The following is a 57,671-nucleotide window of genomic DNA, read 5'->3' on the forward strand; positions in this document are numbered from 1 at the left end:
AACCGGGCCTGGCTGCGCGCTCACCACATCCGCGCCACGATCCCCGTCAAGGCCGACCAAGCCGCCCACCGCAAGGCCAGGGGCCCACGCGGCGGGCGCCCACCAGCCTTCGACGCCGCCGCCTACAAGGACCGCAACGCCGTGGAACGCGGTTTCAGCCACCTCAAGCACCACCGGGCCCTGGCCACCCGCTACGACAAGCTAGCCGTACGCTACCGAGCAACCATCCACATCGCCAGCATCGACCACTGGCTCAAACGACTTACATAACAGGCCCTAGTCCCGACCACCTGAGCGGTTCGGGTGGCGTCGCCTCCAGCCGGAGGCGGTGCGCTCCACCTTCCCTGAGAGCTCCAGGATCCCCAGTGCCGATGTGGTCTCCTTCGGGGACAGCCCCGAGGAGCGGACGATGGACTCAGTACTCGCCACGGCCCGGGCCGGCATGGCGTCCAGGACGAGGGAGGCGGCCGGGTCCAGCCCGTCAAGAAGCCCGCCGCCACTCAGCTCGGGGTCCTGCTCCTTGGCGGCGTCCGCGTCGACGGTGCCCAGGGGCGTCAGCAGCTCCAGGGCGTCGTCGGTGTCGGTGATGCAGACCGCCCCCTTGCGCAGGAGCCGGTGGCATCCGACCGAGGACATGGAGGTCACGGGGCCGGGGACGGCGCCCAGCTGCCTTCCCAGCTCGAGGGCGCGGTGGGCGGTGGACAGGGCGCCCGATCGCCAGGCCGCCTCCACCACGATCGTCGCCCTGGAGATCGCCGCGATGACGCGGTTGCGCGAGACGAACCGGTGGCGGCCCGGTTGACAGCCCGGCGGCACCTCCGCCACCAGTGCCCCGGAGGCGATGACCGCCTCCAGCACCCCGGCGTTTCCCACCGGGTAGAGGCGATCCACTCCCCCGGCGGAGACCGACACGGTTGGTCCCTCCCGCAGTGCCCCGCGGTGCGCGCAGGCATCGATGCCGAAGGCTCCCCCGGAGACGATGAGGCCGCCTTGGGCCGTCACCCCTGAGGCCAGGGAGGTGGCGACGCCCTCACCGTAGCGGGTGGAGGCCCGGGCCCCCACCAGGGCCAGGCACAGTCCGCTGGCCGGTCCCACCGGCATCCGCTGCTCGCGTACGGGCTGACCGGTGCCCGCGACGCTCTGCGCGTCGTCTCCTGCGTTCCCGGCCTCCCCGCCCCCGAGGCCCTTGTCCTTCAGTTCCGCGGCGTTGACCAGTAGTGAGGGGTCGCCACGTACCCACAGGCAGAAGGGCGGGTGCTCCAGCTCGTCGAGTCCCGGCGGCCACCAGGACTCCCCCGGGAGGATGAGGCTCCCACCCAGGCGGTCGAGCACATCGAGCTCGCGGCGGATGTCGAGTCCCTCCAGGCGCGGCGCCCACCGGGCGGCGACCTGAGCCCAGCAGGCCCTGATGTCACCGTCGCTGGGCATCCCCGGGGGTAGCTGTGGCACCGGCGGGCGTGGGGAGCTGCGCACCTGCCCTGAGGAGTCGACGGCCTCCTCCAGCAGCCACCTCAGGGCGGGTCCCGGCCCGAGCCGGCCCACCACCATGGCTGCGGTGGCACTGTCGGGCTCGGCCAGACGGGACCAGGTCGCGCGTGCCAGCGCCGGATCATCGATGTCATATGGAAGTGTTATGGGCGTCATGGGCGCACTCCTGAGGTTCTCAGGGCCAGGGCGGTCCCGATGTGGGCAAGGGAGAGAGCCTCGACGCCCTCGAGGTCGGCGAGGGTCCAGGCCAGTCTGAGGACCCGGTCCACCCCGCGCAGGGAGAGGTCGCCGCGTTCGAGGGCGGTCATGAGCCTGCGGTTGAGCGGAGCGCTGAGTCCGCCGTCGGGGCCTCTGAGGTAGGAGCCGGGCACCTCGGCGTTGAGGCGCCACGGTGTGCCGGCCAGTCTGCGCTCCGCGGCCCGGCGGGCACGCAGGACGCGCCGGGCCACCGTGGCGCTGGACTCTCCATGGCCGGCAGAAGCGAGATCGGCGGCGCTGACGGCACCGACCTCGACCTGGATGTCGACCCGGTCCAGCAGTGGACCGGACAGCCGTGAGAAGTAGCGTCGCCGCTGCAAGGAGGTGCAGGTGCACTCCAGGCCGCGGCCGCCGGCCTTGCCGCAGGGGCAGGGGTTGGCGGCCAGGACGAGCTGGAAGGCGGCCGGGTAGCTTGCGCGTCCGCCCACGCGGTCGATGGTGACCACTCCCGACTCCAGCGGCTGACGCAGGCAGTCCAGGACTCCCGCACTGAACTCGGGGGCCTCGTCGAGGAAGAGCACGCCGCGGTGAGCCAGGGAGACGTCCCCGGGGCGGGGCAGGCCGGAGCCGCCTCCGACGACGGCGGCCCGGGTCGCCGTGTGGTGCGGTGCGCGCAACGGCGGCCGGGTGATGAGCCCGCGGGCGGGGTCGAAGATGCCTGCCACGGAGTGCAGGGAGGTGACGGTGACGGCATCGGCCTGCTCCAGGGGCGGCAGGATGGAGGGGAGCCTCTCGGCGAGCATGGTCTTGCCCGTCCCCGGGGGCCCCACCATGATGAGGTGATGGCCCCCGGCGGCGGCGACCTCGAGGGCCTGGCGGGCCTCGTCCTGTCCGACGACGTCAGCCAGGTCCGGCGGCTCGGCGTCATGGGGCGGGGGCGTGGGGGCATCGTCTGCGGCGGCCTCGGTGATCTGCTCCAGCGCGGCGGCCACGGCCGCGCTCAGGCGTCCTCCGTAGCGCTCGACGAGCTGGCCGACGTGCCTGACGGCGGTGACCCGGGCACCGGGGACGAGCTCGGCCTCAGCGGCGGCCTCCTGGGCGACGACGATCTCCTCCACCCCGGCGGCCACCGCGGCCTGGACACTGGGCAGGATGCCGCGCACCGAGTGCACGGAGCCGTCCAGCCCGAGCTCGCCGATGTAGACGGTTCGTCCCAGGAGCCCGGCCGCGGACCGTCCGAGCCGCCCGCGTGCTCCCAGGACGGCCAGGGCGAGCGCCAGGTCCAGCCCGGTCCCGGTCTTGCGCAGGTCCGCCGGGGAGAGGTTGACGGTCAGGCGCTGCTCGCCCCAGGTGACGCCGCAGGTGCTCAACGCGGCCCGGACGCGCTCGCGCGACTCGCGCACGGCGGTATCGGGCAGGCCCACGAGGGTGAACCCGGGCAGGCCCTGGGTGGCGTGAGCCTCGACGTCGACGATGTGTCCGGCCAGCCCGGTCAGCGTGACAGCGAGCGTGCGCGCTAGCCCCATGACGCATCCACCGCCCGGTGGTGGCGCAGCAGCGCAGGACGCGCGTCGCGCAGGAGGATGGAGACCACGTCGAGGCGCATGCCGGCGTGCGGCGGGGTCTCATGGGTGCTCGCCCAGGCGGCCGCCAGGGCACGCAGTCGGGCGACCTTGCGGGAGTCGACGGCGGCCGCCGGTGGCCCCTGGCGCAGGGAGCTGCGGGTCTTTACCTCAACGATGACGAGCCTCGGTCCTGCCCACGCCTCTGCGGGGTCGGCGACGCGCGCGCTGCCCGGCTCGTGGTGCGCCGGAGCCGGCTCCAGGGCGATGATGTCGAGCTCTCCGCGCAGGCCGTGGTCCGGGCGCCAGTTGCGCTCCAGGATCTTCCAGCCGATGTCCCCCAGGTAGGTGGCGGCGAGGTCCTCCCCGCACCGCCCGGTGCTCTGGCGGGAGGCCCCTGCGCGAGCGGCTCCTGCGCCACCCGGGCCCCGGGCGGGCGGCGTGGGCCCGTGATCGCCGCATCTGGCTGCGATCACCGTTCGTCCCCTTGTGGCTGCTGCGACCTGGTCGGTCATCCCGATCACCTCCGCCACTAGCGTGAGGCCGGATCAGCCGGTGCGCGTCACGGTCCCGTCGGCCCTGTGGACGGCGCTGTCAGAAGACGACCTGTGGCCCCCGGCGAGCGGGGACGGCCAGCGGAACGGAGCCGTCAGAGGCGGCGCAGCATCGGGAAGGCGGTCAGGAGGAGGGGATGTCCATCTCGAGCTTGGTGAGCTCCTCGACGTTGACGTCCTTGAAGGTGACGACGTGGACGGACTTGACGAACCGGGAGGCTCGGTAGATGTCCCACACCCAGGCGTCCTCGAGGGTCAGCTCGAAGAAGACCTCCCCGCCACTGGTGCGTACCTGGACGTCAACGGCATTGGCCAGGTAGAACCGCCGTTCGGTCTCCACCACGTAGGAGAACAGGGAGGCGACGTCGCGGTACTCCCGGTACAGCGAGAGCTCCAGCTCGTTCTCATAGGACTCGAGGTCTTCTGCGCTCACCGGGCCATCATGCCTGCCCGCAGCCGCTGGAGGCGGCAGGCGACGGGGGCGAGTCGGCCCTGCCCGCGAGTCGCTCCGGGCCTGGCGGCCGCGTCAGACGGCGCCTCGGTCGTGGCGCTGTTCCAGGCCGGGCAGGTGCCAGCTGCGTCGATGCTGGTCGCTGGCCCCCAGGGCGGTGAGTCCCCGGATGTGGGCCGGTGAGGCGTAGCCCTTGTTGGAGGCCCACCCGTAGCCGGGGTCGTCGAGATCGGCCATGAGGCGGTCGCGTTCGACCTTGGCCAGGACACTGGCGGCGGCGACGACGACGCACCGGGCGTCGGCCTTGACCTCCATACGCACCGGCGGGACGGCAGGAGCCCCGGCGGGCTCGGGAGCAGGCTCAGGGAGGTGTCCGCCCTCCAGGGCGGTGAGCAGGTCGGGCTGAGGCGCGGTGAGCCAGTCGGCCACGCCGTCGAGGATGATGACGTCGGGGGCGTGGCCGCGCTCAGCGACCTGCTGCAGGGCCCGCAGACCCGCCATTCTCAAGGCTCCGACGATGCCGTGCTCATCGATCTCAGCGGGTGAGGCGTGGGCGACGGCGTGGTCCACGAGCCAGTCGCGCACAGGATCCACCAGGCCTGTTCGGGCCCGGGCCGTCAGCTGCTTGGAGTCGGCGAGCCCCTCGGGGAAGTCGTCATCGGTGCACCGCGCCACGATCGCCAGCCCGACGCTGACCGGTCCGGCCAGGGCCCCGCGACCGACCTCGTCCAGACCGCCGACGTGGTCGTGGGTCTCCAGCAGTGCCTTCTCCAGACGCCGGTCGGGGCGGGTGCGTCCCCGAGGACTCACCTCGTTCTCCCCGGAGCCTGCCCCTGGTCGGCCATGCCGCCGGAGGCGTCCGGAACGTCGGCTGCCCCACCGGGCACAGTCCGTGGGGCCTCGTCGTTGCCGTGCCCCTCACTGGCAGCGCCGGCGTCCTCGGAGCTGCTGCCCTCGGCGGTCTGCGAGGGCACCTCCTCCTCAGAAGCCGTCTCCCCGTCGCCTGTCGGAGCGGCCGGAGGCGAGGGCGGTGCGGGCGGCGTCGCCTCTCGCGCAGGGACGTCTGAGAAGACGCGCTCCCCTCCGTCCAAGAGCCCCCACCGGCTCAGATGCGTCCACTGGAAGACCACCCTGGCCACCCCGACCACGTTCTTGAGCGGCACGAAGCCGCCATGGGCGTCGTCGCGGTGGTAGCGGGAGTCGGCCGAGTTGCTGCGGTTGTCCCCCATGACCCACACGTACCCCTGGGGGACGGTGACATCGAAGGAGGTCAGGGACGGGGACTGACCGTCCTTGACGTAGGTCTCCTTGACCGCGACGCCGTTAACGGTCAAGGACCCCTTCCCGTCGGCGACCACATGGTCGCCGCCGACACCGATGACCCGCTTGACGAGGTGATGGCCGGTGTTCTCCGGCAGAAGGTTCACTGAGACCATGATCCTCTGGGAGACACCGCGCAGCCCTGTCGGCTCCTTGATGTGAAGCCAGTCGTCAGGATCGGTGAAGACGATGACGTCGCCCCGTTCGACGTCGTCGGAGCCGTACATGGGGACCGCGACCTTGTCCCCGTCACGCAGGGTGCGTTCCATGGAGCCCGAGGGGATCTCGTAGATCTGGACGACGTAGGCCCGTAGCAGAGCCGGTACCAGGATGACGACTACCACGACGAGCACCAGCCTGATCACCCGCTGGTACAGGGAGCTGGTCTGCGGCGGGGGGATGGCGGGGGCCACCTGCCGGCGGGGTTGGATGGAGGGGGGCAGCTCGGTGAGCTCGTCACCGGGCTCGGCGTCGGGGTCGATGAACGGGTCGTAGTCCCACTCGTCGCTGTCGTCGACCGGGGCCGGTTTCGGATCCTCTCCGGCGGTCTCAGGAGCCGTGAGACTCTCCTGGGGGGAGTCCGCGGACGGAGAGCTGCAGGCCGGTGTGATCGCAGACCTGGAGGTCCGACCGATCTGAGAGGGATCGGCCTGCTTCAGGTCCAGCCCGACGTCGTCGGCCCCTTCCTGCGCCGGTCTCACCGTGCTCCTTCCCCGGATGTGATGGGCATGGGTCCACCGCTGCACGGCGGTGGGAGATGGCGAGCGCCCGGAACCCGTGGGCTCCGGGCGCCGCCTCGAGAGTGCAGGCGCTCAGTCCTCGCGACGCTCCTTGATCTTGGCGGCCTTACCGCGCAGGTTGCGCAGGTAGTAGAGCTTGGCACGGCGCACCTGGCCCCGGGTGACGACCTCGATCTTCTCGATGGAGGGCGTGTGGACGGGGAAGGTTCGCTCGACGCCGACGCCGAAGGAGACCTTGCGGATGGTGAAGGTCTCCGAGACGCCGCCGCCCTGGCGCGCGATGACGACGCCCTGGAAGACCTGGACGCGGGTGCGGGATCCCTCAACGACCTTGACGTGGACCTTGAGGGTGTCACCCGGGCGGAAGGAGGGGATGTCGTCGCGCAGTGATGCGGCGTTGATCTCGTCGATCAGGTTCATGTTTCTCTCCACACCCGTGCCACTGGTCAGGAGTGCTGGTTCGGCGGCGCCGCGCCGTACGGGGCAGCGCCGGAGGCGGACGCTCCTGGGCTCCTTCGAAGCGGCCGCCTCCCCAGTGGCAGAGGAACCGCAGGACCCAAGTGCCCGCTCAGTTTGCCACAGGCTCAGTCCACGGACGAGTGCGTCAGCCTCGACGTGCCTGAGTTCACGCCTTTCTCACGTCCCAGCACGCATCCGGGGCGTTCAGTTCCCGGAGCCCGCCAGCGTGCTCGCCGGGGCGGGCGCGGCCGCTCCGCTGGGCAGCGCCGTCGGGGTGGACGTCGGCTCGGGGACCTGGGAGAAGACTGCGTGTCCGGAGGTGAGGCTGGACCAGTGGGAGTAGGGCCACACGACGTTCTTGGCGACACCGACGACGTTGCCCAGGGGCACGAAGCCGCGGTGGACGTCGTTCTGGTGGTAGCGGGAGTCCGAGGAGTTGGAGCGGTTGTCGCCCATGACCCAGATGTAGCCCTCGGGAACGGTGATGTCGAAGGCGACCTCGGAGGCCGACCGGCCGGGCTTGAGGTAGTTCTCATGGAGCTCGACGCCGTTGACGGTCAAGGAGCCCTTCCCGTCGGCGACGACGTGGTCACCGGGCATCCCGATGACCCGCTTGATGAGGTGGTGGCCTGCGTTCTGGGGGAAGATGCGGATCGCGACGAGGAAGTCCTGCGCGGCGCCTTGCAGACCGGTGGGCTCCTGGGTCGTCAGCCAGTGGTCCGGGTCGGTGAAGACGACGACGTCGCCCCGGCTGACCTTGTCGGAGTCGTACATCGTCACGGTGACGCGGTCGCCCTCGTTGAGGGTGTTCTCCATCGACCCCGACGGGATGGTGAAGCTCTGGATGATGAAGGTGCGGATGAGGGCGATGATCACCACGGCGACGACCAGGTAGGACAGGGTGATGCCCCACTGCTTGAGACGAAAGATGATCCGCTCCCCCACAGAGGCCGGCTCAGCGTCCTCGGTGGCCCCGGCCTTGTCCTTGTGGGTGCGGCCCTTGTGCTGGTGGTCGTTCCGGCGGTCATTGTCGACCCGCAGGTGCTTGCCCGAGGTCACTTCCTCATCCGTCTCATCATGGATCCTGCCCTGAGGGTTCTGGTCGGGTCCGCTGCTCATAGGCCTTCTCCTGTCCGCCGGGTCATGACGACGTCGTGGGCGTCCTGGCCACCGACGTTGTAGGTGCGGGTGCCGACCTGGCGGAAGCCGGCCCGCTTGTAGGCCTTCTGGGCGCGTTTGTTGGTGACGTGGGTGCCGAGCCAGAGCAGGTCCGTTCCGTGGGCGGCGGCCTGGCGTATCACGGCGTCCATGAGCGCGGGGGTGAGTCCGGATCCCCTCATGGTGGCGTCGACGTACATCTTGGACAGCTCGCCGACGATCTGTCCTCCGTCGGCCCGCACGCAGGCGGGGCGGGGGTCGATCCCGTGGGGCTGCTCGCCGTCGGAGTCGGCCTCCTCGCGCAGCACCGCGGCGTAGCCGACCAGCGCCGGAGCGGTGCGCGCACCCACCTCCCCCTCGAGGTGGCAGTGCCGTGCTGACGGAGGCTCGAGCAGCTCGGCGACGACGAGGTCGACGCGGTCGTCTCCGGCCCAGGTGGTGAACAGCTCGGGAACAAGCGTGGTGGCGATGTGCCTGTCAAGGGACTCGGGGTCGATGACGTTGCCGCAGGCATCGGGGAAGGTGCGGGCGGCGAGGGCGGCCAGGGCGTGGGCGTCGTCGGCGGTGGCGTTGCGAAGGCGCACCGGAACCGGGTGCTCCTCCCCGGCCGGGACGGCCCAGCCCTGGGAGGCCAGGATCGCGCGGTCCTCACGATCCAGGCCGGCGGGGTCCAGGGCCTGGATCATGTCGGGTCGGCGCTCGACGGTGCGGGTGATGGACTGGTTCCGTCTCACTCGGGCGATACGGCCGTGGTCACCGGAGAGCAGGACGGGGTCGATCTGGAGTCCGCGCCACCGGGTGGGGCGGGTGTGGACGGGGTACTCCAGCAGGCCGGAGGCTCCGTGGGACTCCTCGACCAGCGACTCGGGGTTGCCCAGGACCCCGGGCAGGAGCCGGGCGATGGCCTCGATCATGACAATGGCGGCGACCTCTCCCCCGTTGAGCACGTAGTCGCCGATGCTCAGCTCGCGCACCTCGATACCGTGGGAGGCGTAGTGCTCGGGCACGCGCGCGTCGATGCCCTCGTAGCGGCCGCAGGCGAAGACCAGGCGGTCGGCGCCGGCCAGGTCCTCGGCGGTGCGCTGGGTGAAGACCTCCCCCGAGGGGGTGGGGACGACGAGGACCTGACGGCCCTCACCGGGGGCGTCCGCGGCGAGCACCTCATCGAGGGCCTCGCCCCACACGTCGGGTTTCATGACCATGCCGGCCCCACCGCCCAGGGGTGTGTCGTCAACGGTGCGATGGCGGTCGTGGGCGTGGTCGCGCAGGTCGTGGACGTGCAGGTCGAGGGGGCCGCGGTCGGCTGCCTTCCCGATGAGAGAGAGGTCGAGGACCTTGAGGTAGTCGGGGAAGATGGTGACGACGTCGATCCTCACCTGGCCTCCTCCGCCTGGCCGCGTCCGGGGAACAGTCCACCGGGCGGAGCGAGCGTCACCGTGCCGGTCTCGGGGTTGATGTCCGGTACGAGGGCCTCGACGAAGGGCACGGCCACCTCGTCCCCCTCAGGGGTGGTGACCACGAGCCGGTCCTGGGCGACGCCGGGCTCTAAGTCGGTGACCTCGCCCAGCTCCTCACCGGAGGCACTCAGTGCCCGCAGGCCGATGAGCTCGTGGCGGTACCAGGCCTCCTCGGAGTCCTCAGCCCTCTCACTGCCAGGGGCATCGTCGTCGGTGTCGACCAGGAGCCTCACTCCTCGTAGGGCCTCAGCGGCCGTGCGGTCGCGCGCCTGCTCGAAGGCGGCGAACCAGCGGGAGCCGTCGAAACGCAGACGACTGACCGTCAGCGGGCCCGCGTGGGCCGGCTCGGTGGGGACGGTGGTTCCGGGGGCCAGACGCCGCTTGGGGTCATCGGTACGGATCTCGAGGCGCACCTCGCCTTTGAGGGCATGGGCGGGACCGATGACAGCGAGGGTGAGCAGCACCTGTTCTCCTGGGATCGGGGCATGGGACGGTGTGTCCGGAAGGTCTGGATGTCTGACGCCAACCTACCGCGCCGTGGCCTGTGTTCCCATCGGCACCAGGAATGAGGTGGCGCACCGACGGCGTGAGGTTGACCAACTCGATGCGGACCGTCCTCCGGTCGGCCGCGGTGGTCGCGTCTGCGGCGCAGGGGCGCGCAGGCCCGTCAGGACGCCGGTGCCCGGTCCCCTGGCGGGGACCGGGCACCGGCGTTGATCGATCAGTCCGGCCGAGGCGGCCTGCGGCACCGATCTGAAGGCCCTGCGTTCAGCGGCGGTCGGTGTCGACGACGTCGACGCGCACCGGCGAGTCCGCCAGTGCTCCGACCACTGTGCGCAGTGCTCGAGCAGTACGGCCCGAGCGGCCGATGACTCGGCCGAGGTCCTCGGGGTTGACCCGCACCTCCAGCAGGTCGCCGCGGCGCAGCGAGCGGGAGGTGACGGTGACGTCGTCAGGGTTGTCGACGATGCCCCGTACGAGGTGCTCGAGGGCGTCGGCCAGCATCTCAGGCCTCCTCGGCGGCGGCCTCATCGGAGGCCTGGTCCTCGGCGGCCTCCTCGGCCTTGGACTCGGCGGCCTCGGCCGCCGCAGCGGCCTCCTCGTCTGCCTTGGCCTTGGCGGCGGCGGCCTTGCGCTTCTCAGCGTCGTCGGCGGCGGCCTTGACCGCGGCCTCCTTGGCGACCGCCGCGGCGTCGGCGTCCTTGACCTTGAGGGTGCTCTCGACACCCTTGAGGCCCTTGAACCGGTGATAGTCGCCGGTGATCTTGATCAGCTTGTAGACAGCGTCGGAGGGCTGCGCGCCCACACCGAGCCAGTACTGGACGCGCTCGGAGTCGATGCTGATGAGCGAGGGCTCCTGCATCGGGTCGTAGACGCCGATCTCCTCGATGACACGGCCATCGCGCTTCTTGCGGGAGTCGAGGACGACGACCCGGTAGAAGGGGGCGAACTTCTTGCCCATGCGCTTGAGGCGAATCTTGACTGCCACTTGGTTGAACTCCTGGTTCTGGATGGTTTGGCGCGCGCTGGTCCCCGGTGGGGTCAAGCAACGGTTTCCGGCGTGAGCCGAGACGCGACCGGGGCCGGGAGAGGGACCGACGTCCGACCGAGTACAGCCGGATATTCTGCCAGAGCCTCCGACGAGGTCGCCAGCCCGAGCCGGGGCGCCGCCTCACAGTGAGGTGCGAGATCGCCCACAGCCGCACCGAGGCGGCCCGCACCGCCGAGACCAACGGCTGGCTGTAAGCGGGGCCCGGCTTCTACAGCCCGAGGTGGCGGCGCAGGTCCTCGGGCAGGGCACTCATGGCGTCGGCGACGTCGTCGCCCGAGGGCTGCGCGCCGGCCTGGGCCTGCGGCTGGCCCTGAGGCATGATCCCGTAGCCGGAGGCGCCGCCCTGGCCGCCGCCGAGCCCGAAGGAGGATCCGGCTGCGGGCGCAGACCCTTGTGCGCCCTCGATCCTGCCCTGCTTGGCGGCCGCGGCCTCCTTGGCCTGGCGGGCGGCCTTGGCGGGGTTGCCGCTGCGGCCCTTCTTGCCGCCCTTGCCGCGCTTGGCCTTGGGGGCCTGACGGGCTTTGGAGTGCTTGCCCATGCCGGGCAGTGATCCCATGCCGGGCATGGGACCTCCCTCGCCGAGTCCGCCCATGCCCCCGGAGGCCATGGCCTCCATCATCTTCTTGGCCTGCTCGAAGCGGTCCACGAGCTCGTTGACGGCCTGGACCGTGGTCCCCGATCCCTTGGCGATACGGCTGCGGCGAGAGCCGTTGAGGATGGACAGGTCCTTGCGCTCGGCGGGCGTCATGGAGCACACGATCGCCTCGATGCGGTCGACCTCGCGCTCGTCGAAGTTGTCCAGGGCCTCACGCATCTGCCCCATGCCGGGCATCATGCCCAGGAGCTTCTTCATGGAGCCCATCTTGCGGATCTGGCGCAGCTGGCCCAGGAAGTCGTCGAGGGTGAAGGTTCCCTTGGCGAGCTTGGCGGCGGCGTCCTCGGCCTCCTGGCGGTCCAGGGTCCGCTCGGCCTGCTCGATGAGGGTGAGCAGGTCACCCATGTCCAGGATGCGCGAGGCCATGCGGTCGGCGTGGAAGCGCTCGAAGTCGGTCAGGCCCTCACCGGTGGAGGAGAACAGCACCGGGGCGCCGGTGACGCCGCGCACGGACAGGGCCGCACCACCGCGGGCGTCGCCGTCGAGCTTGGAGAGGACCACGCCGGTGAAGCCGACGCCGTCACGGAAGGCGACCGAGGTGTTGACGGCGTCCTGACCGACCATGGCGTCCAGGACGAAGAGGATCTCGTGGGGGGAGACGGCGTCGCGGATGCGGATCGCCTGGTCCATCATCTCGGCGTCCACGCCCAGGCGGCCGGCGGTGTCCACGACGACGACGTCGTAGCCGTTTGCGCGCGCGTGCTCGACGCCGGAGCGGGCCACCGCCACCGGGTCGCCCACGCCGTTGCCGGGCTCGGGCGCCCACACGTGAACCCCGGCGCGCTCGGCGACGACGCTCAGCTGGGTCACGGCGTTGGGGCGCTGGAGGTCGGAGGCCACCAGCAGGACGCGCTTGCCCTGGTCGCGCAGCCAGCGTCCGAGCTTTCCGGCCAGGGTGGTCTTACCGGCACCCTGGAGGCCAGCGAGCATGATGATCGTGGGGCCGTGGTCGGCCCAGTGGATCTCCCGGGTCTGGCCTCCCAGGACCTCGATGAGCTCCTCGTTGACGATCTTGACGACCTGCTGGCCCGGGTTGAGGGCCTGGGAGCGGGCGGCGTCGACCGCCTTCTCGCGCACCGCTGCGGTGAAGGCGCGCACCACGGGCAGGGCGACGTCGGCCTCCAGGAGGGCGCGGCGGATCTCGGTGACCGTGGCGTTGACGTCGGCCTCGGTGAGACGACCCTTGCCGCGCAGCTGGTTGAAGGAGGCGGTGATGCGATCGGAGAGGTTGCCGAACACGCGATGGTCCTTCCTGGCGCCGTGGGGCGCGTTGGTCGGGAGACTTGAGGTCGGGTGAGGGTGGAGCGTCCAGGCCCATGGGCCATGGCGCTCACCTCGACTGTGACCCAGGATAGCGGCAAGAGGGGCCCGTCCTCTCCCCCGCGCCCGGACCGGGACTGACCCCACACTCGTTCGCCGTTCAGAGAGGGCGCCCTCTGGGGCGGCGCTCGTCAGGATGCGGGCTCAGCCCAGCAGCGCGTCGACGAAGCCCTCCGGGTCGAAGGGGGCCAGGTCGTCGGCTCCCTCCCCCAGGCCCACGAGCTTGACGGGCACACCCAGCTCCTTCTGGACGGTGACGACGATGCCGCCCTTGGCGGTGCCGTCGAGCTTGGTGAGCACGATGCCGGTGACACCCACGGCCTCGGAGAAGACCTGGGCCTGGCGCATACCATTCTGGCCGGTGGTGGCGTCCAGGACCAGGAGGATCTCGCCGACCGGGGCGATCTTCTCCATGACGCGCTTGATCTTGCCCAGCTCGTCCATGAGGCCGGCCTTGTTCTGCAGGCGCCCGGCGGTGTCGACGACGACGACGTCCGCCTCCTGGGCGGCGGCCTCGCGGGCCGCGTCGTAGGCGACTGAGGCGGGGTCGGCCCCCTCCTTCTCGGAGCGCACGACGTCAACACCCACGCGCTCGCCCCAGGTGCTCAGCTGCTCGGCCGCCGCGGCGCGGAAGGTGTCGGCAGCCCCCAGGACGACGGTCTTGTCCTGGGCCACCAGGACTCGGGCGAGCTTGCCGCAGGTGGTGGTCTTGCCGGTGCCGTTGACCCCCACCATGAGGATGGCCGCAGCGGGCGTCCCCTGGGCCCCCTCGGCCGGGGCGGGGCGCTCCAGGTTGAGGGAGCGGTCCAGGGTGGGGGCGACGAGCTTGAGCAGCTCGGCGCGCAGGACGGCGCGGACCGCCTCGGGGTCGGAGGTTCCCAGGACTTTGACCTGAGTGCGCAGCTCGTCCATGAGGGAGGTGGTCACCTCGATGCCCAGGTCGGAGGTGAGCAGGGTGTCCTCGATCTCCTCCCAGTCCTCCTCGGTGAGGTCTCCTCGGGACAGGACAGACAGGACCGCCTTGCCGAAACCACCGGCGCCGGCCAGGCGGGCGCGAAGGCGCTGCATGCGACCGGGGATGGACTCGGGGGACTCCAGCGTCGCAGCCGGCTCCCCTTCCGCTTCCTCCTCGGTGTCCTCGCCTTCCGAGGGCAGAAGGTCCTCAACGGACATCGGCTCGTGAGCACTGATCTCATCGGGGACCTGACCCCGCCGTCTGCCGGCATAGAGCCACAACCCTCCTCCGATGACGATGACCAGGATGATGCCGAGAACGATGAGGATCGGTTCCATGGGCCCATCATGCCCGATCAAGGGCCCCCTGTGGCAGGGTCGACGTACCTCGACCGTCTCTCTCCCACGGAAGGCGTGAGCGCCAGGGACCTGCGGCGTAGCTGCGGCAATAAGAAAGCTGCAGCACGCCTGTGGGCGTGCTGCAGGACGGGCCGCTGTCGTAGCGGCATTACCCGTTGAGCTGTATCGCTCTTACGCCGAAGCAGCTCGGGGCTGTGAGAGGAAGGGCGAGAGGGTATCGAAGCGGCGATCTCCCAGGGCCAGGATTTTATCCAGAAGTAGCAACACGGCGGCATCGCATAGTCGTGAGAAAACGTCAACCATCGTTTTTCACGAGACTATCGCCTCCGCTCACCCCTGAGGCTGCGACAGCCCACCGGTAGCCGGCTCGTGAGCCTGACCGCGATGCCGGGAGCCGGCGGAGCTCCGGGTCCTCTCCGCAGCGTCCATCGCCTTTCCGAGGGCGCCGACCAGGCCTCCGAAGCCGTCGGTACCGGCGTAGGCCGCCGGCCCCTCACGTGTCATGAGGTCGGACAGACGGACCTCCTGGGGCACGACCTCGACCTCGACGTCCTGCTCCTCCAGGCGCACCTCCTGCGAGTTGCGGATCACGCTGCGAATGCGTGAGGGCCAGGAGCGCACCGGGAAGCGCTCAGCGCAAACCACGCCGAGCACAAGCAGGCCGGCGACCAGCACGACAACGAGGGGAAGAATGATGACACCCATAGTCAGGATTCTGCCTTGTGAAATACGATCTGACCAGACTTTGCGCGCACTTGTCGTCCAATCGACAACAAAACCTGGTAATTTCCTGACACAACAATGGCTCGTATCTGAAAACGAGCGTCATACTGTCAGCAGTTTACCACATTCTCATCAAGTTTCACTCAGACACCAGGAGTCACAGCCGTACCACGGTCGGGCTGGGCCAGCCTCTGCGAGACGGCCTTGGTGACCCCGTCACGCATCGTGATGCCGTAGAGGGCGTCGGCCACCTCCATGGTCCGTTTCTGATGGGTGATGATGATGAGCTGACTGGAGCGCCGCAGCTCGGTAAAAATCTCCAGCAACCGCCCCAGGTTCGTGTCGTCCAGGGCCGCCTCGACCTCGTCCATGACATAGAAGGGCGAGGGCCGCGCCTTGAAGATCGCCACCAGCAGGGCCACGGCGGCCAGCGAACGCTCCCCGCCTGAGAGCAGCGAGAGCCGCTTGACCTTCTTGCCTGCGGGGCGCGCCTCGATCTCGATACCGGTGGTGAGCATGTCATCGGGGTCGGTGAGCACCAGCCGTCCCTCGCCGCCGGGGAAGAGCCGGTCGAAGACGGAGGCGAACTGACGGGCGGTGTCCTCGTAGGCCTGGGCGAAGACCTCCTGAACCCGGGCGTCGATCTCCTCGACGATGCTCAGCAGGTCATCCCGCGAGCGCTTGAGGTCGGCCAGCTGCTCGGCCAGGAACTGGTGACGCTGCTCCAGGGCCGCATGCTCCTCCAGGGCCAGCGGGTTGACCTTGCCGAGCCGAGCGAGGTCGCGCGAGGCCTTGGCCAGGCGCTTCTCCTGCTCGGAGCGCACGTAGGGACGGCCCACGTGGTTTGCGCCGCCGGCCGGCTCATGAGCAGTGTCCCGGTCCGCGGCGGAGTCAGAGTCGGTATCGGAGTCGGCATCAGCGTCCTCGATGAGCTCGGGAACGAGCATGTGCGGCCCGTACTCCTCCACGAGGGGGTCCAGCTCCAGGCCGAGCTCGCTCATGGCGCGCTCCGCCAGGGCCTCCAGGCGCATGCGTTGCTCCGCCCGGGCCACCTCCTCGCGGTGGGCGGCATCGGTGAGGCTGCCCAGCTCCTTGGTCAGCTGGTCGATCTCCTCACGAACCTCGTTGGTGGCGGCCAGTGCCTGAGCGCGCTCGGCCTCGATGGCCGTACGCTCATCGGCCGCCTGCTGCACACTGACTCGCGCCGCCTCGGCGGCGGCACGCGCCTGGTCCCGCACGTGCGTGGCGACGGCCAGCTGGGCGCTGCGGCGCCGCTGGGCCCGCTCGGCAGCGGCACGCTGCTCGCGTTCGCGGCGCGCGGCCGCTCGCAGCGAGTCGGCGCGTCCACGGTTGGAGCGCTCGCGCTCCTCGGCCGTGCGCAGGGCGAGCCTGGCGTCGGTCTCGACGGCTCGGGCCTGGCGCGCCGCCTCCGCAGCGGCCTCACGCTCCCGGCGGGCGGCCTCCAGGGCGCGCTCGAGGCTGTCGGGGCCCCCCTTCCCCGAGGTGCCCGCGGCTTCCGCCTCGCCGGCACCGCCGGCATCCTCAGCATCGTCCAACCCGCCCTCCACCTCGGCCAGCGCGGCGGTGGCGGCTGCGAGCTCGGCGGTGCGCTGAGCCGACTCCGCCTCAGCGCGCTCCAGCACCCGGCGGGCACGCCCGGTCTCCTCGGCGGCGGCATGGGCAGCGGAGGTCAGGCGGGCCATCGCCTCGGCGGCCCGAGCGGCCTCGGCGTCGGCCTGGCGCAGGGCGGACAGTGCCTCGCTGAGCGCCTGGCGAGCGGCATCCTCCCGGCGCCGAGCCTCCTCCAGGGCCGCGTCGGCCTCCGTCTCGGCCTGCGCGGCGGCGGCGGCCTCCGTGTCGGCCTCCTCGTGGGCGGCGGTGAGCTCGAGGACCGAGGAGGCCCCCCGGCCGGCGCCGGCGACCCAGCCGGGTGCCAGGACGTCGCCGCCGCGGGTGGCCACGACGGCGTCGGGCAGCTCGCCGCGCAGGGTCCTGGCGGCCTCGAGGTCCTCAACCACCCAGGAGCCCTTGAGCAGCCCGTCCAGGACCTGCTCGAGGCGCCCCGGCTGCGCGGGACTGACGAGGCTGCGAGCCGCCAGTGCTCCATCACCGGGAGCCGGCTCTCCCTCTTCATCGGTGTCGGCTGCGTCGCCCAGGGAGGGGTCGTCGGCCAGCACCAGTCGCACCGCCCCGATGTCCTGGCTGCGGGCATGATCCAGTCCGGCCAGGGCCGCCTCGGCATCGGCGGCCAGGCCGGCCTCGGCGAGCGCTCCCAGGAGGGCGGCGACGGCGTTCTCCCAGCCCCGCTCGACACTGAGGTGCTCCGCAAGCGGTCCGAGGAGACCGTCGATACCGGTTTGCAGCAGAGCGGCGGTGCCGTCCTGGCCGCGCAGGGACATGGCCAGGGTGTCGCGCCTGGCGGTCCAGGTGGCCCGGTCGGAGGCCGCCTCCCTGCGGGCGTCGGTCGCGGCCGCGACGGCCTCACGGGCCTGGGCCAGGTGCCGCGTGGCCTCATCGTGCTCGGCGGCGGCCCGCACCGCCGCGTCGGCCGCCGCACCCGCCTCCGCAGACGCCCGCCGTGGAGCACCGGCGGCGTCCTGCGCATCATCGGCGGCCGCCTGCGCCGGTTCCGCTCCTCCCCCGGCCTCGGCCAGGGCGGCCCGGGCGCTGTCCTCGCGAGCCTCGGCGGCGCGCAAGGCGCTGCGTGCCTGCTCGAGGGCGGCCAGGCTGGCCTCATGGCGGCTGCGGGCCGAGGCGACGCGCCCGCCGGCCCGGGCGATGGTCTCACGTCGTTCTGAGACACGGCGCTGAGCCGCTGAGAGCTCCTGGTCCGCCGCCTTCTCGGCAGTCTCCGCGTCCGTGCGCACCCGGGTGGCGTCACTGAGCGCGGTGCGGGCGGCCTCGAGGGTGTCGGCGAGCTCGGCCTCCTCCCGGCCCGCGGCCTCGGCCCGCCGCTCGAGCTCCTCAGGATCGGTGCCGTGGCTCGGGGCGGGTGCGGAGGCCAGGAGCCGGATCCGCTCACCGGCCACGTCCGCGAGCGCCCCGAGGGACTGGGCCGTGCCGGTGAGCTCCTCCCAGGTGCTGCCGGCCCCGGCGAGGCGCTGGGCGGAGGTGGTCTCGATGGCGGCCAGCTCGCTCAGGCGCACCCTGGCGACGCGCTCGGCCTCCTCGACGGCGCTGCGGCGTCGCGTCAGGGCCTCCTTGTCCTCATCGCCGGCCTCCAGGAGGGACTGGGCCTGGACGACGTCGTCGGCCAGGAGCCGGGCGGTGGCGTCACGAACCTCGACCTGGATGCTCCGTGCGCGCCGGGCGATGGCGGCCTGCCGGGCCAGCGGGCCGAGCTGACGGCGCAGCTCCTGAGCAAGGTCGGCGACGCGGGCGAGGTCGGCGGCCATGGACTCGAGCTTGCGAAGGGCGCGCTCCTTGCGCTTGCGGTGCTTGAGGACGCCGGCGGCCTCCTCGATGAAGCCGCGGCGGTCCTCAGGCGTGGCGCTCAGGACCGCGTCGAGCTGCCCCTGCCCGACGATGACGTGCATCTGGCGCCCGAGGCCCGTGTCACTGAGGAGCTCCTGGACGTCGAGGAGACGGCAGGGGCTGCCGTTGATCCGGTACTCCGACCCGCCGCCGCGGAACAGGGTGCGCGAGATGGTGACCTCGGTGTAGTCGATCGGCAGGGCGCCGTCGGTGTTGTCAATGGTCAAGGAGACCTCGGCGCGCCCGAGGGCCGGGCGGGAGCCGGCGCCGGCGAAGATGACGTCGGCCATGGAGCCGCCACGCAGGTTCTTGGCGCCCTGCTCCCCCATGACCCAGGTCAGGGCGTCGACGACGTTGGACTTTCCGGACCCGTTGGGGCCGACCACGGCGGTGATGCCGGGCTCCAGGCGGAGGGTGGTCGACGAGGCGAAGGACTTGAATCCCTTGATCGTCAACGTCTTGAGGTGCACGGGCGCCACCCTAACAGCGCGGACGGTTCCCACGGGGACTAAAACGTCAAAGAGACTTGACATGACCGCACGAGACAAGCAAACTTTCCATATCAAGGGAGGCGGGCACGCGGCACGTGCACCCGCCCCACCATCCCCGCCTCGTCCCCGAGCCCGAAGGAGCCAAGATGTTTGAACTGTCCGGCCTGTCCAAACGCTTCGGGAGCCTGCAGGCCCTGGACGATCTCTCCCTGTCGCTGGACCGCGGTGAGATCGTCGGCTTCGTCGGCGCGAACGGAGCGGGTAAGTCCACCACGATGCGCATCGTCATGGGGGTGCTCGACGCCGACGCCGGCGCTGTGACCTGGAAGGGCGCCCCCGTGGACGCCGCCATCCGACGCGGCATCGGCTACATGCCCGAGGAGCGCGGCCTCTATCCGCGGATGAAGGTGGCCGAGCAGCTCCTCTACCTGGCCCGCCTCCACGGGCTGTCCGCCTCCGCCGCCAAGACGGCTGCGAACCAGTGGACCGAGCGCCTGGGCCTGGAGGAGCGCCGCGGCGACGAGGTGCAGAGCCTGTCGCTGGGCAACCAGCAGCGCGTCCAGCTGGCCGCCGCGCTGGTGAGCGGCCCCGAGCTGCTCATTCTCGATGAGCCCTTCTCCGGCCTGGACCCGGTGGCCGTGGACGTCATGAGCCAGGTGCTCCTGGAGCGGGCGGCAGCAGGTGTGCCCACCCTCTTCTCCTCCCACCAGCTCGACGTCGTCGAGCGCCTGTGCGACCGGGTGGTCATCATCCGCTCGGGCCGGCTCGTGGCCGACGGGACGATTCCCGAGCTGCAGGCCACCGAGGCGCCCCGGTGGCGGGTCGTCGTCGAGCCGGCCGCGGGGAGCGCACCAGTGCAGGCCGCCTCCTTGAACCTGCCCGCCCCCACGGTCGAGGTCGATGACGCCGGCCGCCTGGTCATCACCGCGGCGGGAGCCGATGAGCAGGAGCTTCTGCGCACGGCCCAGCGCCTGGGGACGGTGCGCGAGCTCGGCCCGGTGCGCCACCGGCTCACCGAGATCTTCCGGGACGTGCTGACCACGTCCTCCCACGAGGGGACCGCAGACACCAACGAGACGAAGGAGACGCACTGATGAGCGACCGGACCAGCCCCATTACTCGTCGTCAGGAGATCGCCCTGGTCACCGGCCGCGAGCTGCGGGCGCACCTGCTGAAGAAGTCGACCATCATCCTGACCCTGGTGCTGCTCATCGCCGCCGTCGGCAGCATCGTCGGCGTCAAGCTCTACACCTCGGGCCAGGACCAGGCCTACCGAATTGGGCTCAAGGGCATGACTCTCACCCAGGCCGCCGGGTTGGACAAGGTGGCCGCCTCCAGCGGGAGGACGATCGAGCTCGTTGACGTCTCCGCCCACCAGGCGAAGGACGTCTTGGCCGACGACTCCCCCGAGGGCACGCCGCACGTGGACATGGTCCTCGACGTCTCCGGCTCAGCCCCCACCATCACTGTGGACAAGTCAGCCGACGACGCGGTCGTCTCAGGGGTCACGGCCTTCCTTCAGCAATCGGCTCTGGGCCAGCAGATCGCGTCCTTGGGAGGTGATCCCGCCCAGGTGGCCTCTCAGCTCAGCGCCGCCAAGCCCGAGGTCACGGTGCTCCATGCCCCTCAGCGAGATTCGGCCGACTTCGGCTCGCGCTACGCGATCCTCATGACGATCGACGTCCTGCTGCTGTTCGCCATCATGGGCGGCGGTCAGTTCATCGCCCAGGGGGTGGTGGAGGAGAAGTCGAGCCGGATCGTGGAGATCCTCCTGGCCTGCGTGCGCCCCAGCTCGCTGCTGGCCGGCAAGATCCTGGGGATCGGTATCGCTTCGGTCCTGACCACAGGGCTCGTCGCCGTCGTCGGGGTCACCGCCGCGAAGACCACGGGAGTCATGCCGGACATCAGTCTCAGCCTGGACGGTGTGCTCGTCGCGATGATCGTGTGGATGATCGTGGGCTACGCGATCTTCGCGGTCGCCTTCGGGGCCGCTGCCTCGCTCGTGAGCCGTCAGGAGGACGTCAGCTCGGTGAGCATGCCCCTGGTCATGCTCTCCATGGTCCCCTATGTCCTGAGCTTCTTGATGGCCACCGGGGACAGCAACAGCACGACCTTCCGGGTCCTGTCCTACCTGCCGCCCTTCGCTCCCTTCATGATGCCGGCGCGCCTGGTGCTGGGGATCTCCTCCTGGACCGAGCAGCTGATCTCCCTGGGGATCGCACTCGTCTTCCTGCCACTGCTGGTGCGCGTGGCGGCGGCGATCTACACCCGGGCCGTGACCCGCACCGGCACCCGGGTCCCCCTCAAGGAGGTCCTCAGACGGGCCGAGCGGGCCTGAGCGAAAGGTCTCATCGGCCTTCGCCGGCCACGCTCCGACGACGATGGTGCGACTCCTATGAGGGAAGTCGCACCATCGTCATCTCATGGCAGGCGTCAGGCGCTCTGCGGGAGGGGCTGCGATTCAGTCGGCCAGCTCGGGGAACCAGATGGCGATCTCGCGGGCGGCGGACTCATCGCTGTCCGAGCCGTGGACGAGGTTGAGGATGGCCGGGGTGCCCCAGTCGCGCCCCAGGTCTCCGCGGATGGTGCCGGGGGCGGCCGTGGTGGGGTCGGTGGGGCCCATGAGGCTGCGCACGCCCTCGACGACGCGCCGGCCCTCAGCGACTGCGGCCACGACGTTGCCGGAGGTCATGTACTCCACGACGCCGGGGTAGAAGGGCTTGTCCACGTGCTCGGCGTAGTGCTGGGCGAGGATCTGCTCGGTGGGAGTGAGAACCTTCAGGGCCGTCAGGGCGTATCCCTTGGCCTCGATACGACGCAGGATCTCACCGGTGAGGCGACGCTCGACGGCGTCGGGCTTGATGAGGATGAGGATGCGGCCGGTGCTGGACGTGCTGGCCATGGGATCTCCTTGCTGGGTTGGCTGGTGAGGGACCGAGTGGACCATAACGGGTCCGACCCCTTTAAGGCCATGGCAGTGTCGGACTCAGGCCTGCTCAACCACCAGGAGCGGGTCTGAGGAGCGGTCGCGGGCGGCGTCGGCGGCGGCCTGGAGGATGAGGGCCGAGGACTGGGCGCCGGGGTCGCGGTGCCCGCAGGAGCGCTCCCCCAGGAAGGAGGCCCGGCCGCGGCGGGCCTGGAGCGGCTCGGTGTCCTGGGCCCCCTTGGCAGCGGCCTGCGCGGCCGCGGCAAGGACTCCGATCTCGTCCTCTCCGATCTCCGCGGCCTCCCTGGCGGCCATCGCCGCGGGTCGCCAGGCGTCAGCCATGGTCTTGTCCCCACTGGTGGCATGTCCTCTGGCCTCCAGGCCCGAGGTGGCCTCCTCCAGAGCCCGGACCAGCTCCTGAGCCCCCCAGACGGAGGCGTCGCTGGAGCGCGCGGCCCTGAGGAAGGCGGTGCCCAGCAGCGGGCCTCCGGCACCGCCGACGGTGGCCATGAGTGTGGTGGCGACGAGCTTGAGGACTCCCCCGGGAGTAGCCGGAAGGTTTCCGGCCTCCTGGGCGGCATCGAGCTTGGTGACCACGGCCCTCATTCCGCGATCCAGGTTGTCCCCGTGGTCGGCGTCTCCGATGGCTCGGTCCAGCTCGGTCAGCTCAGCGCGGTTCTCGGTGGCCAGCAGGGCGGCGCGACGGGCCCAGTCGAGGGCCCAGGCAGCATCCAAGGACATGGTGTTTCCTTCTCGGGTCTTGGCAGGTGTTGGTTCCAGGCCTGACCGCCATGCACCCGAGGGTGAAGGACGACCATGTGGCTGTGATCGGGCCCTGCGCGGACCCGATGGGTCCCGACGCATCCCGGGAACGTCCGTGGGACGCGCCGGAGCAGGCCGACGAGGTGCTCATCGCCCGCTCGTTTTTCCATCCTCTCACGCACCGGACGACCTCGCTCGTTGGGACAGGAAAGTAGCGCTTGACCAGCACAAACGATCACGCCTCGGCAGGTGGCGCGGAGGAGGCCGACGATGCCATACTTGTATGCACAGGTTCAGGTGCAGCACCACTCGCCCACCGACCGTCACCAAGCCTCAGGAAGAGGAGCCGCCCCGTGGCCCAGGCCAAGTACAACCAGATCTTCCAGACCCTGCGCGGGCGCATCGAGTCAGGCGCCTACGGCTTCCTCGAGATGCTCCCCTCGGAGAACACGCTGGCCGAGGAGTTCGCGTGCACCCGCAACACGGTGCGCAAGGCGCTCGCTCTGCTCGTGGCCCAGGGCTATGTCCAGACGATGCAGGGGCGAGGCATCCAGGTGATCTCCCGACCACGCGCAACCTCCACCTTCCTGGTCGGGGGGATCGAGTCGCTCCAGGAGGCCGCCGCACGCAACCGGATGCCTCTGAGCACCCACATGATCTCCTTGGAGGAGGGGACGGTCGACGCCGAGATGGCTATGGCCTCCGGTATGACCGAGGGCGCTGAGATCATCGCAGTCAAGCGGCTGCGCCTGCTGGATGATGTCCCCCTCATCGTGGACACCAGCTACTTCCTGACCTCGATGGTTCCTCGTCTGACGCAGCAGATCGTCGAGTCCTCGATCTACGCCTACCTGGAGGAGGTCCTCGGGGTGCGGGTGGCCAGCGCGACTCGGCGGATCACGGTGGAGCGGGCCACGGACGAGGATCGCCGGCTCATCCACCTGGACGGGATGGACTGTGTCGTCGTCGTCTCCTCGGTGACCTTCGACTCGGCCGGAGTGCTCTTCGAGTACACGCGCTCGCGCCACTCCCCCGTGGACTTCGCCTTCCAGGACACCGCGCACCGGCTTCCGGCCGAGCGCTGAGCCGAAAGCACAGCCCCAGACAGAGCCGCACGCTCCGAGCGCTGCGCGAATGTCCACAGACACATGCCGGTGGCCCGACCGCATCTCAGGATGCTGCCGGGCCACCGGCCTACTGATAGCGGCGGGACAGGCTCGTTGAGCACGTCCGTACCAGCAGGCAACCGTCCTACTTGGCGACAGGCTCGCGGTTGCCGAGGCGGACCTTCTTGACCGTGCGTTCCTTGTCGAAGTCGGCCTGCTTGAAGCCGAAGAAGTAGGTGCACAGGAAGGAGACCAGGAGAGCCGCGCCCCCGGCGATCCAGAAGCCGGTGAAGGAGGCGTCCATCCTCTTGGGGTTGACACGAAGGACGGGAATCCGACGAAGCCTCCGGTGAAGCCCCACATATTGACGTTGAGCAGCCCGGTGAGCAGCCCGCCGACTCCGCCTCCGATCGAGGCGGTGATGAAGATGCGACCGTACTTGAGGTTGAGGCCGTACATGGCCGGCTCGGTCACCCCGCAGAAGGCGGAGATCGTGGCCGGGGCAGCCATGCGCTTGATGCGAGCGTCACGCACCTTGAGCCAGACGGCCAGGGCACCACCGCCCTGGGCGATCATCGTGGCCGAGACGATGGCGTTGAGGTGGGAGTACCCGGGGCTGGCGAGCTCGGAGGAGATGATCGGGATGACCGCCCAGTGCAGGCCGAAGATGACCAGGCACTGGTAGAAGCCGCCGATGAGCAGACCCGCGAGCGTGTAGTTGAAGCCCAGCACCGCGTTGATGACGGTGGCGATCCCACCTGAGACGAGCATGACGACGGGACCGAAGACCAGCAGGATGAGGGCGGACACCACGAAGATCTCGATGAGCGGCCCGAAGATCGGCCGGATGACGGCCGGTAGCACTCTCTTGAGCCAGGGCTCGATCTTGGAGGCGAGCCAGGCCCCCACGATGATGGGGAAGATCGAGTAGGCGTAGGCGTTGCCTGCGGGCAGAGAGACCGGGATACCGAAGAAGTCGGCATTGAAGACAGTGCGCCCCACGGTGATGACGTCGTCGGTGTTCTTGGACATGTCCACCACGGAGGGGTAGCACAGTACTCCACCGATGATGGCCACGACGATGGGGTCGGCACCCAGACGCTTGGCCGCGGTGAAGCCGACGATGATCGGTAGGAAGAAGAACATCGACGAGCTCATGGCGTCGATGAAGTGGAAGGTGTTGGAGGCCTCGGTGACGACCTTGAACTGGACGAGCAGTGCCAGGAGACCCTTGAGGATTCCGGAGGCCGCCAGCATACCGACCACGGGGATCATCGATCCGGTGATGACACCGATGAGGGAGGAGAAGCCGAGCTTGACCCAGCCCCACAGGGTGGTGGGCCGCTCGACGACCTCAACATCTGCGGCCTGCTCGCCGACCCCCCACGTTCGGCAGCTGGGCGACGACGGCATCGTAGACGTCGACGACGTCGGGGCCGATGACCACCTGGTACTGGCCACCCGACTTGACCACGTCGATGACGCCGTCAAGGTCGGCTACGGCCTCGTCGTCGGCCAGGGACTCGTCCTTGAGGTAGAAGCGCACACGGGTGATGCAGTGCAGGACGGAGCGGACGTTGTCGGGGCCACCGATGCCAGTGATGATGGCGGCTGCGGTGGCGTCGAAGCCGGTAAGGCCGTCAGTGCGTGCGCCGTCGGTGGTACCGGCACCGACCTCGGCGCTCGTGGCCTCCGCTGAAGCCGCAGCCTCACCCTCGACCTTGAGCGTGGCGGTGGCGATGGCGGTGCCCGCGTCCGTGCTCCCCGTGGTGACGTTCAGGCGGGCCAGGTGAGTGATCGTGTTGGTCAGGACCACGATGGCGGCGGTCGCCTTGCCCGCGGCGCGGACGGCCTCAAGATCCATGGCGCCCAAGGACTGTCCGGCCTTGACGGTGTCGCCGACCTTGACGCTCAGGTCGAAGGGGGCGCCCTCGAGCTCGACGGTGTCGACGCCGAGGTGCAGCAGGATCTCCAGGCCCGACTCGCTCTTGAAGCCGATGGCGTGACCGGTGCCGGCGACCATGGTGACGGTGGCGTCCACCGGGGAGACGATCGCACCGTCGTTGGCGGGCTCGATCCCGAGCCCGTCTCCCACGGCCTTGGAGGAGAAGACGGGGGTCGGGGACGTCGGTGAGGTCGATGACCGTCCCCGTCATCGGGGCGGAGATGGGGACCACGGGGCCGTGATCTGGTTCGGACATGGAGGGTTCCTTTCGGGGCGTGGAGGAGTACGACGGAATCGGGGAGGGCTCAGCAGCTCTCCGGGGCGGGCGGATCGAGACAGGAAAGGGGCCAGCAGACTCAGGCGAGCAGGGCGATGGCTTCGTAGGACCGCAGGCGAAGCACCCCCTCCTCAAGGCGGTCGGCGACGGCGGGCGACTCACCGGGGCTGCGTGAGGAGTCATTGCCGTCGTAGTTGCCGACGAGGATGCGGGCGGTGATGAAGTCCTCGGGGACAGGGACCTCGGCATCACGGGCACTGAAGCTGCACAGCACCAGCAGGCGGCTGCCCTCGTGCTCACGGATATAGGCCAGGACGTCCTCGTGCTCCATGAGGTAGGGGGCGTAGGCGCCGCGGGAGATGACGGGCAGCTCCTTGCGCAGGGCGATGAGACGCCGGTAGTAGGGCAGGATCCGCCCCTGCGCCTCCTCGCGCTCGACATTGACGGCCCCCCTGGTTGGTGGGCCGTAGCCAGGGCCTGCCGGTGGTGGATCCGGCACCGGGGACCTCGGCGTTCCACTGCATGGGGGTACGTGCGTTGTCGCGGGCCTTGGAGCGGACGACGGCGAAGGCCTCCTGGGGCTCCATGCCGCCGGCTGTCAGCTCCTTGTAGGCGTTGCGGGCCTCGATATCGACGTAGTCCTCGATGGACCGGTAGGCAGGGTCGGTCATGCCGATCTCCTCACCCATGTAGACATAAGGCGTTCCGCGCAGCAGGTGGATGATAGTGGCCAGCATGGTCGCGGACTCGACGTGGTAGCTCACGGCATCGGCGAAGCGGTCGATGGCGCGGGGCTGGTCATGGTTGTTCCAGAACAGGGCATTCCAGCCGCCGCCGGCCTGCATGCCCAGGGCCCACTCGTTGAGGATGCGCTTGAGAGCGGCGAAGTCGTAGGGGACGCGGGTCCACTTGGCGCCGTTGGCGTAGTCGACCTTGAGGTGGTGGAAGCTGAAGACCATGCTCAGCTCACCATTGGCCGGGTTGGAGTAGCCGACACAGGCCTCGACGGTGGTTGAGGACATCTCGCCGACTGTCATCGCATCGGGGTCCTGGCCGAAGCTGGCGGCGGAGAGCTCACGCAGGTAGTCGTGGACGAGAGGGCCGTCGGTGTACATGTAGCGGTCATCGGCACCAGCGGGTGCGTCCTCAAGCGGAAGGGTCTTGCCGATGACGTTGATGACGTCGAAGCGGAAGTCCTTGACACCCTTGGAGCGCCAGAAGTTGACGACCCCCGCGGCCTGGGCGCGCACAGCCGGGTTGTGCCAGTTGAGATCGGCTTGGGTGCGATCGTAGAGGCACAGGTAGTACAGGCCGGTGTCGCCGAAAGGCGCCCAGGCGGGGCCACCGAACTTGGAGACCCAGTTGGTGGGCAGCGAGCCGTCCTCCTTGGGCGGCAGCAGGTAGAAATAGTCCTGGTACTCAGGGTCTCCAGCCAGGGCCCGCTGGAACCACTCGTGATCGGTGGAGACGTGGTTGAGAACCATGTCCAGCATGACACCGATGCCGCGCTCGCCCAGGGCGGCGACAAGATCCTCGAAGTCCTCCATGGTTCCCATGGCTGGGTCGATGGCGCAGTAGTCGGAGATGTCGTAGCCGTTGTCCCGGCCCGGCGAGGGGAAGAAGGGGTTGAGCCAGACGTGATCCACCCCCAGCGAGGCGATGTAGTCGACCTTCTCGATGATGCCGCGCAGGTCGCCTACACCATCACCGGTGGAGTCACGGAAGGACGTGGGATAAATCTGGTAGACGACGCTGTCCGTCAATGACATGCGGGACTCCTGTGGGAAACGGGATGGAACCGGAGGATCCGCCCTCCAGGCAACTTGTGCACACAAGTATGTGCTTGTATGCACAAGTTGTCCACCTGAAGTTTTGTGCTATAAATCATATGATCGATTACTGCAAGCGGTATCACGAGCGGCTGGACGCCCATCTCCCAGGTGCGGCCCGACCGCCCCCGATAGCGCCCGCGCCTCCCCATCCTCTCCACAAGAAAGATGCCCTCTGATGAGCAGCTGCAAGCCCACTCGCCCGCATCGCCTCCCTGCCTCCCCGTCCCACCCTCGCGCGGTTCTGTGCACCCTCCCACTTCTGTGCGCCCTGGCACTGAGCTCCTGTGGCGCGAGTGGGACAGCATCCACCGACGCCTCACCCGCTCCATCCGCCCCTTCTACGTCCGCAGACGGACAGAAGTCGTCAACGGCACCGCCGCAAACCGCCTCAGCATCACCGTCTCAGTCGACCTCGACCACCCAGACCCCCACCCCGACGCCGACTGATGCCGCCCCGGGGCGCGACGCCCTCCTCAACGCCTCACTGCCCCTGCCCTCAACCTGCACAGCCAGCGGCCCCGTTTCCTTCTCCGGCGGACAGGCCTCTCTGAGCCTCGGGGGATTCGCCAGGATCGAGGATCCCTCGGCCACCTACGTCCTCAACGGCACTCCCACCACAGTGGTGGCGCTGACCTGCAACGGCGGCGGCTCGGCCGTCTTCCCCTCCCTGGCCTTCTACGACAACGACCTGAACCTCGTGGCCTCCTATGGCCTGTCCAGGATCAGTGACGCAGAATCCTACGAACCGTTCGTCACCTCACTGGATCCCCGGGGCGCCGTCCTGCACGTGGAGTGGCGCAACGAGAGGCTCCCGACGGACACCAGCGGGATACACACCGGCTCGGGGACGGGCAGCGCCGACCTGACCTGGAACGGGAACTCGTTCGACAAGTCGAATGTCACAGTCCACGACTCCCAGGGAAACCAGGTGACCGGCTAGAACGCTCGGGCGATTCAGGGCCTGCCGAACAGGGCGCGGGCCTCTGCGGCCAGGACCACGGAGCCGACGATGAGGATTCCCGAGGCGGTCAGCGGAGCGTCGTGCCCCTCGGACAGGGCGACCGCCTGCCCCACCCCCTCGCCGAGCTGCCGGCTCACCACGACGCGGTCGGCGCCGTAGACCTCCCGGGCGATCTCACCCAGGTCGTCGACGTCCATGGCCCGGGGCGAGTCAATGGGGACGCACACGACCGCGTCGGTCACGGGTTCCAGGCCCGCCAGGATGCCCTCAGCGTCCTTGTCCGCCATGACGCCCAGGACCGCGACGAGGTGCTGGAAGCCGAAGGCCTCCTCAATGGCTCCGGTGAGGGCCTCGATGCCGTGGGGGTTGTGTCCGGCGTCGACCAGGACGGTGGGCGAGGAGCGCAGCACCTCCAGACGGCCCGGGCTGGTGACGGAGGCGAAGCCGTCCTCGACGATGCGCGCGGGCAGCCGGCGCCCGCCATGGACCGCCTCGGCGGCCGCCAGGGCCAGCAGGGCGTTGTGAGCCTGGTACTCCCCGTGCAGCGGAACGAAGGCGTCCTCGTAGACGGCCGCTGCGGTGGCGAAGGTGACCATCTGGCCGCCGACGGCGAGCTGGCGGTCGAGAACCTGCAGGACGCCTGCCTCCGGTGAGGTGGGATCCTCCTGCGGGTCGCGCTCCCGACGCACAATGGCCCGGTGAGAGGCCGCTGCCTGCTCGATCTCGGCAGCAGCCTCGGGGACCTGATGGGCGACGATGACGGTGGAGCCGTCCTTGATGATGCCGGCCTTCTCGTGAGCGATCTCGGTGATCGACGAGCCCAGCCAGCGCTCATGGTCGCGCCCGATCGGGGTGATGACGGCGACGTCGGAACCGATGACGTTCGTGGCGTCCCACATCCCGCCCAGCCCCACCTCGATGACGGCGACATCGACGGGATAGTCGGCGAAGGCGGCCAGGGCCATGACGGCCAGGACCTCGAAGAAGGACAGGCGCGGCCCACCGGCGGCCTGGGAGCGCTCATCGACCATGGCGACATAAGGGGCGACGTCCTCCCAGGCGGCGATGAAGCCCTCCTCACTGATCGGTTCACCGTCAAGGCTGATGCGCTCACGGATGGTGGCCAGGTGCGGGGAGGTGAAGCGGCCGGTGCGCATGCCGCCGGCGGCCAGAAGACGCTCGGTCATGCGGGCGGTGGAGGTCTTGCCGTTGGTGCCGGTGATGTGGACGGTGCGGTAGGTGCGCTCAGGGTTGCCCAGGAGGGCGAGGACGGCCTCGACTCGTTCCAGGGAGGGCTGGACCTGGTGCTCGGGAGCGCGCGCGAGGATCTCGGCCTCGACCTGGCGCATGCGGGCGGAGATCTCGACGCCGCGGGCGGCGGTCTCCAGGTCGCGCAGGTGCTCATTCTCGGAGTCATCGGGGAGCTGAGGCTCCCAGGAGTTCCAGTCGTCGGAGTCATCGGCGTCCACCTCGGCCAGGAGCTCCTCGAGGCGATCGGTGTCACCACCGGGGATCATGTTGGCGGCGACGAGCTCACGCAGAGCCTCGAGGTCCTCACGGTCCTGGGCCTCGGCGTCGGCCTGCCGCTGGGCACCGGCCTGCTGAAGCTCGGAGACGGAGACGGTCAGCCCCTCACCCTCGTCCAGGCCGGGGGCGCCTGCGGCCTCCAGGTAGGGCAGGAGCTCAGGGTCGACACCTGCCTCACCGAAGACGGCGTCGACGACCTCCTCCCCCGTGGCACCCTCGGGGATGCCGAAGGCGGCGCCGGGCCTGACCTGCTTGGAGTCGTCGTCTACGGGCACTGTGCCATCCTTTACTCGACGTGGCGGGTTGGACAGAGGTCTCTCAAGCACTCCCGTCCGGCCCTAATCTAGCCGAGGCCCCAGGGCTGCTCGGGTCACTGCCCTGACTCCTGTCGTCCCAGACCCAACGGGTGGGCCTATGTCTCACCGCTCGTTGCGACGACGCAAGGCCCCCGCACCTCCAGAGACCCACTGAACACTCCCACGACTCTGGCGATCGCAGAACCACCCGCTTCATCGACGTACGAAACCACGGACGCCAATGCGCGACCCCGCCGAGATGAATGACAGGAGAATCACGTGAGCACAATCTCTCACAGCAAGACCCGGACCCGAGAAACGATTTCTTCTTAAATCTTTTCCGAGCCACAAGCGCGCACAACCGACCCCGACAATACGAATACCATAACTGTTGTATAAAAACTCGATGAATACATCCTAATTCTCGGTGAAATATTTGAGGAATTCACCATGGAATCCTATGGGTATAGGGGTAGACACACCCCCCTCATGCCTGCCTAGGCTTCCTCCATGCGTTTGTCAGTGATTGGTTGCGGATATCTCGGTGCTGTTCACGCTGCATCAATGGCGGAGCTTGGACATGACGTGGTGGGCGTGGAGGTCGACGCTCGCAAGGTAAATCTTCTGAGTAACGGCAGGGCGCCGTTCTTCGAACCCGAGCTGGAGGGGCTTCTGACCCGTAACGTGGAGGCCGGACGCCTGACCTTCACTCAGGACTTCTCCGCCATTGAGGGCGCCCAGGTTCATTTCATCGGCGTGGGCACGCCGCAGTCCGAGTCGGGGGCGGCGGACATGACCTACGTCGACGCGGCCGTGACCTCCATGCTCCCCCACCTGGGGCACTGCACCAGCGGCCCCGAGGTGGTCGCCGGCAAGTCCACGGTTCCCGTTGGCACCGCCTCCCGTCTGGTTCGGCTGATCGAGCCGACCGGGGCGCTGCTGCTGTGGAATCCGGAGTTCCTGCGGGAGGGCTTCGCTGTTCAGGACACGCTGCGTCCGGACCGGATGGTCTACGGCCTGCCGGAGAATCCCGACGCCGCCGCCGGCGCCCAGGAGACGATGGATGCGGTCTACGCGCAGATCCTGGCCGCTGGTACTCCGCGCCTGGTCATGGACTACGCCACCGCTGAGCTGGTCAAGATCAGTGCGAACGCCTTCCTGGCCACGAAGATCTCCTTCATCAACGCCATGTCCCAGGTCTGCGACGCGGCGGGGGCCAATGTGACGGCCCTTGCTGAGGCTATCGGTATGGATGACCGTATTGGGCGCCGGTTCCTGCGCGCCGGTATCGGCTTCGGTGGGGGCTGCCTGCCCAAGGACATCCGCGCTTTCCAGGCCCGCGCCGATGAGCTCGGCGTCGGCGATGCCCTGGCCTTCCTCGGGGAGGTCGATCGGGTCAACGACACCATGCGCGCCGGTGTCATCCACACAGTCGCTGAGCTTCTCGGCGAGCACACATCCGCTGCCACGGTGACGGTTCTCGGGGCCGCTTTCAAACCGGACAGCGACGACATGCGTAACTCTCCCGCCCTGGATCTCGCCGTGGAGCTGTCGGGCATGGTCGAGCGGGTCGTCGTGCACGATCCCGCTGCCGGCCCGATCCTCGCCGAGAGGACGAACCGCCCTTACGAGGTCGCCGCCTCCGCGCAGTCCGCCCTGGAGGGGACTGATCTGGTCATCATCGGCACGGAGTGGCGCGAGTACCGGGATCTCGACCCCGCCCAGGCGGCCGGCCTGGTGCGCACCCGTTACGTCATCGACGGACGCAACTGCCTGGATGCGCAGGTCTGGAAGGCGGCCGGTTGGAGCTACCGCGGTATCGGACGGCGGTGAGGGGCTTGGGCGGTGCGGGCTCAGCGCCGCCCAAGTCTGCGGGTCAACGGTCCGGCCACTGCGCGAGCGCAGGCGACCGCCACTGTCGTGTCACTGGCCGCCAGAAGGATCAGACAGGTCCAGACTGCGGCGTTCAGCCATGAGCCGCCGTCGAAGGACATGCACGCAGTGATACCGATGAGCAGAGCGAGCTGGTAGGTGAGGCGCGGGCGGTCTATGGGCAGGTCGATGCGGCGCCCGAGATCGTATGCCCGCACCACCAGGATGAGGGCGTAGGCCATTGCCCCGGCCAGGCCGGCGCCCCACGGCCCCATGAACGGTACGAGAGCCACACCGAGGATCACGTTGACCACCGCCCCCAGCGCCGTGGAGGCCATGAGAACGCCGCTGTTCTTCAAGGCCTGGTAGAAGCTCTCGAAGAAGATGCTGATGACCCCGAAGGACGCGACCAGCATGAGCAGGGGGACGTAGCGCCACCCCTCGGAGAACTCCGCCTGGAGCATCACCCTGGAGATCGGCCGGTTCAGAGCAATGACCAGGCCCGCGGTCGTCAGCGTGGCCAGCGAGTAACCCCGCAGGACGGAACCGAAGAAGGCACCTCGGTCGGGCGAGTCGATCTCGCGGGCGGTGGAGTACTGCCAGGCCTGCTGAAACACGGAGGCCACGATGTTGACCAGCGCAGGCATCTTGCTCGCCGCCGTGAAGAGCCCCGCGGCCACGACTCCGCTGCCCCACAGGACCACGTACCGTCCCGAGACACTGACCAGCCACCACGACAGCAGATTGGGCACGAGCGGCAGGCTGTAGACGAGCATCCGACGCAGCAGCGCCCGATCAACCCGGAAAGGCACCAGCAGCCGATACTCGCCCGACCCCAGGAAGGCGACAAGACCACCCACCAGGTAGCCGATCGTGAAGGACCACAGGTAGCCCTCGATACCCGCGTGCGCACGCACCAGGAGCAGGTAGGTGGAGACCACCATGGCGAGCGCATTGATCAGCCCGTAGACCACGAAGCGGCGCACATGCCCCAGCCCGCGGGCAAGCTGAGTCGTGGCCTTGAACAGACACACCGAACAGAACAGAACGAAGAAGGACCCCGCATGCTCCATGCCCCACACAGCACTGCCCAGGGCGCACAGCACCCCGGTGCACACGACACCCCCACCCAGAACCAGCAGGGAGCCGGCGAAGAGCTCATCCTTGGGAACGTCGTCGTCAATGGAGAAGCGGTAGAGAGCCTCCACCACACCAAGCGAGAGCAGCGGCAGCACGATCTCGATCGCGCTGTTGAGCAGCTCGGCCGTCCCGTACTCACCAGCCGTCAGCGCAGTCGTGTACAACGGCATGAGGACCAGCGAGACCGCCTTGACCGCCAGGCCACCCAGGGCGAACACCAGGGTGTTGCCCAGCAGGAACGCGATGCGCCCCTTACTGCTTGCCAACACCGAACTGCACCTTCCAGGCCTCGATACCGATGGGCTCATCACCCATGTTGGGTGAGCCGATAGAGGTACCCCTCTGCAGAGCCCATGTCATGCGGCCTTCTCCCCAATGACCCTGGCCGGAACTCCCGCGACCGTCGCGCCAGCAGGAACATCGTGGATCACAACGGCACCCGCCCCGATCATCGCGCCATCCCCAACAGTGATCGGCCCGAGAATCGTCGCTCCACAGCCCACGACGACATCCTTCCCCAGCACGGGAACTGTTTCGATGCCCTTACGACCACCGATGGTCACCCCTTGACCGATATGACAGCCCGTACCGATCACGGCCCGAGGGTGGATCACAACTCCCAGGGCATGGTGCGGGAAATCTGTGTTCTCACCGATGCGGGCAGCATACGGAACGTCGCAGGCGAACACCACGCGCATAGCTCCGCGGATGAGGTATGCGGCGGGCGCAAGATGATGGCGCGAGAGCCACCGAGCGGCCGAGTATGAGACGTAGACAGGATCCATTACGGGAGCCCTTCCTCGAGGAACGTGCGGTAAGGGAACAGGTGGTACCACTCGGGGCGGTACAGGAAGAAGATCGTGGTGGCGGCAAAGGCGATGACGACGAGCAGGGCGCTGACGTAGGAGCGCTCGGGCCGCTCACCGTGCGCCGCGAGGTTGGCCAGTCCGACGGCGAAGGGCAGGGTCAGGTACATCTCGAGGCGGTCCAGGAGGTTGAATCCAAGCGCGATCACCACCAAGGCGACGTCCGTCACCGCCAGGGCCAGAAGGTTGCGGGTGCGCCCGGAGGGGTCGGCCTCCACCGAGGCGTTCCAGCCGCAGGTCGCTGCCAGGAGCAGGAGGATGATGCGGGTGATGATCAGCAGGACCGTGGCCGAGCGGACACCTCCGTCTGCGTAGTCGCTGTGCAGGTAGTGACCGTAGTAGGCCGAGGAGATCAGCAGCCAGTTCAGGAGCCAGCTCAGCGAGAACATGACGATACCGATGAGGGCACCCCACTTGAACCAGTCCCCGAAGGTACTCAGCCTCATATACGGAATGAGGTAGACGACGAGCAGCAGCAGCACACTGACGTGGAACTGCGAGGCGAGAACGACGAGAAGCACGTAACGCACCAGCTTGCGCTCCATGAGCGCGGGGACGGCCAACAGGAAGATCGCCACTGCGATGCCCTGGCGCACAGCGAGCATGAGGTCGTAGAAGACGGACATACCGAAGGCGAAGAGAACTGCCAGGGAGTAGCTGGCGGTATACCGCTTGATGAACAGGACCGCTGAGCCGTAGACGAAGACCGAGGTGATGAGCAGCAGGATGTTGAAATCCGGCGTGAGGCGGCTGACCAGGTAGTTGACCAGGACGTAGCCGTACTCGAAGCGGCTGATGCTCAGGGCCTCCTGAAAGCTGTCCGTGGCGGCGATCGCCTTGAAGACGCGGTGATACTCGACCGTGTCGTTGCCGACGCTGACGGCTCTGAAGGTGGAGAAGGCCGTGAAAGCAACGAAAGTGACACCCAGGAGGATCGGAGAACCGCGACGCCCCGCATTGCCTCGCAGCCCCAGCAGAGCCGCGGGGAGGAGCAGAGTGGTGAACAGTGCGAAGTGGATCCACATACTGCTGTCTCACCGCCCGGCCAGGTTCCGGTACCGGTGAGCGAGTCGGTCGGCCTCACGCGCGATATCAAAGCCTGCGGTGCGCGTCAGGGTTGCACCCTGGGCCCTGCGCTCCAGGTCCCGCCCCAGGTCGATCGCCTGCGCCACCCGGGTGGCCCACCGGTCCGACGTAGCCTCCAACGGTAGGAACTCGCAGTCCCCGATCGCGACCTCGTCGGGCACGCGGTCCGAGCAGACCATGGGCAGCCCCGCGCACTGAGCCTCGACCCCCACCATGGGTAGCCCCTCGAAGAGCGAGGGCAGGACCAGCGCATCCATGGCCTGGTAGAGGTCAGGAACGTCCTTGCGGTCCCCCAGGAACAGGACGTGGTCGGCCAGTCCTCTGTCAGCCGCGCGCTCCTCGATCCCCGGGCGCAAGGCCCCGTCTCCGACGAGCACGAGGCGCGCCCCAGGTCTGAGGCGGAGCAGCTCGCCGAAGACGTCAAGAAGGAACCGGTGGTTCTTCTCCTCGCTGAAGCGTCCCACGTGCCCCACTACCGGGCCGTCCCCCAGACCGAGCACACGCCGAGCCTTGACGCGGGCCTGACGATCGAAACGGTAGGTACCCACGTCGATGGCGTTAGGGAGCACCTCGAAACGGCTACGGCGGAACATGAACTCACCGGCAGCGTGCGAGCATGCCAGGCGCACATCCGAGTAGGCACCAATATTGCGGCACACGATCCAGTTGCGCACGCTCTTGAGACGGGAGTCGGAGTAGGCGGTCGAGTGGGAGTGGACGGCGAAGGCACGCACCCCGCGGCGATGAGCCACCGGATAGAGGAAGCGCGAGAGGATGGGGTCATGGAGGTGCGCTACGGGGTACTGCCCCGCATGCTGCTCCAGCAGCTGCCCCAGGGATGAACGGATGCGCCCGATGCGGTTCCCGGCGTCGATGACATAGCAGCGCCCGCCCAGCGACTCGATCTCCTCACGGTGGGTCTCGTCGGGCGTGGCGAAGCAGAAGAAGTCGAGCACCACCTGTGAGCGGTCCATGTGCCTGAGGTAGTTCATGAGCATGCTCATGACACCGGAACGCCGGGAGATTGATGAATTGATCTGCAGGACCCGCAGAGGTCCGCCCCCGGAGTCCTGCGGGGTCGATGACTGTTCCTGACTCATCGCCGGCCTCCCTCCGTCGGCCCCGGGCCGGTCCGGGGAGATGCTCGTCCTCATTTCACCTTGAGGGTCTTGATGAGGACCCACACGCCGATATGGAAGACGGAGCGGGGGACGCTGAGATGCTCGATGTCGCGGTAGAGCGTCCAGTGGTACTTGACCAGGCTCCGCTTGTTGGCTGACACCGATCCCGAGCGCAGCCGGTACCTCATAAGCACGACCGGCATCCCCCAGATGTAGGGCTCGGTGCGGAGCATGCGCAGCCACAGGGCGTCGTCGTTGCGCTTGCGGATGTTGGGCACCTCGAACTTGCCCAGGCGCGCCACGTCGTACATGACGGTGGAGTTGCCCACCGGGCAGTCCAGGAGCAGGCGGTTGTAGCTGATCCTGGTCGGGCTGCGCACGATCCTCCCGGTGGGCACGCCCTGCTCGTCGATCTGGGCGTAGGCGGTGCAGGACATGGCCACGCCGCGCGAGGTCATGAAGTCGATCTGGCGCCTGAGCTTGTCGGGGTGCCACAGATCGTCGGAGTCCAGGAAGGCCATGTAGCGCCCCTGGGCCAGCTCCATCGCCCGGTTGCGGGCCATGGCGGCACCGCTGTTGGTCTCCAGGCGCACGTACCGGATCCGCGGGTCGTCCTTGGCCAGGGCCCCGACCACATCGGCGGTGTCGTCGGTGGAGCAGTCGTCGACGACGAGCAGCTCCCAGCGGGGGTGGGTCTGGGCCTGGACGGTGGCGATGGTCTCGGCAATGAAGGCGCCGCAGTTGTAGGTCGGCATGATGATGGAGACCAGGTCGGAATCCGGTTCGCGATCGTGCTCAGTGCCTGCTGTCATGCTTGCTCCTTAGGTGTCGTCGTTGCGCGTCTCATGTGGCCACCGCCAGGACGGTCCTCAGTGCGATCGACAGATCCCGCCCGATACTGAAGTTCTGCACGTCGCGCAGGTTGAGGCGCATCTTGGCCGGCAGGACCTGGGTGAGGTAGGCGTTCTGGCTCGGCGGGGCGGCCGCCAGGATCTCGGCCTCGTCCTTGAACTCGATGGAGGCCGTGGAGGTGACCCCGGCCGGCAGCAGCAAGGTGGCCCGCATCTGCGGGGTGTACTGCTTGACGTACTCGGGCACCTCCGGCCTGGTCCCCACGAAGCTCATCGTGCCGCGCAGGATGTCGATGAGCTGACTGATCTCATCGAGCCGGTACCGGCGCAGCACCGCACCGACCTTCGTGACCCGGGGGTCGTTGCCCCGGGTGATCTGGTCGCCGGGGTCTGCCTGCCGGTGTGTCATGGTGCGGAACTTGACGATGCGGAACTCGCGTCCGAACTGGGTGACCCGCCGTTGGCGGAAGAACACCGGTCCGGGTGAGTCCAGCTTGATGAGCGCCGCCAGAATGATGAACAGCCACCCGAGCAGGATCATCAGGATCGTCGCTCCGACGACGTCGAGCAGGCGCTTGAGCCGCAGCTGGAGTCCGCGCCGGGACAGTGCCTCGTAGTAGGGGCGGACCTCCTCGGTCCGCAGGGCGTCCGGCAGGTCCTCCCAGGGCGGCATCCTCATGATCGGCCCATCGCCGCGAGCGTCTCGAGCGCGCAGCTGATGACGTAGTCGACCTGCTCGTCGGTCAATGAGGTGTGCAGAGGCAGGCTCACCTCATTGGCGTAGAGGGCGTAGGCCCGTGGGAAGTCCTCGATGGTGAAGCCGAGGTTCCGGTAGGCGCTCAGCAGGGGCAGCGGCTTGTAGTGGACGTTGCAGGCCACGTCCGCGCACGCCATGCGCTCGATGAACTCGTTGCGCTCTTCCTCCCCCAGACCCGGCAGGTTCGCCAGGTAGAGGTGCCCGGAGGAGATGCTCCCGTCCTCGTAGTGCCGCAGCGATGTCACTCCCGCCGGCGCCAGGGCCTGGTCGTAGCGGGTGATGATCTGGCGCCGGCGCTCGAGCATCGAGTCGTAGCGGGTCATCTGGGCCAGGCCGATCGCGGCGCACACGTCGGTCATGTTGCACTTGTAGGCGGGGCTGACGACGTCGTACTCCCAGGCCCCCAGGCGGGTCTTGGACAGGGCGTCCTTGCTCTGCCCGTGCAAGGACAGCAGCATGTACTGGCGGTAGAGCTCCTCGTCCAGGCCCAGCTGCGGCCTCCACGTGACGGCCCCGCCTTCGGCGGTGGTCAGGTTCTTCACGGCGTGGAAGCTGAAGGTGGTGAAGTCGGCGGCGCTGCCCGAGGGCGTGCCGTCGCGCCGGGCACCGAAGCTGTGGGCGCCGTCGGCGAGGAGGGCGACGCGGCCCAGCGCCTCCTGGACCGAGCCTGCCGGGGTGAAGAGGTGGCTGTGGCTGTCGACGACTGCGCGCAGGGCCGGGTAGTCGCACATGCGTCCACCGATGTCGACCGGGATGACGGCCTTGGTCCGCGGGGTGATGGCGGACTCCAGGACCCGGGGGTCGAGCCCGTAACCGCCGTCGGCGTCACCGGCATCAACGATCACCGGGGTGGCGCCCACGTGCACGATCGGGGAGGCCGAGGCCGTGTAGGTGTAGGCCGGGACGATGACCTCGTCTCCGGGACCGATGCCAAGGACTCGAAGGGTCAGCTCCAACGAGGCCGTTGCGGAGTTCAGGCAGACAGCCCGGGCGGTTCCGCAGCGCTGCGCCACCTGTTTCTCCAGGCTCTTCGTCCGCGGCCCCGTGGTGATCCAGCCCGATCGCAGCGCATCCACCATTTCCTGGCACTCGGCGTCGGTGATGTCTGGGGGTGAGAAATCGACGCGCATCAGCCTGCCCTCCTCATCGTCGGCGACGTACTTGAATCGTGGTCAAAGCGCGGTTGGTAGGTGGGCACCGCGCGAGCGAGCTCCCGCTTGATCTCGTCATTCCCCTCGGGAAGGCAGCTCTTCAACTGAGCGATCGTGTCCTCCACCTCCTGCATGGTGGGCGGCGACGCGGTGGAGACGAGGATGGACTTGTTGTCGGTGGGGTGCAGGTCCTCTCCGTCCATCCGCAGCTCCTCATAGAGCTTCTCGCCCGGCCGCAACCCGGTGAACACCACCTCGATGTCACGCCCCGCTCGCAGGCCTGAGAGCTTGATGAGGTTGATGGCCAGGTCATAGATCCGCACAGGCTTGCCCATCTCCAGGATGAAGATCTCTCCGGCACGAGACATCGAGCCTGCGGTGATGACCAGCTGGGCCGCTTCAGGGATCGTCATGAAGTAGCGGGCGATGTCAGGGTGGGTGACGGTCAGCGGCCCGCCTGATCGCAGCTGCCGCTTGAACAGCGGGATGACGGAGCCATGGCTGCCGAGGACGTTGCCGAAGCGCACGGCGGCGAAGACGGTGGTGCGACTGGTGCTGGCTAGGGCCTGAACCTCCAGCTCGCACAGCCTCTTGGTCGCCCCCATGACGTTGGTGGGGTTGACCGCCTTGTCGGTGGAGACCAGGATGCAGTGGCTGCAGCCGAGCTCCTCCGCCAGACGGCAGACGACCCAGGTAACCAGCACGTTGTTCTCCACGGCCTCACGGGCGTTGTCCTCCATGAGGGGGACGTGCTTGTGCGCCGCCGCGTGGAAGACGACCTTGGGCCGGTACCGTTCGAAGCAGTCTCGGACAACCCGCTCATTGGTCACCGAGCCGATGACGACCGACAGGGACACCCCCCGCTCAGCTGCCCTGGACTGCATCTCGTGGAACAGCTCGTAGGCCGTGTTCTCATAGACGTCGAAGATGACGATCTGGCGAGGTTGGGCCTCGATGAGCTGACGGACGAGCTCGGAGCCGATGGATCCGCCGCCGCCGGTCACCAGGACGACCTCTCCGCGCACGTAGCCCATGCTCATGGTGTCGAAGGCGACCTCGTCGCGGCTGAGCAGCTCGGAGATCTCGACCTCCCGCAGTGCGATCCTTCCATCGTCCTGCTGGGCCAGGTCCCGTACGTTCGGGAGGGTCAGTATTCTCAGCCCCGTCTTCAGGCAGATGGCCAGGATGCGCTGGCGCTCGGAGGCCAGCGCCGAGGGGCAGGCGAGCACGATCTGCTCGGCCCGGCACTTCTGGGCGATGCGGGGGATGTCCTCACACGAGCCGTGGACCTTGACGCCGTGGACGTGGCGACCGTGCTTGGTCACGTCGTCGTCCACCAGGGCCACCGGCTCGCCGTACATGTCCTCATCACACAGATGCATGCGCTTAATGGTCAACGAACCAGTCTGTCCCGCGCCGACAATGAGTGTGCGGGGCCGGACCTCGTGCGCTCCCGCTCGGGCGCAGCGTTGCACCTGGCTGCTCCACAGGGCCCGCACGGCGAGACGAGTCCCGGCGGTCATGATGGCGAGCAGTGCCCAGGCCATGACGTAGGAGCGCACCGACAGCCCGCCGTCGAAGGCCAAGGAGAACAGTAGATCCCCGCACACCGAGCCGACGACGGTCGCGTAGAGGATCCGCAGCGCCTCGGTCATCGAGGCGTAGCGCCACAGGCTGTTGTACATCTTGAAGGCGGCGAATACCCCGACGTTGACAACCGCGAGGATGCCCACGGCCAGCAGGCCACCGGTTGCCCCCGTCGCGGTCGCCCACTTCGTGGTCCCCCACGCCGCGCAGTACAGGGCCAGGTAGGTGGCCAGGACGTCGACGACCATCAGGGCGATGGGCTCAATCCGGGACACGGGCAGGTTCACCCACGCCGGTCCACGAGCAGGCAGCTGCATGGGCACGGATCCGATCGGCGAGGAGGCGCTGGAGAGGGCCAACGCCTCATATCCCTCGGATGCGCGTAACGACAACGGCTCCGAATCCGGCTCTCGGTTCCCGGTACTCCCGTCGAGACGGCTTGTCGCACCGGAGGAGCACTGACGCGTCTCAGCCATGGGTCGTCACACTCCACTGTGCCAGCCGATAGGTAAAGGACGTGCCGCCTGTGAGCGAGGAACTCTGATCAAGCGATTCGCACTGGCAGGAGCGACAGAATTCAAATGTCATCAGGGTTTCAATCTGAGGATGGCGAACAGCATCAGCTGATTCGCTGGACGGACTGGAGAATACAACTGCAGTCACCGAAGCAGGCAACAACAGATCAACAACATGGCAGCTGAAGCACACTCAGCCAACACGAGTACTTGCCGTTTTTACGGCTCCGCATCAATCTAGCATCAGATGCCACCGATTGGAAGATTCTGACGTGATTCACCCGTAATCATCGTTTATTGACAGAAACAACGCCAGTCGATGATATGAATTCACCAATCAACGCTCGTTGATTGTTTGAAACGACAAGAAACAACGCCGAAGGCTGCTAATATCACATAACTAGCAGATGTCTACACTGAAATGAAATAACAATTTCATAAACATCTTGACAGTGACGGTGCGCGTTCAGCACGCGCCTCGTGCACGAAAGAACGTTGCGCGACACCAAGCCCAAGGCGAGAAGCGGAGCATGCTCACTGAAGGTGCTCGGGGCCAGCAGCGATTGCCTCACAAGTCCCACGCCCCCATGTGCCGATCATGACGCGCCTCAGGAGCCTAGGCAGGCACACTCTCGGCAGGAACGACACCGCCCCGCACGCCCTTACGCTTTCCTCCGAGCTCCGGCACATTGTTGAGCACCACTCCAAGCATGTGCCCGCCCCCTTGCTCGACCGCCAGGGCCGCCTCACGCAAGTCCTCCGCACTGGTACGACCAGCGCGCGCCACGAGAATGACGCCTCCGGCATGGGCTGCCAGAACCACTCCGTCAGTGAATCGGAGGACTGGCGGAGCATCGATGATGACCAGCCGGTCTTCTGCCAGCTCACGCAGCAGATCGCGCATCATGGGAGCCCCCAGCAGCTCGGAGGGATTCGCCGGCATTCGGCCTGCGGGCAGAAGCTCCAAGCCGTCCACCGCCCCCTTGATCAGAGCCTCACCGAGGTACGCCGAGCCCGTCAGAACGTCTGCGAGCCCAGGACTGCCCTGCAGCTCGGCCGTGCTGGGCGCACGCAAGTCTCCTCCAACCAGGACAACCCGGTGCCCAGACAGAGCCAGGACCCGCGCCAGGCTGGCGGCGGTCACCGACGTCCCCTCCTGCGGACCGGCCGAGGTGACGACCATGACTCGCCGGCCACCCTGAGACAATGCATGGAGCACGTTGGTGCGGGCCACACGCAGCTGCTCCTCCATCTTGAGCTCCGCCCCTCGACTCAGCCACCGCAGCGATGGAACCCGCGGCAGAGCACCGAGCAACGGCACCGGCAACGCCTCGCGAACCTCCTCGGGCCCCTTGAGGCTCTTGTCGAGCAGCTCCTGAACGAGGATCCAGACATACCCCAGGACCAGCCCGGCCAGCAGCCCCACCGCCGCACAGGTCACCAGGGCCGGCGAACGAGTCGCGCTGACCAGCTCGGCGGAGGACAGCAGGACGATCTCCACGGGAGAGTCCTCGCCCTCCAGGTCCTTGATCTCGGCGGAGGCCTGGCGAACGACCTCGTCAGCCAGGACCTGAGCCCGGTGCGACGAGGAGGCGGTGGCAGAGACCTGCACCGACACCGTCTCGGGGACCCTGGTCGCAGAGACCGAGGAGGCGAACTCCTCCGCCGTCTCATCCAGCTTGAGCGAGTCCACGACGCGCTGAGCGACCGCAGCCGAGGTGAAGACGGGGACCACGGCGTCGGCCTTCATTGCGGCGAGCTGTGCCGCACTGTACTGAGACAACGTGCTCTGCGCCGGGTCTCCCACCACTTTCACGCGCAGATAGGCTTGGGAAGTCGCCGTATAGGTGCTTGGCGAGGCGAAAGCGAACAGCATGGAGGCCAGTACGCACACAACAAGCGCCAAAACCAGGGATCCAATACGTCGACGGGTCAGGTGAAGAAGGTCCTCAAGCGTCATCTATGCACCACCGGATAATAATCAGGACTGACGGATCAGGGCGCCAATCAATGCGAAAACCATTGAAGAAGCGCCGTTATTTACGGCCAAGACAGTAACACACCTGAGGTCATGGCGTGCAAGTATCCAGTCGATTTAATGAGGAAGCACTCATAACATCGATGAGTTTTTGAACATTTCTTCCCAATGGAGCGAACTCGTTTCGTAGGAAGCCTACGAAACGACCTTCCCTGCCCGCTTATCCCGTCACAGCATGACGCCCTTGAAGCACTTCTTCTCCGGCAGGACGATCCGGTCTCCGAACACGCGATCATAACGCGAGGGAGTGAAGTCTGACAGTCCGTCAGCATCCGTGAAGGTGATCTCGCCGAAGTAGACGGCCCCATCCACCTCGTAGAAGTCGATGCGCGCGCAGGCGAACCCCTTTCCGAGCTCGCCAGCCAGAGAGAGCATGGTCTCCAGGCCTGCGGGTGCCGGGATGTCCGAGGCCCGGTCGGCTTCACAGGTGTACTCAAAAGGCGCTCGGGTCCAGTCCGGGAGGTAGGTGCCCCGCAGCGCACGCCCCTGAGTCCGGTCCACAGTGAAGACGAACTGGACGACCCCGTCGAACACCATGAACTTGTAGTCGCGCAGTCCTCCTGAGGCGTCACGCAGGAAGGGCTCGCACACGATGCGAGGCTCGCAGTACTCGTAGTGCAGCTCGAAGCCGCCCTTCATCGCCTGGCGCAGGCCAAGCCACTCCCGCAGGCGTTGACGAGTCCTCGCCACATCGAGAGCGCTCTTGTCAGGCACGAGGATGTTCCATCCCGAACCGTGCGTGGCCTTGAGGACGAAGCTGTCCGGGAGGGACTCGAAGTCGATCTCATCGGGAGAGTCCCACACGCCCAGCAGGGGTACGAGGTACTTCTCCCCCACCTTGTCGGCAACCCACTGACGCACCAGGAACTTGTCCGCCAAGCGCCCCTTGACCGGCGTAGAGTCGTAGAGCTTGAGCCAGTGGATCTTCTCCGTCATGGTGCGAGGCTCCTCCACGTGGCAGGGACGGCACTTGAATAGCCAGTACCAGCGTTTGAGCGCAGAACGGTAGTGATCCGGTGACATCCGGCAGTTATGACGGTAGATCGCCCGCTTCAACCAGTTCTGAACCGGCGGGGAGAAAATGACCTCGGCGGCACCCTTGACACTCATTGTCAACACCTCTTAATAAGAGTGCCGGCAGCCCCACCCCAGGGAGTGGACACGCGCACGCCTCTCAGACCGCCGTGTCGGCAGCCTGACGAGTACCGGCTAGGGAGATGAGAAAGGCGGTCCTGGGGGAACAGGAGCACGCCATTGCCCGACCAGACCCTGGTGGCCGAGCAACGGCTTTATCCTGCATCACACCAGATGTATTTGTAAAGTAATCAACTGGCGTGTTGAAGATCAGGCCTCGCCCGCCCCAGTGGCCGACTCGGTGACCTTCTCGACGGTGGCGGTGGGCTCCTTCGCAGCCGGGTCAGCCACGACGGAGGCGTCCACGCAGCCGACCTCCCGCTTGATGAGGTCCAGGTGGGCACCGGTCCAGGCGCCCTTGTCCTCGGGGACGGTCAGCTCCAGGCGGATCCGGTCACCCACGTGCAGGCCGGAGGCCTTGCGCTCGTCCTGGACCAGGCGCACCAGGTCACGGGCCCAGCCCTCGGCCTCCAGGGCGTCGTCGAGGGCGGTGTCCAGGACCACGAAGGCTCCCGAGGGCAGCATGGTGGCGGCCAGAGAGTCGTCGTCGACCTCGATGCGGGTGGTCAGGGTGAAGGCGGAGTCCTCCGCCTCCAGGACCACGGGGGCTCCGTCGATCAGGACGTCGTCGAAGCGCACGTCCCCGTCCTCGGTGAGCACCCACTCCCCCGCCTTGACGGCGGCGAAGAGCCTGGAGGTGAGCTTGCGGACCTCGGGGCTGAAGGCGCGTGGGTTGAGGGCCAGGTCCGTTCGGGCCTCGTAGCCGGCGGACTCGGCGTCCAGGACCCGCACCTCCTTGACGTTGACCTCCTCGGCCACGAGCTCGCGGAAGGGGGCCAGACCGGCCGGGTCGGCCGTGGCGACGGTCAGGCTGCGAAGCGGCTGTCGCACGCGCAGCTTCTCAGCCTTGCGCAGGCTCAGGGCGGCCGAGACCGCCGCGCGGGCCTCATCCATGGCCGCCACGAGCTCGGCGTTGGCAACGTGCTCGGGCAGGACGGGCCAGTCGGTCAGGTGCACGGAGCGCCCACCGATCAGGCCCCGCCAGATCTCCTCGCTCACCAGCGGCGCCAGCGGCGCCATGACCTCAGTGAGCACGCGCAGCACGGTGGCCAGGGTGTCGAAGGCGGCCGTCTCGCCGTCGGTGAAGCGCTGGCGCGAGGTGCGCAGGTACCAGTTGGTGAGCACGTCGAGGAAGTCGCGGATCGTGGCGCAGGCGCCGGTGATGTCGTAGCCATCCATCTGGGCGGCCACCGTCTCAGCCAGGTCCTTGGTACGGGCCAGGACGTAGCGGTCCATGACGTGCAGGCCGCCGTGCTTGGCGAACAGGCTCGCGTCGTCAAGGTCGACGCCACCCGTGACGTAGCCGGACTGGCCCACCTGGCCCGCGTAGAGCGCGAAGAAGTACCAGGTGTTCCACAGCGGCAGCACCACCTGGCGCACGGTGTCGCGGATGGCCTTGTCGGTGACCACGAGGTTGCCCCCGCGCATGACCGGCGCCGAGAGCAGGAACCAGCGCATGGCGTCGGCCCCGTCACGGTCGAAGACCATGGAGACGTCCGGGTAGTTGCGCAGCGACTTGCTCATCTTCGCGCCGTCGTTGCCCAGGAGGATGCCGTGGGAGACGCAGGAGGTGAAGGCGGGCCGGTCGAACAGGGCGGTGGCCAGGACGTGGAGGGTGTAGAACCAGCCGCGGGTCTGGCCGATGTACTCCACGATGAAGTCGCCCGGGTAGTGCGACTCGAACCACTCGACGTTCTCGAAGGGGTAGTGCACCTGGGCGAAGGGCATCGAGCCGGACTCGAACCAGCAGTCCAGGACGTCGGGGATGCGGCGCATCATGGACTTACCCGTGGGGTCGTCGGGGTTGGGCCGCACGAGGGTGTCGATGAAGGGGCGGTGCAGGTCGGTGACCTTCACGCCGAAGTCACGCTCGAGCTCGGCGTAGGAGCCGTAGACGTCGGTGCGCGGGTAGTCGGGGTTGTCGCTGACCCACACCGGGATGGGCGCGCCCCAGAAGCGGTTGCGGGAGATCGACCAGTCGCGCGCGTTCGCCAGCCACTTGCCGAAGATGCCGTCCTTGATGTGGCCGGGGTACCAGTCGATGTCCTGGTTGAGCTCGACCATGCGGTCGCGGATCGCCGAGACGCGCACGAACCAGGAGGAGACGGCCTTGTAGATGAGAGGCTTGCGGCAGCGCCAGCAGTGCGGGTAGGAGTGCACGTAGGAGGCCTGACGCACCAGGACGGCCCGCTGGTTCTCGTCGCGGCGGGCCAGGGGGCCGGTGCCGTCGCGCAGGTCGGCGACGATGGGCTTGTTGGCCTCGAAGACCTGCAGCCCGGCGTAGTCGCGTATCTCCTCGGTCAGGCAGCCGCCGTCATCGACGGGCACGACCGTCTCGATGCCGGCCCCGGAGCAGGCGATCATGTCGTCCTCACCGAAGGCCGAGGCCATGTGCACCAGGCCGGTTCCGTCGGAGGTGGTGACGAAGTCGGCGGCGATGATCTGCCAGGCCTTCGGCCCGGGCGCGGCGCCCTCGGCCCGGTGGGCGGCGTCGTCGAAGTAGTCGAAGATCGGGTGGTAGCGCCGCCCCACCAGGTCGGCCCCTGTGCAGGTGGCCAGCACCTGCGGGTCCTCACCGAGCTCGCGGGCGTAGGAGCCCAGGAGGTCACGCGCCATGACGACGTCCTGACCGGCCACCGGCGAGTCGAGGGACTCGTCGACGTGGACGATCGCGTACTCGACGTCGGGGCCCACGGCGATGGCCACGTTGGAGGGCAGCGTCCAGGGCGTGGTGGTCCAGATGAGGACCAGCTCGGGGCGCTCGGCGCCCTGGCACAGCGGCTCCTCCAGGCGCAGGCCCACCGTGACCGTGTTGTCCTGGCGGTCCTGGTAGACGTCGTCGTCCATCTTGAGCTCGTGGTTGCTCAAGGGGGTGCGGTCGTGCCAGCAGTAGGGCAGGACGCGGTAGCCCTGGTAGGCCAGGCCCTTGTCCCACAGCTGCTTGAAGGCCCACAGCACCGACTCCATGTAGTCGGGGTCGAGGGTCTTGTAGTCGTTGTCGAAGTCGACCCAGCGGGCCTGGCGGGTGACGTAGTCCTCCCACTCCTTGGTGTAGCGCAGGACGGAGGAGCGGCACTCCTCGTTGAACTTCTCGATGCCGATGCCGCCGGGGCGGGTGATCTCGGTGACGTCGTCGATGCCGAGCAGGCGCTGGGCCTCGAGCTCGGCGGGCAGGCCGTGGGTGTCCCAGCCGAAGCGGCGCTCGACGCGCTTGCCGCGCTGGGTCTGGTAGCGCCCGACGGCGTCCTTGACGTAGCCGGTCAGCAGGTGGCCGTAGTGGGGAAGGCCGTTGGCGAAGGGCGGGCCATCGTAGAAGACGAACTCGTCGCAGGGCTCGGCGCGGTTGTCGATGGAGGCCTGGAAGGTGCCGTCGGCCTTCCAGTAGGCCAGGACGTCCTCCTCAATGGCGGGGAAGGAGAGCGAGGGGTCGATCTGCTCCCCCGGGCGGTGCAGGGGGTAGAAGGCGGCGCCGGTCGGCTCGTTGCCGCCGGCGGTGGTGCTGTCAGCCATCTTCTCAGCCATCGCGGTGTGCTCTCGTCTCACTCGTTCCTGCCGCCTCGGGCGGGTGCCCGGGGCTTGACGAGGACGACGTCGGCTCCCGGCCGGGCCTGGTGCCCGGCTGGTGCCGCACCGCGGTACCACCTCGCTTGCCGTGCTGCGCGCCCCGAGAGGGACGGTGTGCACGACCGCTTCGTTTCCAGCTGTGACGGGCTGTCCCGTCCGGTTCTACTGAGGGCCGACGACGCTGGTGCGCCGGGGTCCGGTTCTTCCGGAGGCTCGCCGGTGATGGCCGGGTCTGTGCCTTTGCTCCGGGAAGTGTAGTGGGCGGTGCGCCACCGGGGCCAGTTCACGCCACGGCTTGACGGCGTCGTCCTCCCCACACCCGGCGGTGGAATAGCGGGCGGCTGCACGCCTGTCCCCGGAGCCGGTCCCAGCGGCAGTAACCGAATCTGCACACACCAACAAGAACTTCAAAGACGACACGAATACGCGTCGCCTTTGAAGAAAAAGTTGATCTGTGGGCGGTGGAACTGCCGGCGCCGGCTCGGAACCGCTCGGTCTAGCCGGCTGCGTTGAGCTCCTCGACGACCTCCTGAGGGAGGCTGAAGCGGGTGGCCTCGACGGCATCAGTGAGCTGAGCGACGCTGCTGACGCCCACGATCGGGGTGATGGTCGGCTGCTGGGCGTTGAGAAGAGCCAGGACGACCTGGCTCGGCTTCATGGCCAGGCTGTCCGACCATTGACGCAGAGCCGTCAGCCGCTTGTCAGTCCCCGGGTGCCTGTAGGCCTTGGGCAGCGGGCGCTCCGGGTGCTCGTAGGCGCCGGTGAGCAGCGGCGTGTAGGCCCACAGGTCCAGCCCGCAGCGCTCGGCGAGGTCCTTGCTCTCGATGGTCATCATCCCGTGGGGGTGGTCCTCGCCCTCAACCGGGGTGTCCGGCCTCGGGTGGAGATAGGACTCCCGCAGCTGCAGGGCGCTGAATCCGGCCGAGCCCCGCTGCTGGGCGTGCACGTTGGCTGCGGCGGCGTACCAGGCCGGGTGGTTGGACAGCCCGATCCGTGCAGTCAGCCCTTGCTCAACCAGGTCACCGAAGGTCTCAGCGACATCCGCGACCGGCTGCGCCCGGTCCTCCATATGGGCCCAGTACATGTCGACGCGCTCCGTCTGCAGGCGCTGCAGGCTGTCCCGGATGGCCTGATTGACAGTGTCCCTGCCGAGACCTTCCACGGCGCCCGGGAAGCCGTGGGGGCGGGTCGGCTCCGCACCGACCTTGGTGCTGATCCTCACCTGGTCGCGCACGCCACGATCAGTGAGCCACTGGCCGATGACGGTCTCGCTCTGGCCCCCGAGGCCGGTCTCGGCTCCCCAGAAGGCGTAGCAGTTCGCGGTGTCGATCCACTGGCCGCCCAGCTCCAGGTAGGCGTCGAGGACCTCTCGGGACCGGGCGGCGGACAGGCGGGTTCCGAAGTGCATGGTTCCCAGCGCCATGCGGGGATGTGCATCAGTCATCGGGTTCCTCTCCTCCGTGTCATCAAGGTGAGCGGTGCGAGGCACACCAGCGACCGTAACCGAATCTGCACACACCGACAAGAACTTCAAAAGCGACACGAATACGCGTCGCCTTTGAAGAAAAAGTTGATCTGTGGGCGGCGCAGTGCCGGCGCCCTCAGCCCTGCGTGCTCGGAGAGGCGTCCTGCTGCTGGAGGACGCCCGAGGAGCCTGAGCCGCCCTTCTGGTGGTTGCCATCACCCGAGCCGGAGCCCGACTGCTGGTCGCCGCTCGAGCCCGAGCCACTGGAGGCGTCGCCGTTGGGGGTGGTCCGGCCTGCCCCGCCGGAGCCTCCTCCCGGACCGCCCTGGCCGTTCTGGCCACCGGGGCCGCCCTGTCCGCCAGGGCCGCCGCCGGGCATCTGCCCGCCGGGACCTCCCCCGCCAGGACCTCCTTGGCCCTCTGCGGGCATGCCCTGACCGTTGCCGCCTCCCTGCTGCTGGGCCTGACCGTGCTGGGAACTGGAGCTGAGGAGCTCGTTGGCCCCCCACCCGGCCCCGAAGGAGCCCGCCAGCAGCGCCACTCCAGCGGCACCCACGACGGCACGGCGGAGGTACCAGGGCCCACGCGCCTTGGTCCGCACCTTCTTGGCCGCCGCGGATGCGGACGGCACGACACCGATCGTCGCAGCGTTCTGAGCATCCGGGGACGCCCACGCCCCGCCCAGCCTGGTGTCGGCGGTGCTGCTGCCGGCAGCCGAGCGAGCCGCCCCGGAGCCCGTGGCGGAGTCCTGCGTGACGTCCTTGGCAAGAACCTCGGTCCTCACCGAGCCTGAGTCAGCGCTACCCGCAGAGTCCTTGAGATCCTTGACGCCCGTGGTGTCGTCACTGTCGCGGCCGTCAGCGACGTCCTGCGAGAGGCGCTGCGCGGCGTCGGCGGCGTCCCTGGTGGGAAGACTCTCCGTGGCCGCGTCGCGCGGGGAGGAAGTGGCCTCGCCACCGGAGGAGACGTGCTTGCTCATGGGTGTCCTTTCAGTCTGGTTCCCGGCCCGGCCGGGGCTGGAAGAGACGCTAGGAACCCGCGCTGTGCTCGGGGCAGGCCGAGCCTGTGGACCACCTATGTCCGACGACGCTCCCCTACTGCTCCCGGGCCACCAGCGTGTTAGAGGCCTGGGCCCGAGGCCGCACCACCAGGGAGTCGATGTTGACGTGGGCGGGCAGCTCCAGCGTCCAGGCGATGCAGGCGGCGACGTCGTCGGCGCTGAGCGGCTCGGCGACACCGGCGTAGACCTTCGCGGCGGCCTCGGCGTCCCCGTGGAGACGGTTGAGGGAGAACTCCTCGGTGGCCACCATGCCGGGGGCGATCTCAATGACGCGCACCGGCTCCCCCACCAGCTCCAGGCGCAGCGTGTTCGCAATGATCCGCTCGGCGTGCTTGGCCGCCACGTAACCGCCCCCACCGGGGTAGGTGTCGTGGGCCGCCGCGGAGGTGAGGAAGACCAGGTCCCCGCCCCGCTGCCGCAGACCCGGCAGGAAGGCCTGGCTCACGCGCAGGGCCGCGAGCGCGTTGCGCTCATACATGGTGGCCCACTCCCGGGCGCTGCCCTCGGCGACCGGGTCGACTCCCAGCGCGCCGCCGGCATTGTTGACGACGGCGTCAACGCCTCCCTCGGCCAGTACCTCGCTGGCCAGGCGCTCGACGTCGTCGGGCTCCTGGAGGTCTGCGGCCACCCACGTGCAGCCGGTCTCGGCGGCCAGCGCCTCGAGGCGCTCCACCCGCCGCGCGGTGGCGACGACCTCCCACCCGTGGGAGCGCAGGAGCCGGACGGTGGCGGCACCGATACCGGTGGAGGCCCCGGTGACCAGGGCGCGGCGGGCCGGTGCGGAGTCGACGGTGACGTTCTTCGGGTTCTCGCTCATCGGTCCACGATACGTCCCCGTCACGCTCGCCTGGCACAATCGGCCTCGATTCGCACGGGTCCTCCCAGGCCCGCTTGCGAAGCCCAGCACAGTCGGCCCCACCGGAAGGCCCCTATGAACGCCATCATCCTCGCCGTCCTGGTCATGCTCGTCCTGGCGATGCTGCGCGTCCATGTGGTCCTGTCCTTGTTCGTCGGCGCTCTCGCCGGTGGGCTGAGCGCCGGCCTGGGCATCAGCCGCACCATGGTCGCCTTTCAGGACGGGCTGGCTGCCGGGGCCAAGATCGCCCTGTCCTACGCGCTGCTGGGGGCCTTCGCCATGGCGGTGGCGCACTCGGGCCTGCCCCAGCTGCTGGCGAACTGGCTCATCGGCCGCATCGAGAACAAGGACGAGTCCGCCTCCCGCAGGGCCGTGCGCACGACCACCATGCTGGTGCTGGGCGGGATCACGGCGATGGCGGTCATGAGTCAGAACCTCATCCCGGTTCACATCGCCTTCATCCCGCTGGTGGTCCCACCGCTGCTCATCGTCATGAGCCGTCTGCAGCTGGACCGCCGCGCCGTGACCTGCGCCATCACCTTCGGGCTGGTCACCACCTACATGTTCCTGCCCCTGGGCTTCGGACGGGTCTTTCTCCACGACATCCTCTACGCCAACATCGAGGAGGCGGGCCTGGACGTCTCCGGTATCCCGGCCACCCAGGCCATGGGGATTCCGGCGCTGGGCATGTTCACGGGGCTGCTCATCGCCTTGTTCGTCACCTACCGCAAGCCCCGCGTCTACCGGATCGACACCGGCAGCGGCCCCGGTTCGGGCGAGGATGCCTCTGGCCCGGTCGAGATCGACCGCCGCAAGGTGGCGATCGCGCTGGTCGCCGTCGTCGCCTGCTTCGTGGTCCAGACCATCCTGACCTGGACGGAGTCCAAGGCCGACCCGCTCCTGGTCGGGGCCCTGATCGGCCTGCTGCTGTTCATGGCCACCCGGGTCGTCACCATCGCCGAGGCCGACGACGTCTTCACCGGAGGCATGCGGATGATGGCCCTCATCGGGCTCATCATGATCACGGCGCAGGGCTTCGCCGCCGTCCTGAAGGAGACCAGGCAGATCGAGCCGCTGGTGAAGTCGGCGACCTCCTTGTTCGCGGGCTCCAAGCCCGCCGCCGCCTTCGTCATGCTGCTCGTGGGCCTCATCGTGACGATGGGCATCGGCTCGTCCTTCTCCACCCTGCCGATCATCTCGGCGATCTACGTGCCGCTGTGCGTGTCCCTGGGCTTCTCGCCGGTCGCCACGGTCTCCCTCATCGGGACCGCCGGGGCCCTGGGGGACGCCGGCTCACCGGCGTCGGACTCCACGCTGGGTCCCACGGCCGGGCTCAACGCCGACGGGCAGCACGACCACATGCGCGACTCGGTCATCCCGACCTTCCTGCACTTCAACATCCCCCTGCTCATCGCCGGGTGGATCGCCGCACTGGTGCTCTGAAGGTCACCGGGGCCCCGGAAGTCTCACCGCCTAGCGCGCCGCCGCGGTACGGTGATGGCCTCATGTCGCTCACGAGCAGGAGGCCATCATGCGTATCGGGTTCATCGGCGCCGGCAACATGGTCAGCGCCATTGTGAGAGGGGCGGTGGCCGCGGGAACACCGGCCGGGCACCTGCTGCTGACCAGCAAGCACGGTTCCGCCGAGCACCTGGCCGGGCAGGTCGGGGCCGTCCACGTGCCCGACGCCGCCGAGCTGGTCTTACGCAGCGACGTCCTCATCCTGGGCCTCAAGCCCTACGTCATCCCCGAGGTCCTGCCCCGCCTGTCGGAGGCCATCGCCGGCAGCCGGCCCCTGGTGGTCTCCATCGCGGCCGGCCTGACCCTGGAGCGCCTGGAGTCGATGCTGCCGGGCGGTACCCGGGTGGTGCGCACCATGCCGAACATGGCCGCCTCCGTGGGCGAGTCGATGACGGCGCTGGCCCCGGGCAGCAGTGTGAGCGCCCAGGACCTGGAGACGGTGCGCACCCTCATGGAGTCCATCGGCCGCACCGTGATCCTGGAGGAGAAGGACTTCTCCTCCTTCATCGGTCTGGCGGGCTCCTCCCCCGCCCTGGTGTGCGCCTTCATCGACGCCCTGGCGCGCGCCGGCGTCATGGGCGGTATCCCCAAGGCCCTGGCCGTCCAGATCGTGGCTCAGGCGGTGCTGGGGACCGCCCGCACCGTGCAGACCGAGGCTCAGCGCACCGCGGAGGGAGGCCACGGCCGCACCCCGGCCGACCTCATTGACGCGGTCTGCTCCCCCGGCGGGACAACGGTGGCGGGCATGGTGGCCCTGGAACGGGCCGGTTTCTCCGACGCCGTCGTGCGCGCCTTTGAGGCCATCGCCGAACAGGATCGGCGGCTGGGAGCCTGAGCGCGAGCACAGCCCACCGCCGAAACGGGCATTCTTCGCGTAGCCCTGCTGAGGCTCCGCCACCGTTGCTCAGTCGCCTTCTGCGGAGATCGCCTTTCTCGGTGAGGAGGAGATGTGCCAGCGCGAGGAGGCCGTGGAGGCCTCGATGAACTCACGGAAGGGGCCGGGAACGGCAGCCAGCTCCTGGGGCGTACCGCACTGGACCACGCGGGCGCCGGCCTGACTCGGCTCGAGGAAGACGACCTCGTCGGCCTGGCGGACGGTGGACAGGCGGTGGGCCACCACGATGACGGTGCGGCCCTCGGAGAGCTCTCGCACCACCTCGGTGATGGCGGACTCGTTCTCCCCGTCCAGGGCCGAGGTGATCTCGTCGAGCAGCAGGATGGGGGCGTCCTTGACGAAGGCGCGGGCGATGGCGACGCGCTGACGCTCCCCACCGGACAGGCTCAGCCCGCCGGGACCGACCTGTGTGTCCCACCCGTGCGGCAGCGCCTCGATGACGCGGTCCAGGCGGGCGCGTCGGGCGGCCTCGGCCAGCTCGGCGTCGGTGGCCTCGGGCCGGGCGATGCGCAGGTTCTCCCGGATGGTGGTGTCGAACAGGTAGACGTCCTGGAAGACCATGGAGGTCATGCCCATGATCGTCGAGGCGCGCATGGAGCGGACCGGTGCGCCGCCAATGGTGACGGTCCCGCCGTCGACGTCCCAGAACCGGGCGGCCAGGCGCAGGATCGTGGACTTTCCTGCCCCTGAGGGCCCCACCAGGGCGGTCACTCGTCCCTGCGGTGCGCTCAGGCAGACGCCCGCCAGGACGGGGCGGCCGGCGTCGTAGGAGAAGGAGACGTCGTTCAGGGCGATCGTGGTCCCCCGGGGCTCGATCTCCTGGCCGGGCTCGGGGTCGGGCAGGGGACGGGCGTTAAGGATGTCCCCCACGGCCTGCAGGGCGACCTTCGCGTTGTCGGCCTCGGCGCCGTACATGGCGGCCTTGGTCAGTGGCAGGAGCGTGCGCGCGGTGACGGCCATGATCGCCAGGTATGCGACGACGTCGAGCCGGTGCCCGCTCACACGTGACAGTCCCATCGCCATGACCAGGGCGAAGGCGATGTTGACGATGAGGTTGAAGTACTGCCCGGGCCTGCCCTTGACCCGTAACCCGTCCAGGGTGGCGGTGGAGTCGGCCTCCAGGGCGGTTCGCACCGGCGCCCAGCCCGTCTTGGTGACGCCGGTGGCGCGCAGCACGGGCTGGAGCCGGGCGAACTCCACGAGGCGTCCGGCCGCGGCGCTCGAGGTGCGGTCCTCCATCTCGTTGGCGCGGGTGGTTGCGGCTCCCATGAGCCGCCACGTCAGGACCAGCGGGACGATGGCGGCGGCCATGATGAGCGCCAGGGGCCACTCGACGACGGCGGTGGCCCCGACCATGACCAGCGGGACGATGAAGGCGTTGCACAGGTTGGGGATCACCATGGAGGCCAGGTGGGAGAGGGTGTTGACCTCCTTGGAGGTGGCGTTGACGACGGCGGCCTCACGCTCGGCGCTGAACCAGCCCAGGGGCAGGGTCAGGACGTGATCGGCGACGCGGTCGATCATCGTGTCGCAGACCTCGAAGACACTGACCCGGTAGGAGCGGTGCATGGCGGTGGTGTCGACGACGACGCTCACCACCCCCAGGACCACGACTGCGATCAGCCAACCGGTCAGGGACTCCGAGCGCGAGTAGAGGGCTCGCAGGAAGGGGATCATGAGGGCCAGGGTGAGGCCCTGAAGGACTGCGGAGGCTACGAACCAGGCGGTGATGGTCCGCATCTCGGCGGCGTTGACGACTCGCGTCAGCAGCTTCCACATGGTTACTTCTCCTCCTGCCCTGCGGTCTCGGCTCCGAGCTGATCGACCTGGGCGGTCAGCGCCGCGGCGTCGGTCTCCTCGCTCAGGTCCTGGCTCCTCCACATGGCGGTGTAGCGGCCGCCTGCGGCCAGCAGCTCCTCATGCGTGCCGCGCTCGGTGATACGTCCGGCGTCGACGACGAGGATCTGGTCGGCGTCGCGGATCGTGGACAGACGGTGGGCGATGATGATGACGGTCCTCCCGGTCGTCAGCCGGGACAGGGCCTGGTGGATGTCGCGCTCGGAGGCCGGGTCGGCCTGGGCGGTGGCCTCGTCCAGGACGAGGACGGGGGCGTCCTGGAGGTAGGCGCGCGCCAGGGTGACGCGCTGGCGCTCCCCTCCGGAGAGGAATCCTCCCGTGTCGCCCAGGATCGTGTCGTAGCCATGGGGCAGACGTGTGATGCGCTCGTGGATGCAGGCCGCGCGGGCGGCGGCCTCGACCTGCTCCCGGGTCGCGTCGGGGCGTCCCAGGGCGATGTTGTCGTGGACGGACTCGTGGGCCAGGGCCACGTCCTGCAGCACGACCGCCACCCGAGAGAGCAGCCAGGGGAACGTCGCCTCGCGCACGTCGACGCCGCTGATGCGCACGGCGCCGGCGTCGACGTCGTAGAAGCGGGCGATGAGGCGGGCCAGGGTCGACTTGCCGCCACCGGAGGGGCCGACGAGCGCCGTCACGCTTCCCGGTTCGGCGGTGAAGGACAGGCCCTGCAGGACCGGGGAGCCGGTCTCGTAGGAGAAGGTGACGTCCTCGACGTCGACGCGCCCGGGTGCGGGTCCCTCGCCGTCGTCATGGGTCCCCTCGGGCATCGGCGGCAAGGAGAGCAGGTCGGCGGTGGCCTGGGCGGCCATCCTGGACTCGTACATGTGCTGCATGAGACCGACGAGGATCATGAGCCCCTCCGGCAGCCCGAGGGCCACCAGGAAGAACGGCAGGGTGGCTGACAGCGGCGTCCACCCCTGGGAGGTGAACAGGACGGCCAGGAGCGCGACCGTGGCGAAGACCGTGGAGGGCCGCAGGACCGCGGTCATGGCGCTGATGGCCTTCCCGGATCTGCTCACCCACTCGTATGACAGCCTGGAGAACTCGGTGCGCGCCCGGCTGAAGCGGGTGCGGGAGGCGTCGGTGGCCTGGAAGCCCTTGATCTCCTTGATGCCCTCGAGCATCTCGACGGTCGCGGCGGCCAGCGCGGTCTGCGCGACGCCGAAGCGCTCGGTGATATCTGACATGCCGGCCAGGGCCAGGGATATGACCCCCAGGGTGAGTATCCACAGCCCGAGCAGCGCGCAGGCCAGGCGCCAGTCGGTCCACAGCAGGTAGGCCGCCCCGGCTGCCGCCATGACGACGGCGTTGGTGGCGTCACCGGGGACGTGGGCGACGAGGGTGTGGATGGAGGTGGTGTCGTCGCAGACCATCTTGCGGATGGTGCCGTGCGGGATCTGCGCCACCCGCCCCAGGGGCAGGCTGCTGATGGCCTCGACGACTTGTCTGCGGAGGTGGTGTCGCAGCCGGGCCTCGGCCAGGTGCGTGATCCCCAGGCCCGCCAGGTAGAGGGCCTGGGAGGCGAACAGGGCGACGGCTGCGATCGCCGCCCAGATCCACAGGCTGCCGCGCCAGCCCTCCGGCGAGGTCTCACCCAGCCAGATGGCCGCCATGTTGCGCAGGGCCTCGAAGGGGACGATGGACATCAGCGCTCCGAGCGTGGTCAGCAGCCCGGTTGCGATCATGGCCGGGCGCGCCGGCCGGATGAGCTCGCCGACGGTGACGCC

Annotated in this window: 45 protein-coding genes and 1 pseudogene; 8 read left to right on the forward strand and 38 right to left on the reverse strand. The window is 68.6% G+C overall.

Going from position 1 to position 57,671, the window contains the following annotated elements:
* Positions 1–270, forward strand: a 270-nt coding sequence (locus tag BKH32_RS02575) for a transposase (RefSeq protein ID WP_143222675.1), incomplete at its 5' end; no start/stop codon positions are given.
* A 6-nt stretch (positions 271–276) separates the two neighbouring features.
* Here BKH32_RS02575 and BKH32_RS02580 read toward each other — a convergent pair.
* From BKH32_RS02580 to smc, 16 genes are all read right to left on the reverse strand, one after another.
* The gene (locus tag BKH32_RS02580; RefSeq protein ID WP_075248494.1) at positions 277–1,644 is read right to left on the reverse strand and encodes a DNA-processing protein DprA; all 1,368 of its coding nucleotides are present in this window, start codon (positions 1,642–1,644) and stop codon (positions 277–279) included.
* The gene (locus BKH32_RS02585) at positions 1,641–3,212 is read right to left on the reverse strand and encodes a YifB family Mg chelatase-like AAA ATPase (protein ID WP_075248495.1); all 1,572 of its coding nucleotides are present in this window, start codon (positions 3,210–3,212) and stop codon (positions 1,641–1,643) included. The genes BKH32_RS02580 and BKH32_RS02585 overlap by 4 nt, the downstream gene beginning before the upstream one ends.
* Positions 3,203–3,763: a YraN family protein gene (locus BKH32_RS02590; RefSeq protein ID WP_075248496.1), complete on the reverse strand. Its 561-nt coding sequence runs from the start codon at positions 3,761–3,763 to the stop codon at positions 3,203–3,205. The genes BKH32_RS02585 and BKH32_RS02590 overlap by 10 nt, the downstream gene beginning before the upstream one ends.
* Before the next feature lie 163 nt (positions 3,764–3,926).
* Positions 3,927–4,235, reverse strand: a complete 309-nt coding sequence (locus BKH32_RS02595) for a DUF2469 domain-containing protein (RefSeq protein WP_003781502.1) — start codon at positions 4,233–4,235, stop codon at positions 3,927–3,929.
* Between the two features lie 93 nt (positions 4,236–4,328).
* On the reverse strand, positions 4,329–5,063 hold the full coding sequence (locus BKH32_RS02600; RefSeq protein WP_075248497.1) for a ribonuclease HII: 735 nt from the start codon (positions 5,061–5,063) through the stop codon (positions 4,329–4,331).
* A complete protein-coding gene (gene lepB, locus BKH32_RS02605; RefSeq protein WP_075248498.1) occupies positions 5,060–6,274 on the reverse strand; it encodes a signal peptidase I in 1,215 nt (404 codons plus the stop codon). The genes BKH32_RS02600 and lepB (BKH32_RS02605) overlap by 4 nt, the downstream gene beginning before the upstream one ends.
* Positions 6,275–6,385: 111 nt before the next feature.
* Positions 6,386–6,733, reverse strand: coding sequence for a 50S ribosomal protein L19 (gene rplS, locus BKH32_RS02610; RefSeq protein WP_003786428.1), 348 nt, complete (start codon positions 6,731–6,733; stop codon positions 6,386–6,388).
* Positions 6,734–6,976: 243 nt separating this feature from the next.
* On the reverse strand, positions 6,977–7,891 hold the full coding sequence (gene lepB / locus BKH32_RS02615; protein WP_081376665.1) for a signal peptidase I: 915 nt from the start codon (positions 7,889–7,891) through the stop codon (positions 6,977–6,979).
* Positions 7,888–9,306, reverse strand: a complete 1,419-nt coding sequence (gene trmD, locus BKH32_RS02620) for a tRNA (guanosine(37)-N1)-methyltransferase TrmD (RefSeq protein ID WP_075248499.1) — start codon at positions 9,304–9,306, stop codon at positions 7,888–7,890. Before trmD ends, lepB (BKH32_RS02615) begins: the two co-directional genes overlap by 4 nt.
* A complete protein-coding gene (rimM, locus tag BKH32_RS02625) occupies positions 9,303–9,851 on the reverse strand; it encodes a ribosome maturation factor RimM (protein WP_075248500.1) in 549 nt (182 codons plus the stop codon). Before rimM ends, trmD begins: the two co-directional genes overlap by 4 nt.
* 304 nt (positions 9,852–10,155) lie before the next feature.
* Complete coding sequence (locus tag BKH32_RS02630) at positions 10,156–10,392, reverse strand: RNA-binding protein (protein WP_003786440.1); 237 nt, start codon at positions 10,390–10,392, stop codon at positions 10,156–10,158.
* A 1-nt stretch (position 10,393) separates the two neighbouring features.
* The gene (gene rpsP / locus BKH32_RS02635; protein WP_075248501.1) at positions 10,394–10,876 is read right to left on the reverse strand and encodes a 30S ribosomal protein S16; all 483 of its coding nucleotides are present in this window, start codon (positions 10,874–10,876) and stop codon (positions 10,394–10,396) included.
* 271 nt (positions 10,877–11,147) lie between these two features.
* Positions 11,148–12,833: a signal recognition particle protein gene (gene ffh / locus BKH32_RS02640; RefSeq protein ID WP_075248502.1), complete on the reverse strand. Its 1,686-nt coding sequence runs from the start codon at positions 12,831–12,833 to the stop codon at positions 11,148–11,150.
* 225 nt (positions 12,834–13,058) lie between these two features.
* Positions 13,059–14,207 (reverse strand): signal recognition particle-docking protein FtsY, encoded by a 1,149-nt coding sequence (gene ftsY, locus BKH32_RS02645; RefSeq protein WP_075248503.1) that lies wholly within the window; start codon positions 14,205–14,207, stop codon positions 13,059–13,061.
* Positions 14,208–14,558: 351 nt separating this feature from the next.
* Positions 14,559–14,933 (reverse strand): hypothetical protein, encoded by a 375-nt coding sequence (locus BKH32_RS02650; RefSeq protein WP_075248504.1) that lies wholly within the window; start codon positions 14,931–14,933, stop codon positions 14,559–14,561.
* 161 nt (positions 14,934–15,094) lie between these two features.
* Positions 15,095–18,895, reverse strand: coding sequence for a chromosome segregation protein SMC (gene smc, locus BKH32_RS02655; protein ID WP_075248505.1), 3,801 nt, complete (start codon positions 18,893–18,895; stop codon positions 15,095–15,097).
* Between the two features lie 167 nt (positions 18,896–19,062).
* On the opposite strand from smc, the gene BKH32_RS02660 reads away from it, so the two are divergent.
* Positions 19,063–20,010: an ABC transporter ATP-binding protein gene (locus BKH32_RS02660; protein ID WP_075248506.1), complete on the forward strand. Its 948-nt coding sequence runs from the start codon at positions 19,063–19,065 to the stop codon at positions 20,008–20,010.
* Complete coding sequence (locus BKH32_RS02665; protein WP_075248507.1) at positions 20,010–21,254, forward strand: ABC transporter permease; 1,245 nt, start codon at positions 20,010–20,012, stop codon at positions 21,252–21,254. Before BKH32_RS02660 ends, BKH32_RS02665 begins: the two co-directional genes overlap by 1 nt.
* A 123-nt stretch (positions 21,255–21,377) precedes the next feature.
* Here the strand turns inward: BKH32_RS02665 and ndk are convergent, their stop codons facing one another.
* Positions 21,378–21,818, reverse strand: a complete 441-nt coding sequence (ndk, locus tag BKH32_RS02670) for a nucleoside-diphosphate kinase (RefSeq protein WP_075248508.1) — start codon at positions 21,816–21,818, stop codon at positions 21,378–21,380.
* Positions 21,819–21,902: 84 nt separating this feature from the next.
* Positions 21,903–22,583, reverse strand: a complete 681-nt coding sequence (gene dhaL, locus BKH32_RS02675; RefSeq protein WP_075248509.1) for a dihydroxyacetone kinase subunit DhaL — start codon at positions 22,581–22,583, stop codon at positions 21,903–21,905.
* 374 nt (positions 22,584–22,957) lie between these two features.
* Here dhaL and BKH32_RS02685 point away from each other — a divergent pair, with 374 nt between their 5' ends.
* On the forward strand, positions 22,958–23,689 hold the full coding sequence (locus BKH32_RS02685) for a UTRA domain-containing protein (protein ID WP_075248511.1): 732 nt from the start codon (positions 22,958–22,960) through the stop codon (positions 23,687–23,689).
* Positions 23,690–23,855: 166 nt separating this feature from the next.
* Here BKH32_RS02685 and BKH32_RS14685 read toward each other — a convergent pair.
* The 3 genes and pseudogenes from BKH32_RS14685 to BKH32_RS02695 all read right to left on the reverse strand — a co-directional run bounded on the left by BKH32_RS14685 (position 23,856) and on the right by BKH32_RS02695 (position 27,701).
* A pseudogene (locus BKH32_RS14685) lies at positions 23,856–25,911 on the reverse strand (glucose PTS transporter subunit IIA).
* A 100-nt stretch (positions 25,912–26,011) separates the two neighbouring features.
* Positions 26,012–26,344, reverse strand: a complete 333-nt coding sequence (locus BKH32_RS14240; protein WP_256690633.1) for a DUF3459 domain-containing protein — start codon at positions 26,342–26,344, stop codon at positions 26,012–26,014.
* Positions 26,229–27,701 carry an alpha,alpha-phosphotrehalase gene (locus BKH32_RS02695; RefSeq protein WP_256690565.1) on the reverse strand — a complete coding sequence of 491 codons (1,473 nt, stop codon included), beginning with the start codon at positions 27,699–27,701 and terminating at the stop codon, positions 26,229–26,231. Before BKH32_RS02695 ends, BKH32_RS14240 begins: the two co-directional genes overlap by 116 nt.
* A 238-nt stretch (positions 27,702–27,939) precedes the next feature.
* On the opposite strand from BKH32_RS02695, the gene BKH32_RS13475 reads away from it, so the two are divergent.
* Positions 27,940–28,704 (forward strand): hypothetical protein, encoded by a 765-nt coding sequence (locus BKH32_RS13475; protein ID WP_143222676.1) that lies wholly within the window; start codon positions 27,940–27,942, stop codon positions 28,702–28,704.
* Positions 28,705–28,718: 14 nt separating this feature from the next.
* Here BKH32_RS13475 and BKH32_RS02710 read toward each other — a convergent pair whose 3' ends face one another.
* Positions 28,719–30,527, reverse strand: a complete 1,809-nt coding sequence (locus BKH32_RS02710) for a bifunctional folylpolyglutamate synthase/dihydrofolate synthase (RefSeq protein ID WP_075248514.1) — start codon at positions 30,525–30,527, stop codon at positions 28,719–28,721.
* Between the two features lie 531 nt (positions 30,528–31,058).
* On the opposite strand from BKH32_RS02710, the gene BKH32_RS02715 reads away from it, so the two are divergent.
* A complete protein-coding gene (locus BKH32_RS02715; RefSeq protein WP_075248515.1) occupies positions 31,059–32,381 on the forward strand; it encodes a UDP-glucose dehydrogenase family protein in 1,323 nt (440 codons plus the stop codon).
* 20 nt (positions 32,382–32,401) lie between these two features.
* Here BKH32_RS02715 and BKH32_RS02720 read toward each other — a convergent pair whose 3' ends face one another.
* The 14 genes from BKH32_RS02720 to BKH32_RS02790 form a co-directional block, all read right to left on the reverse strand.
* Entirely contained in the window at positions 32,402–33,829 is a 1,428-nt protein-coding gene (locus BKH32_RS02720; RefSeq protein ID WP_075248516.1) for a lipopolysaccharide biosynthesis protein, read from the reverse strand.
* A gap of 87 nt (positions 33,830–33,916) precedes the next feature.
* Entirely contained in the window at positions 33,917–34,258 is a 342-nt protein-coding gene (locus tag BKH32_RS02725) for a serine O-acetyltransferase (RefSeq protein ID WP_252862759.1), read from the reverse strand.
* 86 nt (positions 34,259–34,344) lie between these two features.
* Positions 34,345–35,451 carry an EpsG family protein gene (locus BKH32_RS02730; RefSeq protein WP_075248518.1) on the reverse strand — a complete coding sequence of 369 codons (1,107 nt, stop codon included), beginning with the start codon at positions 35,449–35,451 and terminating at the stop codon, positions 34,345–34,347.
* Positions 35,452–35,460: 9 nt separating this feature from the next.
* On the reverse strand, positions 35,461–36,612 hold the full coding sequence (locus BKH32_RS02735) for a glycosyltransferase (protein ID WP_075248519.1): 1,152 nt from the start codon (positions 36,610–36,612) through the stop codon (positions 35,461–35,463).
* A 50-nt stretch (positions 36,613–36,662) separates the two neighbouring features.
* Complete coding sequence (locus tag BKH32_RS02740; protein ID WP_075248520.1) at positions 36,663–37,445, reverse strand: glycosyltransferase family 2 protein; 783 nt, start codon at positions 37,443–37,445, stop codon at positions 36,663–36,665.
* A 31-nt stretch (positions 37,446–37,476) separates the two neighbouring features.
* On the reverse strand, positions 37,477–38,163 hold the full coding sequence (locus BKH32_RS02745; protein WP_075248521.1) for a sugar transferase: 687 nt from the start codon (positions 38,161–38,163) through the stop codon (positions 37,477–37,479).
* Complete coding sequence (locus BKH32_RS02750; protein ID WP_075248522.1) at positions 38,160–39,371, reverse strand: DegT/DnrJ/EryC1/StrS family aminotransferase; 1,212 nt, start codon at positions 39,369–39,371, stop codon at positions 38,160–38,162. Before BKH32_RS02750 ends, BKH32_RS02745 begins: the two co-directional genes overlap by 4 nt.
* Positions 39,371–41,338: a polysaccharide biosynthesis protein gene (locus BKH32_RS02755; protein WP_256690575.1), complete on the reverse strand. Its 1,968-nt coding sequence runs from the start codon at positions 41,336–41,338 to the stop codon at positions 39,371–39,373. Before BKH32_RS02755 ends, BKH32_RS02750 begins: the two co-directional genes overlap by 1 nt.
* A 772-nt stretch (positions 41,339–42,110) precedes the next feature.
* Positions 42,111–43,310, reverse strand: coding sequence for a polysaccharide biosynthesis tyrosine autokinase (locus tag BKH32_RS02760; RefSeq protein ID WP_256690577.1), 1,200 nt, complete (start codon positions 43,308–43,310; stop codon positions 42,111–42,113).
* Positions 43,311–43,700: 390 nt separating this feature from the next.
* Positions 43,701–44,468, reverse strand: coding sequence for an ATP-grasp fold amidoligase family protein (locus BKH32_RS02765; RefSeq protein WP_252862754.1), 768 nt, complete (start codon positions 44,466–44,468; stop codon positions 43,701–43,703).
* A gap of 408 nt (positions 44,469–44,876) precedes the next feature.
* Positions 44,877–48,248: an isoleucine--tRNA ligase gene (ileS, locus tag BKH32_RS02770; RefSeq protein ID WP_075248525.1), complete on the reverse strand. Its 3,372-nt coding sequence runs from the start codon at positions 48,246–48,248 to the stop codon at positions 44,877–44,879.
* A gap of 538 nt (positions 48,249–48,786) precedes the next feature.
* Positions 48,787–49,734: an aldo/keto reductase gene (locus tag BKH32_RS02780; protein WP_075248527.1), complete on the reverse strand. Its 948-nt coding sequence runs from the start codon at positions 49,732–49,734 to the stop codon at positions 48,787–48,789.
* A 157-nt stretch (positions 49,735–49,891) separates the two neighbouring features.
* A complete protein-coding gene (locus BKH32_RS02785; protein WP_075248528.1) occupies positions 49,892–50,734 on the reverse strand; it encodes a hypothetical protein in 843 nt (280 codons plus the stop codon).
* Between the two features lie 115 nt (positions 50,735–50,849).
* Positions 50,850–51,632, reverse strand: coding sequence for an SDR family oxidoreductase (locus tag BKH32_RS02790; RefSeq protein WP_075248529.1), 783 nt, complete (start codon positions 51,630–51,632; stop codon positions 50,850–50,852).
* 114 nt (positions 51,633–51,746) lie between these two features.
* On the opposite strand from BKH32_RS02790, the gene BKH32_RS02795 reads away from it, so the two are divergent.
* Both BKH32_RS02795 and proC read left to right on the forward strand, forming a co-directional pair.
* Positions 51,747–53,114, forward strand: coding sequence for a Na+/H+ antiporter family protein (locus tag BKH32_RS02795; protein ID WP_075248530.1), 1,368 nt, complete (start codon positions 51,747–51,749; stop codon positions 53,112–53,114).
* An 88-nt stretch (positions 53,115–53,202) separates the two neighbouring features.
* Positions 53,203–54,027: a pyrroline-5-carboxylate reductase gene (gene proC / locus BKH32_RS02800; RefSeq protein WP_075248531.1), complete on the forward strand. Its 825-nt coding sequence runs from the start codon at positions 53,203–53,205 to the stop codon at positions 54,025–54,027.
* A 69-nt stretch (positions 54,028–54,096) separates the two neighbouring features.
* Here the strand turns inward: proC and BKH32_RS02805 are convergent, their stop codons facing one another.
* Together BKH32_RS02805 and BKH32_RS02810 are read right to left on the reverse strand one after the other, a co-directional pair.
* A complete protein-coding gene (locus tag BKH32_RS02805; RefSeq protein WP_075248532.1) occupies positions 54,097–55,866 on the reverse strand; it encodes an ABC transporter ATP-binding protein in 1,770 nt (589 codons plus the stop codon).
* 2 nt (positions 55,867–55,868) lie between these two features.
* Entirely contained in the window at positions 55,869–57,629 is a 1,761-nt protein-coding gene (locus BKH32_RS02810) for an ABC transporter ATP-binding protein (RefSeq protein ID WP_075248595.1), read from the reverse strand.
* Positions 57,630–57,671 lie beyond the last annotated feature (42 nt).

The organism is Actinomyces oris, from assembly GCF_001929375.1.
Classification (GTDB): Bacteria; Actinomycetota; Actinomycetes; order Actinomycetales; family Actinomycetaceae; genus Actinomyces; species Actinomyces oris_B.

Bases quoted from the DNA above. Each gene is read 5' to 3' on its own strand.
- BKH32_RS02580 (WP_075248494.1), bottom strand. From the start codon at position 1,644: ATGACGCCCATAACACTTCCATATGACATCGATGATCCGGCGCTGGCA.
- BKH32_RS02585 (WP_075248495.1), bottom strand. From the start codon at position 3,212: ATGGGGCTAGCGCGCACGCTCGCTGTCACGCTGACCGGGCTGGCCGGA.
- BKH32_RS02590 (WP_075248496.1), bottom strand. From the start codon at position 3,763: ATGACCGACCAGGTCGCAGCAGCCACAAGGGGACGAACGGTGATCGCA.
- rplS (WP_003786428.1), bottom strand. From the start codon at position 6,733: ATGAACCTGATCGACGAGATCAACGCCGCATCACTGCGCGACGACATC.
- lepB (WP_081376665.1), bottom strand. From the start codon at position 7,891: ATGAGCAGCGGACCCGACCAGAACCCTCAGGGCAGGATCCATGATGAG.
- BKH32_RS02630 (WP_003786440.1), bottom strand. From the start codon at position 10,392: ATGCTGGCCGACGCCCTCGAGCACCTCGTACGGGGCATCGTCGACAAC.
- ftsY (WP_075248503.1), bottom strand. From the start codon at position 14,207: ATGGAACCGATCCTCATCGTTCTCGGCATCATCCTGGTCATCGTCATC.
- BKH32_RS02650 (WP_075248504.1), bottom strand. From the start codon at position 14,933: ATGGGTGTCATCATTCTTCCCCTCGTTGTCGTGCTGGTCGCCGGCCTG.
- BKH32_RS02660 (WP_075248506.1), top strand. From the start codon at position 19,063: ATGTTTGAACTGTCCGGCCTGTCCAAACGCTTCGGGAGCCTGCAGGCC.
- BKH32_RS02665 (WP_075248507.1), top strand. From the start codon at position 20,010: ATGAGCGACCGGACCAGCCCCATTACTCGTCGTCAGGAGATCGCCCTG.
- ndk (WP_075248508.1), bottom strand. From the start codon at position 21,818: ATGGCCAGCACGTCCAGCACCGGCCGCATCCTCATCCTCATCAAGCCC.
- dhaL (WP_075248509.1), bottom strand. From the start codon at position 22,583: ATGTCCTTGGATGCTGCCTGGGCCCTCGACTGGGCCCGTCGCGCCGCC.
- BKH32_RS02695 (WP_256690565.1), bottom strand. From the start codon at position 27,701: ATGTCATTGACGGACAGCGTCGTCTACCAGATTTATCCCACGTCCTTC.
- BKH32_RS13475 (WP_143222676.1), top strand. From the start codon at position 27,940: ATGAGCAGCTGCAAGCCCACTCGCCCGCATCGCCTCCCTGCCTCCCCG.
- BKH32_RS02715 (WP_075248515.1), top strand. From the start codon at position 31,059: ATGCGTTTGTCAGTGATTGGTTGCGGATATCTCGGTGCTGTTCACGCT.
- BKH32_RS02725 (WP_252862759.1), bottom strand. From the start codon at position 34,258: ATGCGCGTGGTGTTCGCCTGCGACGTTCCGTATGCTGCCCGCATCGGT.
- BKH32_RS02730 (WP_075248518.1), bottom strand. From the start codon at position 35,451: ATGTGGATCCACTTCGCACTGTTCACCACTCTGCTCCTCCCCGCGGCT.
- BKH32_RS02735 (WP_075248519.1), bottom strand. From the start codon at position 36,612: ATGAGTCAGGAACAGTCATCGACCCCGCAGGACTCCGGGGGCGGACCT.
- BKH32_RS02740 (WP_075248520.1), bottom strand. From the start codon at position 37,445: ATGACAGCAGGCACTGAGCACGATCGCGAACCGGATTCCGACCTGGTC.
- BKH32_RS02745 (WP_075248521.1), bottom strand. From the start codon at position 38,163: ATGAGGATGCCGCCCTGGGAGGACCTGCCGGACGCCCTGCGGACCGAG.
- BKH32_RS02750 (WP_075248522.1), bottom strand. From the start codon at position 39,371: ATGCGCGTCGATTTCTCACCCCCAGACATCACCGACGCCGAGTGCCAG.
- BKH32_RS02765 (WP_252862754.1), bottom strand. From the start codon at position 44,468: ATGACGGAGAAGATCCACTGGCTCAAGCTCTACGACTCTACGCCGGTC.
- ileS (WP_075248525.1), bottom strand. From the start codon at position 48,248: ATGGCTGAGAAGATGGCTGACAGCACCACCGCCGGCGGCAACGAGCCG.
- BKH32_RS02780 (WP_075248527.1), bottom strand. From the start codon at position 49,734: ATGACTGATGCACATCCCCGCATGGCGCTGGGAACCATGCACTTCGGA.
- BKH32_RS02785 (WP_075248528.1), bottom strand. From the start codon at position 50,734: ATGAGCAAGCACGTCTCCTCCGGTGGCGAGGCCACTTCCTCCCCGCGC.
- BKH32_RS02790 (WP_075248529.1), bottom strand. From the start codon at position 51,632: ATGAGCGAGAACCCGAAGAACGTCACCGTCGACTCCGCACCGGCCCGC.
- BKH32_RS02795 (WP_075248530.1), top strand. From the start codon at position 51,747: ATGAACGCCATCATCCTCGCCGTCCTGGTCATGCTCGTCCTGGCGATG.
- proC (WP_075248531.1), top strand. From the start codon at position 53,203: ATGCGTATCGGGTTCATCGGCGCCGGCAACATGGTCAGCGCCATTGTG.
- BKH32_RS02805 (WP_075248532.1), bottom strand. From the start codon at position 55,866: ATGTGGAAGCTGCTGACGCGAGTCGTCAACGCCGCCGAGATGCGGACC.
- BKH32_RS02810 (WP_075248595.1), bottom strand. From the start codon at position 57,629: ATGATCGCAACCGGGCTGCTGACCACGCTCGGAGCGCTGATGTCCATC.